Source organism: Streptomyces sp. NPDC002306 (assembly GCF_053593435.1).
In genome coordinates this window covers 170604-227218 of record NZ_JBSFCK010000002.1, presented here as the reverse complement: position 1 = coordinate 227218, position 56615 = coordinate 170604, and the positions used below count along the sequence as shown (strand labels likewise).

General features: G+C 67.8%; 53 protein-coding genes, 1 tRNA gene and 1 pseudogene (2 of these 55 cut by a window edge). 36 read left to right on the top strand and 19 right to left on the bottom strand.

Annotated elements, in window-relative coordinates; genetic code table 11:
• From ACWCQK_RS05415 to ACWCQK_RS05400, 4 genes are all read left to right on the top strand, one after another.
• Positions 1-34, top strand: the final stretch of a protein-coding gene (locus ACWCQK_RS05415; RefSeq protein WP_451152153.1) for an aspartate kinase. Its footprint begins 1241 nt before the window's first position; 34 of the gene's 1275 nt are visible here — the last part of the coding sequence; its start codon lies off the left edge, out of view; the stop codon is at positions 32-34.
• Positions 34-1101 (top strand): aspartate-semialdehyde dehydrogenase, encoded by a 1068-nt coding sequence (locus ACWCQK_RS05410; protein WP_451152151.1) that lies wholly within the window; start codon positions 34-36, stop codon positions 1099-1101. The genes ACWCQK_RS05415 and ACWCQK_RS05410 overlap by 1 nt, the downstream gene beginning before the upstream one ends.
• A gap of 417 nt (positions 1102-1518) precedes the next feature.
• Positions 1519-2172 carry a SigE family RNA polymerase sigma factor gene (locus ACWCQK_RS05405; RefSeq protein WP_451152149.1) on the top strand — a complete coding sequence of 218 codons (654 nt, stop codon included), beginning with the start codon at positions 1519-1521 and terminating at the stop codon, positions 2170-2172.
• A gap of 116 nt (positions 2173-2288) precedes the next feature.
• Positions 2289-3329, top strand: coding sequence for a hypothetical protein (locus ACWCQK_RS05400; RefSeq protein ID WP_451152147.1), 1041 nt, complete (start codon positions 2289-2291; stop codon positions 3327-3329).
• A 177-nt stretch (positions 3330-3506) separates the two neighbouring features.
• Here the strand turns inward: ACWCQK_RS05400 and ACWCQK_RS05395 are convergent, their stop codons facing one another.
• Positions 3507-4289, bottom strand: coding sequence for an SURF1 family protein (locus ACWCQK_RS05395; RefSeq protein ID WP_451152145.1), 783 nt, complete (start codon positions 4287-4289; stop codon positions 3507-3509).
• A gap of 160 nt (positions 4290-4449) precedes the next feature.
• Here ACWCQK_RS05395 and ACWCQK_RS05390 point away from each other — a divergent pair, with 160 nt between their 5' ends.
• Positions 4450-6276 carry a prolyl oligopeptidase family serine peptidase gene (locus tag ACWCQK_RS05390; RefSeq protein ID WP_451152143.1) on the top strand — a complete coding sequence of 609 codons (1827 nt, stop codon included), beginning with the start codon at positions 4450-4452 and terminating at the stop codon, positions 6274-6276.
• A gap of 48 nt (positions 6277-6324) precedes the next feature.
• Here ACWCQK_RS05390 and ACWCQK_RS05385 read toward each other — a convergent pair whose 3' ends face one another.
• Positions 6325-8343: an NAD-binding protein gene (locus tag ACWCQK_RS05385; protein ID WP_451152956.1), complete on the bottom strand. Its 2019-nt coding sequence runs from the start codon at positions 8341-8343 to the stop codon at positions 6325-6327.
• Positions 8344-8505: 162 nt separating this feature from the next.
• Here ACWCQK_RS05385 and ACWCQK_RS05380 point away from each other — a divergent pair, with 162 nt between their 5' ends.
• The 3 genes from ACWCQK_RS05380 to ACWCQK_RS05370 all read left to right on the top strand — a co-directional run bounded on the left by ACWCQK_RS05380 (position 8506) and on the right by ACWCQK_RS05370 (position 11795).
• A complete protein-coding gene (locus ACWCQK_RS05380; protein WP_451152141.1) occupies positions 8506-9561 on the top strand; it encodes a permease in 1056 nt (351 codons plus the stop codon).
• Entirely contained in the window at positions 9558-10280 is a 723-nt protein-coding gene (locus ACWCQK_RS05375) for a TIGR03943 family putative permease subunit (protein ID WP_451152139.1), read from the top strand. Before ACWCQK_RS05380 ends, ACWCQK_RS05375 begins: the two co-directional genes overlap by 4 nt.
• 291 nt (positions 10281-10571) lie before the next feature.
• A complete protein-coding gene (locus tag ACWCQK_RS05370) occupies positions 10572-11795 on the top strand; it encodes an amidohydrolase family protein (RefSeq protein ID WP_451152137.1) in 1224 nt (407 codons plus the stop codon).
• Between the two features lie 273 nt (positions 11796-12068).
• Here ACWCQK_RS05370 and ACWCQK_RS05365 read toward each other — a convergent pair.
• A pseudogene (locus tag ACWCQK_RS05365) lies at positions 12069-12164 on the bottom strand (nSTAND1 domain-containing NTPase); the annotation flags it as partial.
• Between the two features lie 176 nt (positions 12165-12340).
• Here ACWCQK_RS05365 and ACWCQK_RS05360 point away from each other — a divergent pair.
• Positions 12341-13201, top strand: coding sequence for a hypothetical protein (locus tag ACWCQK_RS05360; RefSeq protein WP_451152135.1), 861 nt, complete (start codon positions 12341-12343; stop codon positions 13199-13201).
• 937 nt (positions 13202-14138) lie between these two features.
• On the opposite strand, the gene ACWCQK_RS05355 is transcribed toward ACWCQK_RS05360, so the two are convergent.
• Positions 14139-14432, bottom strand: coding sequence for a hypothetical protein (locus ACWCQK_RS05355; protein WP_451152133.1), 294 nt, complete (start codon positions 14430-14432; stop codon positions 14139-14141).
• Positions 14433-14975: 543 nt separating this feature from the next.
• On the opposite strand from ACWCQK_RS05355, the gene ACWCQK_RS05350 reads away from it, so the two are divergent.
• Positions 14976-15164, top strand: a complete 189-nt coding sequence (locus tag ACWCQK_RS05350; protein ID WP_451152131.1) for a hypothetical protein — start codon at positions 14976-14978, stop codon at positions 15162-15164.
• Between the two features lie 326 nt (positions 15165-15490).
• Here ACWCQK_RS05350 and ACWCQK_RS05345 read toward each other — a convergent pair whose 3' ends face one another.
• A complete protein-coding gene (locus tag ACWCQK_RS05345; RefSeq protein ID WP_451152129.1) occupies positions 15491-16117 on the bottom strand; it encodes a hypothetical protein in 627 nt (208 codons plus the stop codon).
• A gap of 519 nt (positions 16118-16636) precedes the next feature.
• Here ACWCQK_RS05345 and ACWCQK_RS05340 point away from each other — a divergent pair.
• From ACWCQK_RS05340 to ACWCQK_RS05325, 4 genes are all read left to right on the top strand, one after another.
• Positions 16637-17224 (top strand): hypothetical protein, encoded by a 588-nt coding sequence (locus ACWCQK_RS05340; protein ID WP_451152127.1) that lies wholly within the window; start codon positions 16637-16639, stop codon positions 17222-17224.
• Entirely contained in the window at positions 17221-17646 is a 426-nt protein-coding gene (locus ACWCQK_RS05335; protein WP_451152125.1) for an HIT family protein, read from the top strand. The genes ACWCQK_RS05340 and ACWCQK_RS05335 overlap by 4 nt, the downstream gene beginning before the upstream one ends.
• Before the next feature lie 1146 nt (positions 17647-18792).
• Entirely contained in the window at positions 18793-19236 is a 444-nt protein-coding gene (locus tag ACWCQK_RS05330; RefSeq protein ID WP_451152123.1) for an MrcB family domain-containing protein, read from the top strand.
• Positions 19237-19544: 308 nt separating this feature from the next.
• Positions 19545-20978 (top strand): PIN domain-containing protein, encoded by a 1434-nt coding sequence (locus ACWCQK_RS05325; protein ID WP_451152121.1) that lies wholly within the window; start codon positions 19545-19547, stop codon positions 20976-20978.
• A gap of 38 nt (positions 20979-21016) precedes the next feature.
• Here the strand turns inward: ACWCQK_RS05325 and ACWCQK_RS05320 are convergent, their stop codons facing one another.
• The 3 genes from ACWCQK_RS05320 to ACWCQK_RS05310 all read right to left on the bottom strand — a co-directional run bounded on the left by ACWCQK_RS05320 (position 21017) and on the right by ACWCQK_RS05310 (position 24096).
• Positions 21017-21379 carry a hypothetical protein gene (locus tag ACWCQK_RS05320; protein WP_451152119.1) on the bottom strand — a complete coding sequence of 121 codons (363 nt, stop codon included), beginning with the start codon at positions 21377-21379 and terminating at the stop codon, positions 21017-21019.
• Between the two features lie 148 nt (positions 21380-21527).
• Positions 21528-22604, bottom strand: a complete 1077-nt coding sequence (locus tag ACWCQK_RS05315) for an MrcB family domain-containing protein (RefSeq protein WP_451152117.1) — start codon at positions 22602-22604, stop codon at positions 21528-21530.
• A 211-nt stretch (positions 22605-22815) separates the two neighbouring features.
• A complete protein-coding gene (locus ACWCQK_RS05310; RefSeq protein WP_451152115.1) occupies positions 22816-24096 on the bottom strand; it encodes a DNA sulfur modification protein DndB in 1281 nt (426 codons plus the stop codon).
• 295 nt (positions 24097-24391) lie between these two features.
• On the opposite strand from ACWCQK_RS05310, the gene ACWCQK_RS05305 reads away from it, so the two are divergent.
• On the top strand, positions 24392-24517 hold the full coding sequence (locus ACWCQK_RS05305; protein WP_451152113.1) for a hypothetical protein: 126 nt from the start codon (positions 24392-24394) through the stop codon (positions 24515-24517).
• Between the two features lie 686 nt (positions 24518-25203).
• Here ACWCQK_RS05305 and ACWCQK_RS05300 read toward each other — a convergent pair.
• Both ACWCQK_RS05300 and ACWCQK_RS05295 read right to left on the bottom strand, forming a co-directional pair.
• A complete protein-coding gene (locus ACWCQK_RS05300; protein ID WP_451152111.1) occupies positions 25204-25776 on the bottom strand; it encodes a pentapeptide repeat-containing protein in 573 nt (190 codons plus the stop codon).
• 677 nt (positions 25777-26453) lie between these two features.
• Positions 26454-29369, bottom strand: a complete 2916-nt coding sequence (locus ACWCQK_RS05295; protein ID WP_451152109.1) for an NACHT domain-containing protein — start codon at positions 29367-29369, stop codon at positions 26454-26456.
• A 185-nt stretch (positions 29370-29554) separates the two neighbouring features.
• Between ACWCQK_RS05295 and ACWCQK_RS05290 the strand changes: the two genes are divergently transcribed.
• Together ACWCQK_RS05290 and ACWCQK_RS05285 are read left to right on the top strand one after the other, a co-directional pair.
• Positions 29555-30016 (top strand): GntR family transcriptional regulator, encoded by a 462-nt coding sequence (locus ACWCQK_RS05290; RefSeq protein WP_451152107.1) that lies wholly within the window; start codon positions 29555-29557, stop codon positions 30014-30016.
• Position 30017: 1 nt separating this feature from the next.
• On the top strand, positions 30018-30584 hold the full coding sequence (locus tag ACWCQK_RS05285; protein ID WP_451152105.1) for an HD domain-containing protein: 567 nt from the start codon (positions 30018-30020) through the stop codon (positions 30582-30584).
• Here ACWCQK_RS05285 and ACWCQK_RS05280 read toward each other — a convergent pair.
• Together ACWCQK_RS05280 and ACWCQK_RS05275 are read right to left on the bottom strand one after the other, a co-directional pair.
• Positions 30572-31045, bottom strand: a complete 474-nt coding sequence (locus tag ACWCQK_RS05280) for an NUDIX hydrolase (protein ID WP_451152103.1) — start codon at positions 31043-31045, stop codon at positions 30572-30574. The genes ACWCQK_RS05285 and ACWCQK_RS05280 overlap by 13 nt on opposite strands.
• A 2-nt stretch (positions 31046-31047) precedes the next feature.
• Positions 31048-31815 (bottom strand): helix-turn-helix domain-containing protein, encoded by a 768-nt coding sequence (locus ACWCQK_RS05275; RefSeq protein WP_451152101.1) that lies wholly within the window; start codon positions 31813-31815, stop codon positions 31048-31050.
• 625 nt (positions 31816-32440) lie between these two features.
• Here ACWCQK_RS05275 and ACWCQK_RS05270 point away from each other — a divergent pair.
• From ACWCQK_RS05270 to ACWCQK_RS05210, 13 genes are all read left to right on the top strand, one after another.
• Positions 32441-32590: a hypothetical protein gene (locus ACWCQK_RS05270; protein WP_451152099.1), complete on the top strand. Its 150-nt coding sequence runs from the start codon at positions 32441-32443 to the stop codon at positions 32588-32590.
• 87 nt (positions 32591-32677) lie between these two features.
• A complete protein-coding gene (locus ACWCQK_RS05265) occupies positions 32678-32989 on the top strand; it encodes a hypothetical protein (protein WP_451152097.1) in 312 nt (103 codons plus the stop codon).
• Positions 32986-33297 carry a hypothetical protein gene (locus tag ACWCQK_RS05260; RefSeq protein ID WP_451152095.1) on the top strand — a complete coding sequence of 104 codons (312 nt, stop codon included), beginning with the start codon at positions 32986-32988 and terminating at the stop codon, positions 33295-33297. Before ACWCQK_RS05265 ends, ACWCQK_RS05260 begins: the two co-directional genes overlap by 4 nt.
• Entirely contained in the window at positions 33294-34184 is an 891-nt protein-coding gene (locus tag ACWCQK_RS05255; protein WP_451152093.1) for a DUF2637 domain-containing protein, read from the top strand. Before ACWCQK_RS05260 ends, ACWCQK_RS05255 begins: the two co-directional genes overlap by 4 nt.
• A 15-nt stretch (positions 34185-34199) precedes the next feature.
• Positions 34200-35285: a phosphoadenosine phosphosulfate reductase domain-containing protein gene (locus tag ACWCQK_RS05250; RefSeq protein WP_451152091.1), complete on the top strand. Its 1086-nt coding sequence runs from the start codon at positions 34200-34202 to the stop codon at positions 35283-35285.
• Positions 35286-35362: 77 nt separating this feature from the next.
• Positions 35363-36916, top strand: coding sequence for a hypothetical protein (locus ACWCQK_RS05245; RefSeq protein ID WP_451152089.1), 1554 nt, complete (start codon positions 35363-35365; stop codon positions 36914-36916).
• Between the two features lies 1 nt (position 36917).
• Positions 36918-39041, top strand: a complete 2124-nt coding sequence (locus tag ACWCQK_RS05240) for a hypothetical protein (protein WP_451152087.1) — start codon at positions 36918-36920, stop codon at positions 39039-39041.
• Positions 39042-39275: 234 nt separating this feature from the next.
• Positions 39276-39590 (top strand): hypothetical protein, encoded by a 315-nt coding sequence (locus tag ACWCQK_RS05235; RefSeq protein WP_451152085.1) that lies wholly within the window; start codon positions 39276-39278, stop codon positions 39588-39590.
• An 89-nt stretch (positions 39591-39679) separates the two neighbouring features.
• Positions 39680-40027: a hypothetical protein gene (locus ACWCQK_RS05230; RefSeq protein WP_451152083.1), complete on the top strand. Its 348-nt coding sequence runs from the start codon at positions 39680-39682 to the stop codon at positions 40025-40027.
• Positions 40024-40917, top strand: coding sequence for a bifunctional DNA primase/polymerase (locus ACWCQK_RS05225; RefSeq protein ID WP_451152081.1), 894 nt, complete (start codon positions 40024-40026; stop codon positions 40915-40917). Before ACWCQK_RS05230 ends, ACWCQK_RS05225 begins: the two co-directional genes overlap by 4 nt.
• Positions 40914-41345, top strand: coding sequence for a hypothetical protein (locus ACWCQK_RS05220; protein ID WP_451152079.1), 432 nt, complete (start codon positions 40914-40916; stop codon positions 41343-41345). The genes ACWCQK_RS05225 and ACWCQK_RS05220 overlap by 4 nt, the downstream gene beginning before the upstream one ends.
• A complete protein-coding gene (locus ACWCQK_RS05215; protein WP_451152077.1) occupies positions 41342-42589 on the top strand; it encodes a DUF3631 domain-containing protein in 1248 nt (415 codons plus the stop codon). Before ACWCQK_RS05220 ends, ACWCQK_RS05215 begins: the two co-directional genes overlap by 4 nt.
• A gap of 544 nt (positions 42590-43133) precedes the next feature.
• On the top strand, positions 43134-44648 hold the full coding sequence (locus tag ACWCQK_RS05210; RefSeq protein ID WP_451152075.1) for a LacI family DNA-binding transcriptional regulator: 1515 nt from the start codon (positions 43134-43136) through the stop codon (positions 44646-44648).
• Positions 44649-44766: 118 nt separating this feature from the next.
• Here the strand turns inward: ACWCQK_RS05210 and ACWCQK_RS05205 are convergent.
• From ACWCQK_RS05205 to ACWCQK_RS05195, 3 genes are all read right to left on the bottom strand, one after another.
• Positions 44767-44840 (bottom strand) — tRNA-Pro (locus ACWCQK_RS05205).
• Positions 44841-44873: 33 nt separating this feature from the next.
• Complete coding sequence (locus tag ACWCQK_RS05200; protein WP_451152073.1) at positions 44874-45659, bottom strand: Pr6Pr family membrane protein; 786 nt, start codon at positions 45657-45659, stop codon at positions 44874-44876.
• Positions 45660-45825: 166 nt separating this feature from the next.
• Positions 45826-46752, bottom strand: coding sequence for a metallophosphoesterase (locus tag ACWCQK_RS05195; RefSeq protein ID WP_451152071.1), 927 nt, complete (start codon positions 46750-46752; stop codon positions 45826-45828).
• A 109-nt stretch (positions 46753-46861) separates the two neighbouring features.
• Here ACWCQK_RS05195 and ACWCQK_RS05190 point away from each other — a divergent pair, with 109 nt between their 5' ends.
• Positions 46862-47326, top strand: coding sequence for a GatB/YqeY domain-containing protein (locus tag ACWCQK_RS05190; RefSeq protein WP_451152069.1), 465 nt, complete (start codon positions 46862-46864; stop codon positions 47324-47326).
• 274 nt (positions 47327-47600) lie between these two features.
• Here the strand turns inward: ACWCQK_RS05190 and ACWCQK_RS05185 are convergent, their stop codons facing one another.
• Positions 47601-49889: a transglycosylase domain-containing protein gene (locus ACWCQK_RS05185; protein ID WP_451152067.1), complete on the bottom strand. Its 2289-nt coding sequence runs from the start codon at positions 49887-49889 to the stop codon at positions 47601-47603.
• Between the two features lie 408 nt (positions 49890-50297).
• On the opposite strand from ACWCQK_RS05185, the gene wblA reads away from it, so the two are divergent.
• Positions 50298-50636 carry a transcriptional regulator WblA gene (wblA, locus tag ACWCQK_RS05180; RefSeq protein ID WP_385775918.1) on the top strand — a complete coding sequence of 113 codons (339 nt, stop codon included), beginning with the start codon at positions 50298-50300 and terminating at the stop codon, positions 50634-50636.
• A 121-nt stretch (positions 50637-50757) separates the two neighbouring features.
• On the opposite strand, the gene ACWCQK_RS05175 is transcribed toward wblA, so the two are convergent.
• Together ACWCQK_RS05175 and ACWCQK_RS05170 are read right to left on the bottom strand one after the other, a co-directional pair.
• Complete coding sequence (locus ACWCQK_RS05175) at positions 50758-52161, bottom strand: ArsA family ATPase (protein ID WP_451152065.1); 1404 nt, start codon at positions 52159-52161, stop codon at positions 50758-50760.
• Complete coding sequence (locus ACWCQK_RS05170) at positions 52158-53135, bottom strand: ArsA family ATPase (protein WP_451152063.1); 978 nt, start codon at positions 53133-53135, stop codon at positions 52158-52160. Before ACWCQK_RS05170 ends, ACWCQK_RS05175 begins: the two co-directional genes overlap by 4 nt.
• 333 nt (positions 53136-53468) lie before the next feature.
• On the opposite strand from ACWCQK_RS05170, the gene ACWCQK_RS05165 reads away from it, so the two are divergent.
• From ACWCQK_RS05165 to ACWCQK_RS05150, 4 genes are all read left to right on the top strand, one after another.
• Entirely contained in the window at positions 53469-53630 is a 162-nt protein-coding gene (locus ACWCQK_RS05165; RefSeq protein ID WP_010986011.1) for a DUF4177 domain-containing protein, read from the top strand.
• On the top strand, positions 53627-54094 hold the full coding sequence (locus tag ACWCQK_RS05160; protein ID WP_451152061.1) for a RidA family protein: 468 nt from the start codon (positions 53627-53629) through the stop codon (positions 54092-54094). Before ACWCQK_RS05165 ends, ACWCQK_RS05160 begins: the two co-directional genes overlap by 4 nt.
• A gap of 391 nt (positions 54095-54485) precedes the next feature.
• Complete coding sequence (locus ACWCQK_RS05155) at positions 54486-55367, top strand: NUDIX hydrolase (RefSeq protein WP_451152059.1); 882 nt, start codon at positions 54486-54488, stop codon at positions 55365-55367.
• Positions 55364-56194: an MBL fold metallo-hydrolase gene (locus ACWCQK_RS05150; RefSeq protein ID WP_451152057.1), complete on the top strand. Its 831-nt coding sequence runs from the start codon at positions 55364-55366 to the stop codon at positions 56192-56194. Before ACWCQK_RS05155 ends, ACWCQK_RS05150 begins: the two co-directional genes overlap by 4 nt.
• Positions 56195-56224: 30 nt before the next feature.
• On the opposite strand, the gene ACWCQK_RS05145 is transcribed toward ACWCQK_RS05150, so the two are convergent.
• Positions 56225-56615: the 3' end of a nucleotidyltransferase domain-containing protein gene (locus tag ACWCQK_RS05145; protein WP_451152055.1), read on the bottom strand. Its footprint extends 431 nt past the window's final position; the window shows 391 of its 822 coding nt (coding positions 432-822); its start codon lies beyond the right edge, outside the window; the stop codon is at positions 56225-56227.

Sequence of the window (56615 nt, the reverse complement as noted above, 5' to 3'; positions counted from 1 at the left end):
CGAGGCCGTCGTCTACGGAGGCACCGGCCGCTGATGGCCACAACCGGACGCCCCGGACGACCGGCGCTGGCGGTCGTGGGAGCGACCGGTGCCGTCGGCACCGTCATGCTCCAGATCCTGTCCCAGCACGCGGACGTCTGGGGTGAGATCCGCCTGATCGCCTCCCCGCGCTCGGCCGGCCGCAAGCTGGCCGTGCGCGGTGAGGAGGTCGAGGTGGTGGCCCTGACGGCGGAGGCCTTCGACGGTATCGACGTCGCCATGTTCGACGTGCCCGACGAGGTCGCCGCGCACTGGGCGCCGGTCGCCGCCGCCAAGGGCGTGGTGGTCGTGGACAACTCGGCCGCCTTCCGGATGGACCCGGAGGTGCCCCTGGTCGTGCCCGAGGTCAACGCGCACCGGGCGCGGGTGCGTCCGCGCGGGATCATCGCCAACCCGAACTGCACCACCCTGTCCATGATCGTGGCGCTGGGCGCGCTGCACGCCGAGTTCGGGCTGCGCGGACTGGTCGTCTCGTCGTACCAGGCGGTGAGCGGGGCGGGCCGGGCGGGCGTGGCGACCCTGCGGCAGCAGCTGTCCCTGGTCGCCGGCACCGAACTGGGGGCCGGTCCCGGTGACGTACGGCGGGCCGTCGGGGACAACACCGGGCCGTTCCCGGAGCCGGTGGCGCTGAACGTCGTGCCGTGGGTCGGGTCGCTGTGCGACGACGGTTGGTCCTCGGAGGAGATGAAGGTCCGGGACGAGTCCCGCAAGATCCTCGGACTGCCGGAGCTGCCCGTCGCGGTGACGTGTGTACGGGTGCCGGTCGTCACCACGCACTCCCTCACCGTCCACGCCCGCTTCGAGGGCGAGGTGACCGTCGACCGGGCCCGCGAGATCCTCGCCACGGCGCCCGGCGTCGTCCTGTACGACAACCCGGACGCCGGTGAGTTCCCGACCCCCGTCGACGTGGTGGGCACCGACCCGACCTGGGTGGGGCGGGTGCGGCGGTCGCTGGACGACCCCACCGCGCTGGAGCTCTTCGTGTGCGGGGACAATCTGCGCAAGGGGGCCGCGCTCAACACCGCCCAGATCGCGGAGCTGGTGGCGGCCGAGTTCGCCTGAGGCCCGCGCGAGGCTGCCCGACGGGAAAAGCGCTGGCAGCGAGCGCGCAGGTTTGTAGAATCCTTAACGAAATGTGAGTCGGTCGATGGTCCGGACCACTTGAATCATCGGGCCTCGGCATCCGAAGATTTTCTCCCCGCCCTCCGCAACCGCGCCGAGGGCGGGGAGCGTCTTTGCGGTCGCCCTTCCGGAGCGTGGGGACGCGTGTGATCCAGGCGTGGGGACGCCGTGGTGTGGGCGTGGGGACGTCCACCGTATGGGACATAGGGGAAGAGCGGGACGCATGAGGGCATTTGAGGCAACGTCAGTTGTGCTGCCTGACGCGAGAACGTCGCCGGTCGCGTCGGCCGTCACGTCCGACGCAAAAGAGACGCCCGGCACGTACAACCCTCACCGGGGGGAGCGTGTCCAACTGGCGTGGCAGAGGTACTCGATTTCACAGCGGCGACCCGTGGCACCGTGCTGCGGCCGCCCCGACGGCCCCGCATGCCCGGTGGCATGCCGGTGATCGCCCCCATGCCCGCAGCGCGGCCGACCCGCATTCCGGACCAGCGTGACGCTGAGGACGCGGCGGCGGCGGGCACCACCGTCGACCACCTCACCGAGACCTACCGGGCTCACTACCGCTCGCTGCTGGGTCTCGCGGCGCTGCTCCTCGACGACACGGCCTCCTGCGAGGACGTCGTCCAGGAGGCCTTCATCCGCGTCCACTCCGCCCGCAAGCGGGTCCGCGACCCGGAGAAGACCCTCGCCTACCTGCGCCAGACGGTCGTCAACCTCTCCCGTTCCGCGCTGCGCCGCCGCATCCTCGGCCTGAAGCTGCTCTCCAAGCCGATGCCGGACATGGCGAGCGCCGAGGAGGGCGCCTACGACCAGCTGGAGCGCGACTCCCTGATCAAGGCGATGAAGGGCCTCCAGCGCCGCCAGCGCGAGGTCCTGGTGCTGCGCTACTTCGCGGACATGACCGAGGCCCAGGTCGCCGAGTCGCTCGGGATATCGCTGGGCTCGGTGAAGGCGTACGGATCCCGCGGCATCGCGGCCCTGCGCATCGCCATGGAGGCGACGGCGTGAGGGACGAATCCGAGGGTAGGGAATCGCACGAGCGGCACGAGCCGCCCCTGCGGCACGAGCCGACGAAGCCGCCGCACACGCAGGAACCGAAGTCATCGCACGCTGGGAACGGAACCGTGAACCACAGCCCCGACGAAAAGAGCCCCGACGGGCTCGACTCGGACGAGCTGGCACTGCGCAGCCTGCTGCACGAAGTCGTCCAGGAGATCGAGCCGCGCGACGGCACACTGGACCACCTGCGGCGGGCGGTGCCCGCCAGGCGCGCCCGCAAGCGGCAGGCAGCCGTCGGCATGGCGGCCGCGGCCCTCTTCATCGGCACCGCCGTCCCCGCGCTGCTGCACGTCTCGCACGCGGTCGGCTCCGACGCCGACCCGGCGATCGCGGGCAACAGCTCCCAGGCGCAGGGCGGCGCCGGCGCGAACAAGGGTCCGGACGGCGGGTCGAGTGTCTCCGGCGGGGCCGGCGGCAACACCTCGGGCCCGGGCCCGGACGATCCGAAGGGTGCCGGGCAGAGCCACGACACCGGTGCCACCACCGGCGCGTCCGGCACCGCCGACCCCTCGGCCAGCATCGAGGCGACCGCCCCCACGTGTACGGCCGACCAGCTCGGCTCCGCCACCGCGACCGCCGACGTCCCCGACTCCGCCGGCATCGTCTACGGCACCTTCCGGGTCACCAACGTCTCCGCCACCGGCTGCGCCGTCGGCGGCGCCGGCAGCGTCACACCGCTCGCCCAGGGTGCCGCGGACGCCACCAGGATCACGGTCGTGGAGCACGCGGCGGGCGACGCCGCGGCCGGTCTGCCCGACCCCTCCCTCAACGTCCCCCTGCTGACCATCGCACCCGGCTCCGCCTACGAGGTGAAGTTCGCCTGGGTGCCCTCCGCGACCTGCCCCACCACCGGCGGCCCCGGCGGCACCGACCCCGGCAGTCCCAGCCCCGACCCGAGTCCGACCGGGGCCGTGGGCTCCACCTCGGGCACCTCCACCGGCGGCGACACCGGCACCTCCACCCAGATGCTCACCGAGGACGGCACGGCCGACGGCAGTGTGGTCGTCTCGCACACGCCGGATGCGGGCTCGCCGACGGCCTCGGTCACGGTGTCGAACGCGTGCGCGGGGACGGTCTACCGGACGGGCGTCCTGGCCGCGTCCTAGGGAAGCCCGCGTGTGCCGAGCCGGCGTACCGGCCGGGTCGTAGGGATTCCAGCGTCCGCCGGACGGGCGTACCGGCCGCGTCCCGAGGGCGGGGAGCCGGGCGCACCGGCCGGGCGCCGGGCGGGGAACCCGTCGTGTCGGTGTCGGGCGGGCCGGGCGGGGTCCGGCGGGCGGCGGTCAGACCGTCGCGTGCCGCTCCTCCTCGGTCACCAGCCCCAGCCGCGCGTCCCGCGTGAACTCCACCTCGCGGCGCAGCAGCCGGAACCACATGAAGACCACGAAGCCGGCGAACACGAACCACTCACCGGTGTAGCCGAGGTTCTGGAACGCCTTCAGGTCCAGCCCCGTGTCCGGCGCGGCGGCCGCGGGCACCGCCTTCAGCCCCGGGTCGCCGTGGTTCAGCGTGACCCACGCGTCGTACACGTCGTACGGCACGAGGTTCACCAGGGACGCCGAGCTGATCGCCGCGGTCTGTCCGGCGGGCAGACCGCCGCGCGCGCTGACGCCGTTGTCCCCCGGGGTCTCGGACGCCTGGAGCGCGCCGGTGACGGTGACCTCGCCGGTCGGCGGCGCCGGGGCCGCGGCCGGGTCGGGGGCGCCGGGCAGCCAGCCGCGCACGACGGGCAGCGCCCGGCCGCCGTCGGTGCGCAGCAGCGTCAGTACGTAGGAGCCCTCGCGGCCGTCCAGCTCGCGTCCGGGGACGAGCAGCTGCTCGCCGTACCGGCCGGTCGCGGAGACCTGGTCGCCGGACGTCGCCTTGTCCACGGGCAGCAGCTCGGCCAGCGGCCGGGCCGTCTGCGTCCGCTCGGACGCCGACTGTCGGCCCGCGTCCCGGTGGTCGTCCATCCGGGACTCGAACCGGCTCAGCTGCCAGGACCCCATGAAGACGCAGAAGGGGATGGCCAGCAGCACGAAGACGTTGATCCCCCACCAGCGGGGCGTCAGCAGGAACCGGTACACGCCCTCAAAGGTACGGGGCGGGAACGCGGCGCCGGGCGGCGGGGCAGGACACCGGAAAAGTAGGGAAATCGGAAGCGGATCGGAAAGGTACCGCTCGAAGTTATCCACAGGGTGGGGACCTCACCGGCGGATTGCCGCCCGGGACAGGCAGTATGGGGCCATGACTGAGAGCAACGGGTCCGTCTCGCCGGATCAGCAGGTACAGCGCGAGGAGATGCCGGACTGGGAGAAGCGCTTCCGGGCGCCACGGGTGTCGCTGCCCGACTGGGCGGAGGACGCGCCGCACCGGGCCTTGTTCGTGTCCAACGCCACGGGCACGTACGAGCTGTACGCCTGGGACCGTGCGACCGGCGAGCAGCGCCAGATCACGGATCGGCCGAACGGCACCACGGACGGCGTGCTCTCCCCGGACGGCACGTGGATCTGGTGGTTCGACGACAAGGACGGCGACGAGTTCGGCGTCTGGCGCCGCCAGCCCTTCGGCGGCGGTGAGAACGAGCCGGCCACGCCCGGCCTGGAACCTTCCTACCCGGCGGGCCTGGCCCTCGGCAGGGACGGCCGTACGGCGGTCGTCGGCCGCTCCACCGACGACGACGGTACGACGCTGCACCTCGCGCGCCTGGGCGAGGCCCCCACAGAGATCTACCGCCACCGCGAGTCGGCGGGCGTCGGCGACCTCTCGCACGACGGCTCCCTGATCGCGATCGAGCACACCGAGCACGGCGACGCGATGCACTCGGCGCTGCGCGTGCTGCGCCCCGACGGCACGGCGGTCGCCGATCTGGACGACACCCTGGGCGGCACCCGGGAACTGGGCCTGGAGGTGCTCGGCTTCGCCCCGGTCGACGGCGACACCCGCCTCCTCATCGGCCACCAGCGGCGCGGCCGCTGGGAGCCCCTGGTGTGGGACATCGCGACGGGCGAGCAGACGGACCTGGTGCTGGACCTGCCGGGCGACGTGAACGCCGAGTGGTACCCGGACGGCAGCGGCCTGCTGATCGTGCACGGCTTCGAGGCCCGCAGCGAACTGTTCCGCTACGACCTCTCGACGAGCGAGCTGGTGAGGATCCCCACGCCGCCCGGCACGGTGTCGGGGGCCACGGCCCGCCCGGACGGCAGCGTCGAGTACCTGTGGTCGTCGTCCGCCGAGCCCTCCGCCGTCCGTTCGACGACGGGCGAGGTCGTCCTGGACCCGCCGGGCCTGAAGTCCCCGGGCTCGGTCCCGGTGCGGGACGTGTGGGTGGAGGGTCCGGGCGGACGTATCCACGCCCTGATCCAGAAGCCCGCTGGCGCCACCGGACCGCTTCCCACGGTCTTCGACATCCACGGCGGCCCGACCTGGCACGACAGCGACTCCTTCGCGGCCTCCCCGGCGGCCTGGGTGGACCACGGGTACGCGGTGGTCCGGGTCAACTACCGCGGCTCGACGGGGTACGGCCGGGCGTGGACGGACGCCCTGAAGCACCGTGTCGGCCTGATCGAGCTGGAGGACATCGCCGCGGTCCGTGACTGGGCGATCGAGTCCGGACTCGCCGACCCCGCCCGCCTGATCCTCACCGGCGGCTCCTGGGGCGGCTACCTCACGCTGCTGGGCCTCGGCGTCCAGCCGGACGCCTGGACCCTGGGCATCGCCGCGGTCCCCGTCGCCGACTACGTCACGGCCTACCACGACGAGATGGAGGCGCTGAAGGCGATGGACCGCACCCTGCTGGGCGGCACCCCGGAGGAGGTCCCGGACCGCTTCGAGGCGTCCTCCCCGCTCACCTACGTCGACCAGGTCAAGGCCCCGGTCTACATCTCGGCGGGCGTCAACGACCCGCGCTGCCCCATCCGCCAGATCGAGAACTACGTCAAGCGGCTCGAGACCCGCGCCGCCGTCCACGAGGTGTACCGCTACGACGCGGGCCACGGTTCGCTGGTCGTGGACGAACGGATCAAGCAGGTGCGGCTGGAGCTGGAGTTCGCCGAGAGACACCTCGGAGGCTGACGGGAACGGGTGGGGGCGGCGGGGCGCCCCCACCCGCACCCCGCCCGCCTACACCCCGCCCGCCCGGCGCGGCCGCCTTCCCAGCAGCTCCGCCATCCCGCGCCGGGTGGCCGCCAGCACCACCCGGTCCGCACCCTTCAGCACATAGGTGTCGGGCAGGTTCCACACCAGCCCCGACTCGCCGTGCCGCCCCTCGCCCGCCCCGGAACCCGACCCCGACCCGGAGCCCGAGGCTCCCGATCCCGAGCCCGCCCCGGACGCCGCCGCCCGCGAGCCCGTCGCGTCCAGCGCGAGCACCCGCCAGGCCCCCGCCCGGAACGCCTCCGCGACCGTCTTCCCCTCCAGCTGGGGATGCGCGGACACTTCCACCGCCGCGAACAGCAGCACCCGGCGTTCCACCGGAATCGCCCCCAGGATCTGCCGACCCAGCATCGCCCCGGCGAACGCGGGAGCCGACAGATGGGAGACGCTCCGGCTGCGGGTGAGGGCCTGCGGGTGCGCCGCCCGCAGGGTGCGGTACACGGCGGTCGCGAAGTCGTCGTCGTACAGCCGCAGCACCACCCGCAGATCGGGCCGTACCGCCCGCGCGTACAGCACCGCTTCGAGGTTCGTCGTGTCCGAACTCGTCACCGCGAGCAACGCGTGCGCCCGATGGATCTTGGCGGCCTCCAGGACGCCTTCCTGCGTCACGTCACCCAGCACCACCGGAACCCGCAGGCGCCGGGCCGTGGCCAGCCCCCGCGCCTGCGGCCCGGCCTCCACGCACACCACGGGGATGTTCAGTTCCCGCAGCCGCGTCAGCACCCGCGTACCGATCTTGCCGAGCCCGAGGAGCACCACATGCCCGCTCATCCCGCGCGGCGGCTTGCGCAGCGACGAGGCACTGCGGAACGTTCCCAGCGCCTCCAGCACCGCCGCCAGCAGCACCGGAAGCAGCAGCAACCCGACCAGTCCGGAGAGGAGTTGGAGGACCTGTCGCTCGGTGGACGCCCCGATCGCCGGGTCGTTGATGGCGAAGAGGTCCAGCAGCGTGAGATACAGCGCGCCCAGCGGATGGGTCCCGGTCGCCACCCACAGCGTCACCGCCAGCGCGAGCACACCCACCACGATCGCGGCGAACGACCACCGCAACTGCCGCGAGAACAGCGAGGCGAACGGCGGGACGACCCCCACCCCGATCCCGGCCGACGCGGACGTGGCCGGCCCGGTGTACGACACCTGCTCCAGTACGACGGTCCCGCGCCCGGTCGCGGCCCGCACCGCCGCGGCGTCCGGCAGCAGCCGCGGCCCGTACTCCCCGCTGCTCTCGGAACCGTCGGCGCCGGCCGGGTCGTTGCTCGTCGTGGACAGCAGCGCGAGGGTGGCCAGCCCCGGGTCGGCCACCTCGCCGGGCTCCGGCGGCGGCCGGTCCACCGCGTGCAGCAGCAGTCCGTCGGTCTGGACGACCTTGCTGGTGCCGACGACCGCGGAGGCGGCCAGCGCGGGTGCCGCGGTGTCGGCGTCGGAGAGCACGGTGGTGGAGGCGTCACCCGCCGGGGCCGGGGCGTCGTCGGCGGTGGTCGCCAACGCGGCCGCCTGGTCGAGGAGTTCCTCGATGTGCTGCCCCAGCCGACGGTTGTACAGGCGCAGGACGAGCTTCAGACGGGGGTTGAGCCGGCGGGCGGTGAGGGCCGCGCGGATGTTGGTCTCGTCGTCGTCGTACACGAGCGCCAGCGCGGCCGCCCGTTCCACGCCCGCCTCGGCGAGCACGGTCTCGGACGGCTCGGCGGCCTCCAACGTGCGCTCATTTCCGACGGGATCACCCCCGGCTCGGTGGCCGCCGCCGCTTCCCCCGCTTCCGCCACCGCTCCCGGTGCCGTTGCCGCCGCCGTGGCCCGCGGCCCGATTGACGGCCGCGCTCACCACCCGGTCGAGCAGCGCCGCCGACACCGCCCGGGCCCGCCCGACCTCGGGGGGCCGGACCGTGCCCTGCGCGGGCGGGACGACCAGGGTGACCTGCTCGCCGTAGACTCCGCGCAGCTCGGCGGCGAGGCGGTGCGCGAGCCCGTCGTCGCCGCAGACCACCATGTGCGCGCCGACGTCCGTCGGCAGACCCTGATTCGGAACGCTTCCCACGAGGGAGAAGACTGCCTCACCGGGACACGTGGTTCCAGGGGAGCGCTGAACACCGCTCCCCGCGGCCGCGTACTGAAGGGGAGGCAGAACACGGAAAGCGGAGGTGCCCGACCCGTGGCGATCACCAACCCGGCCGCGCCCGGGACCGGTCACCGTGCCGACGCCGACCCTGACCACGACCCCGACCCCGCGCGGCGTGAGACGAAGCGGGACCAGCCGGGCCGCCGGCTCGACTCCCCCCTCGCCCTGACCATGCTCCTGGTCCTGCTGGTGCTGCTCCAGGGACCGTTGCGCCGCGCCCTGTCCGCGCCGGTGATGCAGAGCTGGACGACGGTGTTCGTGGCGGTGGTCGTCCAGGCGCTGCCCTTCCTGGTCCTCGGGGTGCTGCTGTCCGCGGCCATCGCCGTCTTCGTGCCGCCCTCCTTCTTCGCCCGCGCCCTGCCGAGCCGCCCCGCCCTGGCGGTCCCGGTCGCGGGCATCGCGGGCGCCGTGCTCCCGGGCTGTGAATGCGCGTCGGTGCCGGTGGCCGGCGCGCTGGTGCGCCGGGGCGTCACACCGGCCGCCGCCCTGGCCTTCCTGCTGTCCGCCCCGGCCATCAACCCGATCGTGCTGACGGCGACCGCCGTGGCCTTTCCCCGCGACCCGGAGATGGTCCTGGCCCGCTTCGTCGCGAGCCTGCTGGTGGCGTGCGTGATGGGCTGGCTGTGGCAACGCCTGGGCCGTACGGACTGGTTGCGGCTGCCGGCGCACGCGCCGCACGACGGCGAGAGCAAGGGCGCCGCGTTCTGGGGCTCGGTCCGGCACGACGTGATGCACGCGGGCGGCTTCCTGGTGCTGGGCGCGATGGCGGCGGCGACCCTGAAGGCCGTGGCGCCCGCGAGCTGGCTGCGCACGGCGGCCGACAACCCGGTGCTGGCGGTCCTCGCCCTGTCGGTCCTCGCGGTCCTGCTGTCGATCTGCTCGGAGGCGGACGCGTTCGTGGCCGCCTCGCTCTCCCAGTTCTCGCTGACGGCCCGCCTGGCGTTCCTGGTCGTCGGCCCGATGATCGACCTGAAGCTGTTCGCCATGCAGGCGGGCACCTTCGGCCGGGGCTTCGCCTTCCGGTTCGCGCCGGCCACGTTCGCCCTCGCGGTCACCGTGGCGGTCCTGACCGGGACGGTGCTGCTGTGAACCGCCTCGCCCAGGCGGCGGTCCTGTTCCTGCTCGGCGCGGCCCTGCTGCACGCGGGCGTGACCGACCTCTACCTGCGCTATGTCAAGGCGGGTCTCCAGCCGCTGCTGCTGGCGTCGGGCGCGGTGCTGATCGCGGCGGCGGTGGCGACGGTCTGGTACGAGCGGCGGGCGGCGAGGACGGCTCGGCCGGAGGAGACCGGGCACGTCCACCGCGAACCCCGCGTCTCCTGGCTCCTGGTCCTCCCCCTGCTGGCCCTCATCCTGGTCGCCCCGCCCGCCCTCGGCTCCTACAGCGCGACCCGCACCGGCACGGCCCTGCAGGAGCCCCTCGCCTACCCGCCGCTGCCGGCCGCCGACCCGCTGCGGCTGAGCGTGGTCGACTACGCGGGCCGGGCGGTCTACGGCCATGGGCGTACCCTCGCCGGCCGCCGCATCCAGCTCACCGGCTTCCTGGCGCTGGACCGTGACGGAACCCCCTACCTGGTCCGGATGGCCCTCAACTGCTGTGCCGCCGACGCCCAGCCGGTCAAGATCGGCCTGACCGGCCACATCCCGCCGGTCCTCCAGCCGGACACCTGGCTCCAGATCACCGGCACCTACACGCCCCGGCGGGCGAAGGACCCCGTCAACAACGGCCCGATCCCGTTCATCGAGGTCACTGCGGCGAAACCGGTCCCGGTGCCGCACGACCCGTACGACGAGTCGTGGAACACCTGACGGCCTCCCGGCCAGGAGCGGGGGGTGCCGTCAGTCCTCGCCGGCCGGGCGGCGCGAGTCCGGGAGCAGCAGGTCGCGCTCCGGGTGCATCTCGCCGGTGACGCTCCCCCGGATCCCGAGATCCGCACGAGCGGCCTGGTGGAAGGCGATCCTCTGAGCGGCCGGTGTCCCGGGTGAAGGGTGACGCGCTGAGCCCCCGTACCCGGCTGCCCCTTGCGGTCGGGGTGAGCACGACCTAACTTTAACTGACGGTCCGTCAGATTAGTGCGATGGGGCAGTGAGGGGTTGGACATGGTCGGCAAGGACGGTGACACCGAGGAACTGCCCAGGGTCATCAGCGTGGACGATCACGTGATCGAGCCCGCGCACCTCTTCGAGACCTGGCTACCGAGCAGATACCGGGACAAGGGACCCAAGCCCTTCACCGCCGGGATCGGTGAACTCGCCTACGTCGGCGGGAAGTACCGCTTCACGACCGATCCGGACGGCCAGCTCACCGACTGGTGGGAGTACGAGGGCGAGCTCTTCCCGTACAAGCGCATCATCGCGGCCGTGGGTTTCTCCCGCGACGAGATGACGCTCGACGGCATCACCCGGGAGCAGATGCGCCGCGGCTGCTGGGACCCCAAGGACCGGCTGGCCGACATGGACCTCAACCACGTCGAGGCCTCGCTCTGCTTCCCGACCTTCCCGCGCTTCTGCGGCCAGACCTTCGCGGAGGCCCACGACAAGGAGGTCGGACTCGCCTGCGTCCGCGCCTACAACGACTGGATGGTCGAGGAGTGGTGCGGGGACAGCGGCGGGCGGCTGATCCCGCTGTGCCTGATCCCGCTGTGGGACGTCGGCCTGGCCGTCGCGGAGATCCGGCGCAACGCGGCCCGTGGCGTGCGGGCGGTGACCTTCAGCGAGATCCCGACGTACCTGGGGCTCCCGTCGATCCACTCCGGTTACTGGGACCCCTTCTTCGCGGTGTGCGAGGAGACCGGGACCGTCGTCAACATGCACATCGGTTCGTCGTCGCAGATGCCGGCGGCCTCCCCGGACGCGCCTCCGGCCGTCCAGGCCTCGCTGAGCTTCAACAACGCCATGGCGTCGATGATGGACTTCCTCTTCTCCGGCGTGCTGGTGAAGTTCCCCCGGCTGAAACTCGCTTACAGCGAGGGGCAGATGGGATGGATCCCGTACGCCCTGGAGCGCGCCGACGACGTGTGGGAGGAGCACCGGGCATGGGGCGGGGTCAAGGATCTGATCCCGGACCCGCCCTCGACGTACTACTACCGGCAGATGTTCTGCTGCTTCTTCCGCGACAAGCACGGCATCGAGGCGATCGAGACCGTGGGCGTGGACAACGCGACCTTCGAGACGGACTACCCGCACGTCGACTCGACCTGGCCGCACACCAAGCAGGTGGCGGCGGAGCACGTGGCCGGCCTGTCCGACGACGTCACCTACAAACTGCTGCGCGGCAACGCCATCCGCATGCTGGGACTCGCCTTCGACCAGGACCGGCGCTGACCCCGCCCGTCGGCCGGTTCGTCGGGGCCCCGGTCGGGCAGGCACCAGAGCAACTGCCACCGCAAGCGCCACCGGTACGGGATTTCCCCGGCTCGTTCGGCGAGGCGCCACAGGCCGCGCGCCGGCTCAACCCGCACCTGCGGGACCATCCCCGGCGGCGCGTCGTCGAGACGCTCCCCGGTGGGCGCGATTCGCGGTCGACACCCAGAACCTGATCCAGCGCTACCTGTCCCTCTTCGGGGTGCGGGAGCCGCACATGACGAGCTGCGACCGGCCGCCCCCGTCCCCCAGGGCGCCGTCGCGCAGGGTGGGCACCAGACCGGCGTTCAGCAACGAGGACTTCCCCGCCCCCGAGGCGCCCACCAGCACGCGACGCGAGACCAGACGGTCATGTCACCTTCGCCGACGGTCGTCTGTGTCGGTGGACGACCGGCTGTCACATGCTTGTGACACGAGCCCGACGGATTCGGCACGGGTGATCTTTAGTTTCATTCTCGCCGGTCAGAGAGGTCGGCAAGGCAGAAGCAACGTCGCCAGGAGCAGAAATGCGCACTGCACTCCGCACCACCCTCGCCACCCTCGCCCTCGTCGGGACGGCCGCCGCTTCCGTCGTCTCGGCCGGTGCCGCCGCCAGTGCCTCCACCCCGGCCGCGCCGTCGGCGGGCAGCGCCTGCGTCGCGGTCAAGACCATCCCCTCCGTCTTCGGTGGCATGACGGTCCGGCTGGTCAACAGCGCCCACAGCGGCGCGTCCGCCAAGCTTCTGGACGGCCACGGCGGGGTCGTCGCAACCGTGGACCAGCGCAGGCCCACCGACCTGGCCGACGGCTTGAAGGTCACCGGAGTACTCAGCGCCAATCCCGTCTTCGGGCAGCGCAGCCAGGGCGGCCCGACTCCCTGGCGGAGCACCGCCTTCCCGGCCCTGTCCGCCGACTGCACGCTGCGCGGCAAGCTCGTGCGCACCCTGCGTCTCGACTCACGTACGACCGTGCAGACCTTCAAGGTCTCCGCCGGCCACTACCAGGCTCGCCTCTTCCGGGACGGCAGGCTGGTGCGCTTCCTCGACGCCCACAGCCGCTCCGGTGCCGCCCTGTACGGCAACCGCACGCTGGTACTGAACCCGGACGGCACGACAGCCACATGGACCGGGTCCGAGACCGCGCCCGCACCCCGGCTGGGCCGCTACAAGCTGGCCAACGGCGCAATCGTGAAGCTCGTCAAGCACAACGGTGTCTACGGGGCGCAGACGACCACCACCCACGGCACGTTCCCCGTCGCGTGGGCCAAGGGCCGCCCGATCGTCCTGCAGGACGACGTCACCTTGGTCGTCCTGGGCGCCGACGGCACCCTCAGCAGCCACATCTACGGCCGGTCCGTCCAGAAGGCTCCCGTCTACCTGGGCGCCTGACCCGTCGGTGTGCGAAGGACGCCGAGCCGGTACCGGCGATCCCGAAACACTCGGTGAGCACGAGGGGTGAGAGCAAGTCCCACAGGTGGCCCCATGAGGTACGAACGGCCCCTGACCTGCACTCCGGTGCAGGTCAGGGGCCGTTCTTCGGTCACACCCTCAGAAGTTCCTCAACTCGCCTTCGCCGATGGGCGCCTGCGCCAGTTCACGGTGTGTCGCCTCTGAGCAGGGGCGGGGCTGTCGTCGCCTGCCGTCACCCGTCGTTGTCGGTCACCCTCGGACGGCCCACAGGCGGCCCCAGGAGTAACCCCGGGGTAGCTGCTTCCAGGCGCCTGGCCTCTTCGATGTGCATTATGGGCGGGGCGGTCGCTGGGGTCTGCTCGGCCGGTCAGGCAGTCATGCGGGGCTGCTCGCGGTTGGATTCGGTCGCGATGGTCGCTGTACCTCGCTGCGGTACGGCGGGAAGGCGTGAGGTACAACTGCGCCATGGCGACTCCACCGACGCGGGCGATGTGGTGGGCTGAAATGGCGATCTTCCTTGCCGTAGCGGCCGTGACTTTCGCCGGGATCAGCGCTCTTCTGGGGGCATCGGCGCACCCAGGGCCGCCACGTCACAGTGGAGGGCGGGGCCTCCATCGTGGTGATTGTGCTGTCCGCCGGCGTCGGCATCTTCGTGAGTGGCCGGTTCAGGGCATGGGGGCTGCGTCGGCAAGCCGTGTGCCGCACACGGTCTTGAGATCTGATTTTGCGGTCTGGCCTCATCCTTGTCAGGTAGATCACGGCGCCTTCCGAAGCCTGCGTTTCGCCGATAGAGCGACTCGACACCGGCCGCTGAAGTGCGTCGGCATCCGGCTGTGTTCGCGGCTGTTGGTGTCAGCCGCTGGTGTCAGACATCGGTGACCCACTTGACGGTTGTCCTGGGGAGTACGGGCGCCGCTCAATTTGTGTCGCCAGCATGACGAGTCTTGGCGAACACTCCAGCCCGGAACTGAAGCACCGCACCGAGCACGATGATCCCCAGGGCAATGGCGGAAACAACCATCCCCGCTCCGGAAGAGAAGTCGAGAAGTCTAGCTCCGCCGTCCAGGACGAAGCCGACACCTATCGCTATCCGACCCCAACCAGCCCTAGGCGACCGCGCGTACTCCGCGATTCCCCGGCTGCCGGTCAGGGTCAACACGCCCAGGAATACGACAAAGCAGCCGGAACCCAACGTGATCCACGCAGACATGGCACCCCTCCGCGGGAAGGCTATTGCACGGGCAGTGCCTGCAGCCTTGCGGTGGGGTAAAACACCGGTACAGGGCGTGCCAAGCCGCACCCGCTTCCCTCCTCGACCCACACACCGTGGAGCGGGCGTGATTCAGGGCGCCAAGGTGGAACGCGCCACTGTACGAACGACCTGGACGCCATGGGCCGCGTCTGCTCGGCTCTGCCTGGGTCGACGGTGGTCGGGATGGGAGCTCCCCACGCACGCCCCTATGGACCCCGCAGTCGCGTACGGCGCCCCCTCCATCCCGGTGCCGGCCGATCCCCCGCCGGAGGCATCGTCTTGACCGTGGGCGCTGTACGCGGTGATCGACTCATGGCTTCCGGCCCTGTCCACATGTGGGCGCGCGTCGGCGTCGGCAGCGCCGAGCGGGCCGAAGACAGAAGCGCGGGCGCGGCCAGAGCCGGGGCTTGATGAAGTAGGGAAAGCCCTACCGCGCCATGATCATGAACCGCTCGATCGTGGCCTGTCGACTCCGCGCCAGTCTCGGCCACCGTTCCATCCATGTCATCTGCACTGGACACGCCCCGAGGTGCGGCGGATCTCGCCGAGTCTCTGCTTCCTCCGCTCGGGAACCGCTGGCTGCACACTCAGGCCGTGGCCGCTCGGGCGCAGGACAAGCAGATTCGCCCCGTGATCCGGACCGGCGCCGTGGTCATGGACGGCATCTTCGAGCGCGCTTCGGAGCGGTAGTCACGCAGTGAGACACACAGCAAGTCAGAGGGTCCCTTACCTACCCGGTAAGGGACCCTCTGACTTGCTACTTAGCTGTCGGGGTGGCGGGATTTGAACCCACGACCTCTTCGTCCCGAATAAGGTCAGGGCGAGGTCCACACCCGGCTTCGCTGGAATTTGCACAGGTCAGGCCGTTGGTATGCGTTGGCATCCTTGGGCGTCTGGCAGGCGCCGGGAGAAGATCTTCTCCCGAAATTCTCCCAAGCAGCCGGGGCCGAGGCGGAGCCGTGGCGACTGCGCTCGGGTGCCCTGGCCAACTCCGCGTCGACCGGATGCAATCACACCTACGCGTCCTCGTGGCCCTGGCACGCCTCGTCTCGCAGCGTCATCCCGTACCAGACTGCGAGGGCGAAGACAGTACCCGCGACTGTGATCCAGGCCGTCGTGCCGCCGGTGAATAGCCAGCCCCACAGGGCTGCCAGCCAGGGTACCTCCAGCAACAGCACCAGCCTGCCGTGTGTCTTGCTCCCGCCGGTGGCTTCGGCGCGGCGGACCATCCAGATCCCGAGGAAGAGCGGGCCCAGCGCCAGCACAACCACGACGATCAGGAGCCAGAGAATGAACTCCTCGCCGTTTTCGCCGCCTTCGACAGCCATGTTTCCTTGCACATAGCTGTCAGCGACCTCGTAGGCCGCCACCCCACCGACCGCTCCCGCAGCAGCAGCCCCCGCGGTGGCATGAGGCCACGGCTGGGTGTGAGCGCGGGGCACCCCTGGGGTGTCGCCTCCCGCGTAGTCATATCCGTACCGGTTGGCGGGGCCAAGCTGATGGTTCCGGGTGAGGGCGTTCCCGTGAGCGTCGTAGTGCGTTGTCTCGTAGATGGCACCGTTCGTGTCGCTGTACCGCTCCCGTCGGTACTTCCCAGCGTTCAATACCTGGTTCGGTTCGGTGACGTAACGTTCCTGGTCCACAGAGCCCCCCACGGCTTCGGTTGGATGCCACCCCTGTCGGGTTATGCACTGCCGATCACACGAGCGTCCCGGCCCGGTCGAACGGGCCGGGACGTACTAGGAGACCAGATCAGCCTGTCGGAAGTCGGACAGAGGGCATCGGTTTTCAAGAACGTCTCTGTGATGTCCACAATGCATCTGACCTGCCCGAACGCTGCGATTGCCGCCTTGGTCGGATTTGCTGGCGTACAGATGGCGCATGCGGTCCGCCGATCTGCCATGACGGCAGTTCATCTGAAGGGGTGCCAGCGCGCAGTCATCGGCACTCCGCCACACAAGTAGATCAGCAGTGTGCCCGGCTGGCTTGCCCCAAGGTTTCAGGCAGCCGGTCACGCGGGACCGACAGAAGACGCCTGCGCTAGAGACAGCCGCTCACCCTCAAAGGCGCAAAGCGGATGATTACGTACCGTTGTCGAGTGGGTACAACCTGATCAGGGAGGAGTCCACTTCACTGTCATACCCGGGCGCTAGCCTGAGGAGGTGATCACCCTTCTCGCGGTTCCACCGACATCCATCCCCGCCTCAGGCACTGAGGGCATTTCTGCACCGACCGCAACGCTGATCAGCGCGGTCATCGCCTTCCTGACCGCCAGCATCGTGGGATTGCTTACTAATTTCCTGAACAGTAAACGCGAAGATAAGAAGTACCGGCGAGAGCTTAATCTACAGCGTTTGAACGAGTTGTATGCACCGCTGAAGCTTCTGCTGGCGCAAGACTGGGTGCTGGTTAAACAGTTGCGAGAAGGGAAGCCGGACGGATGGCACCTTCTTGATCATATCGATGAGGTGCTCGGTGACGAGCAAGACAAAGAAATCGCGAATCAGATTTTGGGGATCAATAAAAAAATTGCGGGAATCCTCGAATCCAAGGCGGGACTTGCCGTAGTTCCGATACCTGAGAGCTTTTCAATCTTCCTAGGGCATTACGCGATGCTGTCTCGTGCGCTCCAAGGGCAGAGGTTCGTGAGAACTGCAAAATATGAATATTTCCCCAGGGAATTTGAAAATGCAGTGGATGAAGCGTATGACATTCTGTCACTGCAACTAAAGAAGGAGACTGGCAAGTGAGCGCTGCACCGTCTACCCGCCAAGAAGATTCGGCTAGAAGTCGCCGCACCTGCCCATTCTGCCGCCTCATGGACAGGGGTGCCGAAGAGGTTCGAGAGTATGGCACGATGGTGGCATTCAAGGATGCGTATCCTGTTACATCAGGCCACTATCTCATTATCCCGAAGCGCCACGTGGCTGACTACTTTGCCCTGAGTCGGCAAGAAATTCTTGACAGTAACGAGGCTCTTCACGATTTGCGCAATCGGGCAATTCGTGCGGACTTCACTGTGCAAGGCTTCAATATCGGCGCAAACTGTGGAATCACTGCAGGGCAGACGGTTCCACATGCTCACATTCACCTGATCCCTCGCCGTGAAGGGGATATGCAAGACCCTCGAGGTGGGGTAAGGGGGGTAATTCCAGAGAAAATGAAATATTGAGCGTAGTGCATTCTGTGGCGGCGCGCTAACGTTCCCTGAATGCTAACGGGGAGGTTAGGTGGGGTGATCTCGAAATGGGTTTTAGTCGAAATGTAGTGTCGCCAATGGATTGCCATATACTACTCCGCCGTGGTGTGAACAAGCTCCCTGCCGGCCGATTGATCCCGAGGCCCAGCCATCGGCGCAACGACCTGCTGATGGCATCTCAACCCAAGTTACGCCCGCAGGCGAGTTCTTAATGTGCGTAGCGGCTTCTATGAACCCGGGCATACAGTTTCGATGCTCTAGAACAACCTTCGCAGCCTGCCCTGCAAGCTCGCGCTTTCGTCTGTACGCCTCCGATATTTCAGTTTCCGTAGCTCCGACCGCGTCCAGTTCCCCCAAGCTCGCAGGAAAGGAACGGCCGAGCTGAAGGTTACGGATACCTGAATCAAAAGATGAAATCAAAGGGATTTTCACCTTCGCTGCCTGCTGGTCTAGTGTCAGAGCCTTTGTGCGGTAGGGCTCGCACGCAGACTCTCGTTGGTGATCCTGCCATGCCGAAACTCCGCATGAGGCTAGGCCGGCCAACATCGCGAGAGTGACGGTTGACAGGCTGATGACTGCCGCCCACCCCTGCCGTCGAGCCGTTCGCTCGAACTTCGCGGCTCTCTCTTGCGCAGCTTTGGCGACAGCTTCGTGCTCGGACGCGGTTGCGTGATGACGGCAGCCACCGACTACCTCCTGCGGTAGTCGGCAAGGCGTCCCCCTCTTCGTGTGGCGGCCGCAGCGTGGCGCGCTGATGCGGGCTCCTGAGCGACCTCTTCGGTTGGGCATGTCGAGATTTTGAACCATGAACCATCCATGGGGCAGCCCCTATCGCAGAAACGCTTGCAGGTGACCCGCATCTAGGACTGAAGTCATCGTGATTGCGACGTCACCATGGGGGCAAGCGTCGCAACCGCAGGAAGTGAATGGCCGCGAGACGACCAACTCGAGAGGAGCCGTATGGAGCACGGCAAAGCTTGATCGGTACATCCTGTCTGTGGGCGACCATGGCCAAGTCCCCCACGGTGAAGGGCGCATGCGCTGTTGTCAGTAGTCGCACGTAGCATCCGCATCACGGAGCTTGGCGACTTCCTCTACCAGGTCGGTACCACCTTTGGGATGGGCTCCGACGCCAGCACAAGCAGCGATGCTGCGCGCCTACTGCGCGCAGCACCGGACAGGATCGGGCACCTGGTGCCGGCCGGTTATCTCGTCGAGGGCAGCCCCGGACGGGGCAACGCGGCACTCTGCCCGTGGGTGTCGTTCTTCGACCCCGATGAGACCACCACCGCCACGCGCGGCATGTACCTCGTCTACCTTCTTGCCGAGGACCGAAAGACCTTCGCGCTCAGCCTCAATCAGGGCGTTACCGAGATCACCAAGGCCCTCGGGGCACCGGAAGCACGTCAACGGCTCGCCGCACAGGCGGAAGCCATCCGAGAGGCCCTCCCCGCCGAAGCGAAAGCGGGCTTGGACACCACAATCAATCTCGGCGGCAAGTCTGGATTGCCCCGCTCCTACGAGGCCGGCAACCTCCTGGGAGCCCCTCTGCCGGGGGCGTAGAGCGCTGGCAGTATCCGAGCGCGCTCCGTGGACGAGGCGTGGACGACTTGAGGGTGGTTCGATGTAGCCACCTGTAACTGCGCAGATCAGTGCCGCTCTCGGAGCGTCTCCTTGCAGGGCCTGTAAAGCTACTGGTCGGCTGCAGCCCGCGTGATAGTTCGTGGCAGGCGGGGGCCAGCCCAGCGGAAACGCCCATGACCGCACCCGTCGTCCGAGACCAGATCGCGCATACGGCACCGAAAACTCCCGGGCTTCCGCCTCGCAGCTCTGCGACCATGAGCACGTATTTTCTGGGGGAGGGAAGGGTCATGGTCACGGCACAGGGCATGTTCGACGGATTCGAGGCCTACCGCACACCCGCCGATCTCGACTACCGCTCGGTACTGCAGCACGGCCTCGTTGTCCTAGACACCAACGTTTTGCTCGACCTCTACCGCATGAATGGGCGCGTCCGCGAGGACATGCTGACCGTCCTCAAGACGATCTCCGAACGCCTGTGGACCCCCCACCAAGTGCTGGTTGAGTTCTGGCGTAACCGGCAGAGTGAAGAGCTCATCACCTACCACGACAAAAAGGCTGCCACCGCGGCAGAGGTCTTGAAGAGTTCCATTCATCGGTCGCGCAGCGCTCTAGATGAGTGGGCTAGGAATGTCCACATAGGCGACAACACCGACATTGTTTCGCCGATGTACGAGAAGCTCGATCGCGCCGAGAAGCTCTACCAGGAAATCGAAGCGAGGTTGGAGCGCCAGGCCAGCAAAGATAGGGTCCCCGGGATCCGCAACACACACACCGACCCCGTGATCACTGTCCTGGAACAACTACTCCACCAGCGTGTCGGAGCTCCCTACTCCCCGCAGCGGCACGCCCAGGAGGTACAGCGGGCCAAGGAGAGAGCTGACCAGCAAATTCCACCTGGCTACAAGGACTTTGAGGGCGGAAAGAAGGAGGACGAGGAGGCGGCCGGAGACTATCTGGTCTGGCGTCAGCTCATAGACGCGGCCCAGAGTGACAAGAAGGACGTTCTCTTCGTCACTCGGGACATGAAGGAGGACTGGTGGCGGAAAGCTTCTGCCAAGGCCGTTAGGCTTCCGCGTATCGAGCTGGTGAATGAGCTACGTGATCTCACTGGTCTGCGACTCTTCATGGTCGAGCCCAGCACTTTGATGCAGCAGGTCAGCAGGGTCTTCAAGCTCGAACAGCAAGTCGACCGGAACTCGGTCGACGCCTTGCGACACCTGGAGGCAGTCGAAGCCGACGCCGACGAGCTACGCCATGCCGCAACCCGCTCGCGCTACCGCCTGGCCAAGGTCCCCGGCGGCCGAAGCAATGACTACGTCGAGACGCTGTGGCTCATGGCCCAGCTGGTTGAGGAGAACCCTCAGCTGAAGACGTGCCTTGAGAAGTTCATGGGGTTCTTTACGAGTGTCACTCTCGAACCCGAGGCACGCAAAAGACTCATGAACCTGGTCTCCCTCGGACTGTCCGTCGTCCAGGGAGGGCAGATCCTTCTCACCGCTTATGGTCGAAAGTTCGTCGACAACCGCGACGCGCAGCTGCTGCGCCGGCTGTTCATGGAGCGCATCCTGGGAGCCCAGGAGGTCCGCCAGATGCTTGACGAAGGAGCCTCAGTGGCTGAGATAAAGAACCTGCTGGACGAGCAGTCCGACCTGGACCTGAGCGCTACCCAGAGCGAGCTTCTTCTACGGTGGATGGGAAAGCTTGACCTCCTTTCCACCTAACGTGGCACGACAGGCGCCTGGAGCCGTACGTTCCCTCATCAGGTGTCGGGAGAAAATACGCACATCTGATGGCACATTGCCCACGAGCATGCAGCAGGAGGGCTTTCGCGGAAGCATGTCCGCTGCTCTGACTCCTGAGGCTGGAGGGAGACAGAGGGCACGGCACCTGCGGGTGGCTCGGCAATGAACCAGGCTACGAAGAGGAAGAATGCCAGTGGGAACGCGGAGAACGCCGCGATGACCCAGCGTCCGGAATCGTCGCTGTGTATCACCACTCCAACCAGGGGGCTGCCGATGGCGGCGAGCACCCACAGCACATTGCGCGTGACTTCCCGACTCGTCAGTTTGTCGAGGAGTAGGAACCAACCCGCTGCCCACGGGAACCACAGCAGCTCCAGCACTCGACCTCCCCCTATCCGAGTGTGCTCACAATCTAGGCCAAGGCCAGCTTGATCACCGCAGAAGGGCAGTAAGAGATCCAGGTTCCGATCAATGGGATCCCAAGGTCCCTGCTTCCGGTCAGTGTGGGCAGCTTTACTGGCGGTCTTGTCAGGCAAGGCCTGCGGTGAGGGCGGATGGTGATCCGGCCCAGCCTTCGGCTGTGCGCCACACCGCCGCGATGCCGTGATGTTCTAGAAGTCGAGTGAAGCCGTCGCCGATTGGCTCGGAGAACAAAGCCATCTTGCGAGGCTGTGCGTCCTCTGGGTAGAGGAAGAAGGCGTAGGTGGCGAGCTGCCCGATGGCCTCGCGTACAGCTCCCGTGGCGTTGCCTCGACGGATGAACTTGGCTTCAGCAAGCCAGTGAATTCCGTCCTTGATGATGACCAGGTCTCGGGGGTGCCTGTTCGTACCAGCCTCGATTCCCTGGGCAAGAAGGAACCTGCCGTACTGATCGACGAGGGTTTCGTGACTTCGGCTCTTACGTAGCCGCCGTGCGGTAACTACCTGCTCGTACTCCGCGTCGCTCTTGGGTGCGAAGTGCAGCAGTACCTCCTTCGACTGTGCGGGAGGCTGCTCGACGACTGTGACGATGGTGTCTCGGGTTGTCTGCCGTACTTCCTCACGAACCGCCAGTGCGTCTTGGTAGAGCGCGATCATGCGACTGAGATCGGTGCGCAGCGTCTGCTCGTCGGGCAATGAGGCGATTTCGTATGTGATGGCCAGAATGTTGCCGGCCTCATAGGAGCGGGGCAGCCCAGACTGACCGCCGAGATCGATAGTGGCATCCAAGCCCGCCCTGACGTCGAGGGGAAGGGCTTCCCTGATGGCCCCAGCCTGTGCGGTCAGCCGTTGGCGTGCTTCTCGGGTCCCTAGAGCTTTGGTGATCTCGGTGACGCCTTGGTTGAGGCTGAGCGCGAAAGTCTTGCGGCCCTCGGCAAGGAGGTACACGAGGTACATCCCGCGCGTAGCGGTGGTGGTCTCATCGGGGTCGAAGAACGACACCCATGGGCAGACTGCCGCGTTGCCGCGTCCGGGGCTGCCCTCGACGGTATAGCCGGCCGGGACCAAGTGCCCGATCCTGTCCGGTGCGGCGCGAAGTAGGCGCGCGGCGTCGCTGCTTGTACTGGCGTCAGAGCCCACCCCGAAGGTGGTACCGACCTGGTAGAGGAAGTCGCCAAGCTCCATACCTCGGATGCTACGGGCAACCACTGACAACAGCCCATTCTCCGTACACGACAGCCGAGTTGGCGACCACGCTCTCGCCCTAACCGGCCTATCAGACCGACACACCGGGCCTTTTTGATCTACCAAACGTCCAGGGCTGACGGCATCGATCACGTATGATCCGTCAGCCCTGGGACTATCTCTCCGCCCTGACATAGGGGAGTTGGGTCGTTCAGTCGAACAGCGGATCTGGAAGCGTGAACGTCGCCTCGTCGGCGCCGCGCGCCTTCGCAACCCGCTCGCTCAGCTGCTCGATGTGGTGGGCGGGCAGCTTGTCACCGATGACCAGGTAGGTGATCAGGTCGGCGGCGAGGTTGTAGTTCTCCTTCTTCGTCAGCATGTTGTGGGCGGAGTTGATCAGCACGTCACGCCACAGGGGATCCGTGATCTTCCAGCTGACCTGGTAGGTACGCTCCACAGCGCCCTGAAGGTTCAGGCTGGAGTCGCCCTTAAGGATCTGAGAGAGCGCCTGGAAGAGCACGATGTGGGCTGCCGGCTTGAACAGCAGCCCGTAATCGGCATCCTTGGCACGCAGCTCAGGGAGGACCTTGGTGTTGTCCCGGCCGTACTTCAGCTTCGGCATGCCATCCAGAACAGTGGTCCACCAACCCTCAACATGCTCGTAGCCCTGATCCAGAGTGTCTTCCGGGGGGCGGACGTGAGTCTTCTTCTCGTTGAGTTCGTCGGCCATGCTGTAGTGCTCGGCAATGAGTCGGACGGTCTCGTAGATGGCGCTCACGGTGGTGAGCTGGGTGCTGCGTTCCGCGATGGTGGTGTTCTTGTGGTTGACCAGTGACTCGCCCTTGTGGTTCTTCCCGGCCAGAGGGCCACCGTCATCCGCCAGGCGCCGAGTCAGGATGGCGAAGCCGTCGTCTTCGCTGGTGAGGATGTTGTCTCCGCGACTGGTGTTCTTGGCGTAGCGGTTGACCTTGTTGAAGATCTTCCTGGTGTGCTGCGTGCTGATGCGCGGGACGATGATGACGGTCACCTCGTCGTCCCCGACGTCCTTGGCGTATTCGCCCTCAACGGTGCGGGCGATGACCACCTCGCGTAGAGCGGCGAAACGGTGCTGGCCGTCAAGGAGGATGCGCTCACCGCTGTCGATGGTCAGGAAGCCGAAGGAGTCCTTGCCCATAGCGGCCCGGTACGCCTTCGGTAGGTTCTTAGCCACCTCGCTGAACGACTCGAACTCGGGCTCCTCCTCGGCGTCCAAAAGCAGGATGAGGGCGCCGAAGAACCGGTCGGGAGAGTTAGCCAGGTACGGGGCAATCTCGGTGCGCACCCGAGCGTCGTTGAGCTCCCGCTGCAGCCGCTCGGTCAAGCCAGTGGTGGCCCATTCCTCCTGCTCGCTCGCGGGCCGGGCGACCTGAACAAGGTCGCTCACCTTCATGGTCGTCACGTAGTACGGAGTCGATCCCATCCTGGCCCGGATCGCCGTGTGCAAAGTCGCCATACCAAACCCCCTGCTAGTTTGCCGCTTCGTCTAGATGTTTGCACAAACAGTCTGCAATCTACGTCGAGTTGTTTGCAAAAACACCTTCGGCAGTGTACTGATGTTACGTCAGCGCGGGTGTGTGTCAAGTGATTTGGGACGTGATCCGGGTGGCGTGCGTACGTTTCCCAGGTGACGTACGGCATGGAGTAATGTGCGTGATCGCAGCCTTCGACCCGCACTCGAACTCACTGTGCGCAAAAGGGCGTTCAGTGTGCCGCCCTGGCAGTCAGGGCTGAAGGATGGGAGGCGCGAAGTGGCAAGTTTCGACGGTGACAAGCCCCGTCGGCGATGGACCGGGCCCGAAAAGGCCCAGGTCACCATCGGCGTGATTGGGCTGATCCTGGCGCTTGCCGCCATCGTGGTGCAGTACGCCTCTTAGGCAACTAGGAAGCGTCCACACGCGAGTTCGCCCGGCGCGACGGGCCGCTAATGCAGCGAGCCCGGTCTACAGGAAGGCGACCGGGCTCGTGTTACTGCGAGGAGGGTCCGGCTCTGGCAGGAGCTGGGCCCTCCGTCATGTACAACAACGAAACTGTACACCACATCAATAGCCGCAACTGAGGTACAATCCGCGCCACTTCTCCCGTCAAGGCAGGTGCCGCTACCCAGTCATCGCCAGCTACCACAAGTTTGGTGCACGCATGGCCGATGCGGGAATCCCGCACCGCAGCTTGCCACGCCACCGTGGAGAAACTCTGGAGATGATCTTGCGATAGCGGCTCCCGGACGCTGTCAGAGACCAACCCACCCCGACCTCCCGACCTGCATCCTTGGCGCAAGCCCCAGGTCGTCAATCTTCCAGGCCCAATTCGGGAATAAGGTCAGGGCAAGGTTCGCACGTGACATCGCAGGCGTTTGTGGAGCTCAGGGCTTTGCTGTGCCTCGGTCTCACTGGGTCCTTGGGAGGAGCTAGGGGGAGATCTTCTCCCAGCTTTCTCCCAGCGCCTTCGTAGCCGGGAGGCCACATGTTGCTCACGCGGCGCTGGCTAGGTGTGCCGTCTCGTGAGGCCAGAGCCAAGGCGTGCGGATGCGTTGCGGCTGTTGTGGACCAGAGCGGAGTCACCCTCAGTGCACGGGAACAGGCGGTACTTCCAATGCGGCCCCGCTGTTGCCGGACCCCTCCACACGCCACTTGCCACCTCCGATTGGAACGGAGCGCGCCCGCATCTGCAAGGCCAGCGCACCAGACCAACGTGTTCGTTCTGACCAAGTCACACGCATGAGGTTGGCGCCGCTCAGCTCGGCGCCGCTTAGATTGGTGTCGCTCAGGTCGGCGCCGCTCAGTTCGGCGTCAATTATGTGCGCGCCGTGCAGGTTCGCGCTGACCAGGTGCGCGTCGCGCAGGTCCGCGATAGTCAGGTCCGCGCCGGCCAGGTCCGCGCTACGCAGGTTCGCGCCGGCCAGGTTCGCGTCGTACAGGTTCGCGCCTGCGAGGTTCGCGCCGTGCAGGTTCGCGCCTGCGAGGTTCGCGCCGTGCAGGTTCGCGCCGCGAAGGTCCGCGCCATGCTGGTTCTGCGACCACGCTGCTTGCTGGGCACCGGCTGCAATCAGGACGCGGCGCCACCACTGGGAAGCGCGGATGCGCAGCCACGGCCGGAGGGGGCGGGCGGCCAGTACAAGGCGGTAGGTAGGGGGCACGATGCGTCTTCACGGATCTCTCCCGAGCTGGGTGCGGGGAGGGACTTGCGTGGCGCGGGCTTGGGGACTGATACAGGGGCAGTACGAGGTGCGACTTCGACACCAGAGAGTAGGCCGCGGATGGTGGCAGGGGCGCCGATGCCGAAGAGAAGGGCTGGCCAGGGGCCGCTGATCTGATCGTGTGCGGGAGCCGCCACCATGGCTCCCAGGAGGGCCCCTGCAGTCATGACGAACAGGCGCGGCCCCAGCTCCCCGGCCCCGCGTCTGTTTCTCTTGCTCCAGGGCCAGGAGTACCCAGACGACACTACGGCCGTCATGAAAGACAGCATCGAAGCCGCCCCTCCGCCGCCCTGGCCCCAGCGAGCCGCTTGCCACCAGTGCATAGAAGGACGGTAGCGACTCAACTCGGCCATACGGGAGGAAAGTCGAAGAATGGAGCACAGGCTGCCCAGCGATCTCGACTGTGGCATCAACCTCATGCGAGCACAACTTGGGCGTCAGGACCTCTGTGTGACCACCTCCCGCCGTCCTCATGAAGGCCGCTACTACGTTCGCCGCCGTACTCACCCTCACGGCAGCCATGACCAGTGCACTCGCTCAGGTCTTCATCTGAGTTTTACAGGTCCAACGGATCCCCACGCAGAGGCGAGCACCGGTCAAGCTTGAGAGCGGCGTCATTAGAAAATCTCACTCTCGCCCGAGTAAGAGGCACGATGATTCAGAAAGTGAATAAAGTCACCGAAGCTTGACGACGAAGCGAGCCTCGAGAAATCGACGGGCGCCCTTTCCTGGAATGCTTGCAAAATCTGCCTGATTTGATACCTGACCATCCAGAGTTCAACAGGGACGGCATTCGCCACGGAGATCAAACGCTCAACCACACCAGGAGTCGTTAGGTAGCCATTTCGCCTCTTCCCTCGGATGTTATAGTTAATCGCAATTTCCCAACCTTCGGGAGTTTTTAGAAATCCAAGCGAATCCAAGGAGAATAGCCCTCGACAGCGCTCGGCGATATCGTCCTTGCCCAACGAGTCGACATAAGGTTGCACTACCTCCCAGAAGGACTTTGAGTTGGTTTTTATCGAACCATTATTCATTCCGGTGACCAGAGTGGAGGGCCAAAGGATCCTTGATCCTAGCTGCAAGGCTAGATCCTCTCTTCTTCGCCTTGCCTGCTCCACGAGTTTGCGAACTTGATATGCGAGAGAGCCCGTGGCATCCTCCCATTGAGGGCCCAGCGTAGAGAGCGTATTAACTGCCACGTGGCCACCTGCAGCTACGTTTTTGGCAACAAGGCGTTCAATGGTTTGGCGTGACGGTCCGTCTACCTGGCTTACATTCCATAGAGCGTTGCAGAGGTCATACGTCTCGAACTCATCCAATGGATCTTCAAGAATCTCTAGAGCTTGCTTGGTCATATTCCTAAGGAAGCGTGGAGCCTTGATTGCGACGTCATCCGAAATGAGAGCCACCGCTAGCGATGATCCCGGCTTGAGGAAGAAACTCAGTTCATCTGCTACTTGAATATCATCAAGTAGATTAACCAGCCTGTCTCGAACCGCAGGGCGCTCATTGAAAATGTATCCTGCTGCCAGAAGCCACGTATTGCGCCAGTGTGCGGAGCCGGCAATCGCAGATAGAAATGCACAGGTCTCCGTTAGATCTTCCGTGACAATTGCTCGTGCGGCCATGAACTCTTGCAGACTTCGGACATCAAACCCAACACTTTCCTGCTTGCGCGGCACAAGCAGAATTAGCCGGCGCATAGCGGTGTCCACAATTCGCTCAGCTAGCGCGGCGGCTTCGGCATAGCTAAACCCTTCATCGTGCAAATAGACTTCGACGATTCGAGAAATATCGACACGGTGAAGCGCCGCATCCGAGTCGCCATCGTGCTCAGATTTGGCTTGCAAGAAAAGGCCGACGCGCTCGTGAAGGTAATTAATCGCTGCGCGGTGTTCGTCAATCAGACGGGCAAAGTCACCTGGCTTACTGGCCTCACGATTGTAGATCGTTTGATAGTAGTCGAGGAAAAGTCGGTAGCGCTGCTGCGGTACGCGCTCACGGCGTTCAAGCAAGATGGCCATGATTGTGACCTGCAGAGGAGTGCTCATGAGACGGGAAGTCAGAGGCTCCTCTGCCGCGTCTGCTAGCCGCTGTAGAACACGTTCGGCAGTGTCTGGGTCACCTCGGTGGCGCATGCGGGTGAGCTGAGTTGCATAGGTAATGGCCTCCCGCTTTGCGAGAGGCTCGATCCTCATGTGCACGTACTTGCGAGGTGAAAACTCTTCACGATAACCTTGCGGCCGCGATGTTGCGATAACCAGCAAGTCGGCGTCGACAGAGGCAGCTTCCAAGAGAAAGTCATTCACTCTCTCCATCACTACTTCCCGAGCGTGAGTCGACGCCACTTCATCCAAGCCGTCCAGAACCACAAGCCAGGGCCAAGCTCGCAACCAAGCGCGCAGTTGGTTGGGAGAAACATCTGGAGTGCGGCGACTCACCTCGGATGAAACGTATCGCAGTATGCTGGGAATCTCACCGTTGGAAACACTGTCTGCATACTCGCTAAGGTTAATGCGGATCGGCCATCGCCTTGAAGCGGGCAACCCCAAACCCATCCGCGCCATCTCGTCGTTAAAAGCGGTTACGATATCTGCAGTCTCTACATCGATTCGACCAATAGCATCTTTAAGTAGGGCAACTCGATACGCCTGACAAACAATTTGACCTGCCGTTGATTTTCCTTGCCCTGGCCCTCCGATCACAGCGATGTGCGCCGGGGATCCAGTCTTGCGACTTGGCCGCAGTACGGTGTCGCCATGGCTCAGTATGTGGCGAATCATGGCAACGGTCTCTTGGGTTCCTTCCTGCGATGTATAAGTGGCGACAGGATCAATGGCGAGTTCAGCAAGCGGAAGGCGCAGGTTGTCTGCTTCTCCCGCTTGCCCCAACCTCACCCATTGGTCGGTAGCCAACTCTTTGCTGCTGTGGCTGGCGAGGAGCTCTCCAAGTTCAGAGGCCGTACCTTCGATGATTTCCCGCAGCCGAAAAAGTACGTCACCCGTCGTGGTCAGCCCGCTGTAAGTCTGTCGAATCCCAGGATATAGATCCAGGTAGCGGCAAACCTGATCGTAGTGCCAAACTCGAACTTCCCTAATTGGTAGATCCAGTTCGACCACTAGTTCTTTCGCGGTTCGTTCGAATAGGTCGATTCCGCCGGATTCCGGATCTGCCGACAGTACAACATTCGTCGAGAAAAGTAGGTAGCTAGGCAGCCCTGTTCTAGATCGCTTCGATTTAGGATTCGCCCATTGCCGCAACTCTGCCCGTAGCTGCCCGAGAAGCCAAGCTGTATCTCTTGAAGTATCCCGCGGCCGTTGCAAGAACTTGGCTTGGAGAACACCGTACCCATCCCACGGATCGTGCGGACTAGGGTGAGGAAAGTTGAGTTTTCCTCGAAAATCCGCCTCGCGACCGCCATCGGGTCCATCACCGAAAGCCTGCACGCCCGGTCCCAAAACCTGTATCGCCAAGGCTTGGCTCAGATGCTCGAACTCTCGGCTGCCGAGACGTGTCAAGTCATAGTCCACTGTGCCATCTTGCCTGTGGGGAGCGTTGGGTGTGACCGGTTTGCTCGGAAGAGCAGGGGTTCACCGCTCGCGGTGAACCCCTGTCCTACGTCAGAGGCTCTGTACCTGCCTCCTTCTGTCTCCGCAGCATGTGCCCAGCATGCGACTCTTGAGACTGACACCGTGCGAGCAGAAGGGCGGATCGAGTGTCACAGCAGTCCAGCCCCCGGGGAACCTTTCTGAAGATCGCGCATGCAGTGAAGGCCCGGATCGAGGCGGACCCAGGCATGTCCGAGCTCCCGTCTGCGGCTGACCTCATGCGTGACTACATGGTCTCGCGCGGTGTCGCGCTCCGTGCCTTTGGCGTGCTGCAACAGGAAGGCGTCGCCGAACCAGTGCCAGGCGGACGGTGGCGTGTCGTGCGGGCAGGCGGGCGAGTCGACCGCCGCCCGCTGGAGCAGCAGATCGCGGACATCATCACGACTGATGGGTTGGAAGCTGGGGAAGCGTTCCTCAGTGCTTCTGTATTGGCTGAGCGGTTCGGGGTCTCGCGGCCAACGGTGAGCAAGGCTTTGGACAAGTTGGAGGTCGCTGGCGTGCTGGCCAGCAGAGGGCAGGGCAAGGTGCGGACCGTACGCGCCGTGCCGATTCGAGAGGAGCGGTCATAGCTTGGCGGACCTGACGGAGTGGGCGTATCCCCTGGCCGAGTCGTTGCTCGCCAAGCCGCTGCCACGGCGCTGGAAGCACTGCCTTGGGGTCGCCGAGCGGGCGCGCACCATCGCGCTCATCCTTGGCCAAGACGCAGATCTGCTGGAGGCCGCTGCGGTCCTGCACGACATCGGGTACGCACCAGACCTGGCCAAGACGGGCTTTCACCCGCTGGACGGTGGGCGCTACCTCCGAGACGTGGCAAGCGCTGACGCGCAGATCATCAACCTGGTCGCCCACCACTCCTGCGCCTGGATGGAGGCGGAAGCGCGCGGTATGCGTCAGGAGTTGGAGATCGAGTTCCCGCGCGCGAGTGAGCACCTGAACGACGCGCTCTGCTACTGCGACATGAACACGACGCCGGACGGTGCTCCCACGAATCCAATCGACAGGATCAATGAGATCGCCGGACGGTACGGGCCTGACAGCCTGATCGGAACGTTCATTCGCCGCGCCGAACCCGAGATCCACGCGTCCACGGCCCGCGTCCTCGAACGCGTCGCCGCCTCGAAGCGTCAGCCGATGTAGGGAGCCGTGCGCGTCCGGTCCATGGCGTGGTCGATACGGAGTCGCATCGTGGGGTGCACGTCCAGCGTCATCAGGTCCGCCGGGTCGACCCAGCGGACCTGGGTCGTCTCGGCGCTCGTGTGGAGTTCGCCGCCGACCGGGCGTGCGCGAAAGCAGATGCTGAACTGTTGGCGGACTTCACCGTCGTCGTACTGCATCACGTGTCCGGGGTCCGTGTAGAGCCCGGACACGTCGACGACTTCCGCCTTGATCCCGGTCTCTTCCCAGACTTCACGCACGACAGTGTCACTGATCGACTCTCCCAGGTCGTGGCCCCCACCGGGCAGAGCCCAACGCCCGTTATCGGATCGCTGGATCATCAGCACCCGCCCCCCGCCGTTCTGCACGAACGCGACGACCGACGGAACCACCGAGTTAGCCGGCGGAGCGTCGGGGTCGTGGAGGTAGTCGATCCGTCCCATGGTTAGGCTCCCGTGATGCTCTCGACATCCCGCGCTGTGATCTTGCGGGCGTGTTCCCACGTGCGGTCGATGCTATTCGCGTACGACTCGAACAGGCCGCCGCCGGGCATGCGCCGCAGATGCAGGACGGGTGCCAGGTAGGCGCCGCTGCCGTAGATATGGGTGTTGACCAGCATCTCGTCATCAGACCGGTAGATGGAGTTGTACAGAGGCGCGTCGTGCAGCCGAAAATCGATGTCCGGGTGGGTTACGAAGAGCGGGCCGTAGTGGACTAGGGCGTTACGGATCTTGCCATCCATGATTCGGTGCCCCTCGTCGATCCCACGGCGCCGAACCGCCTCGCAGTCGGGATCACCGAGCAGGATCCGCACCTGGGTATCCGCTTGCGCCTTCTCCCTCAGCAACCCATGAAATAGAGGATCTTCCGACAGGAAGAGGCCAGCATAGACAAGCACGTCCAGTTGCTTCTCCGCCCTGCCGTAGATCTCTCGCCAGAGCCCGGAAGGCACGGTGTGCCGATGGGGGTAAACCTCGATGATCTCGGCTTTGGTCAGGGTCTTTTCGCTGTCTATCGTGCGGTCGTCATCCCACAGCGTCGTCACGTCGACCTTGAGTGCCACGGCCGTCGCGTACTGATGACGCTGGTACGGCACCTTGCCCTGCGTGATCCAGCGCTCAACCGTCTTCGGGTTGACGCCGATCACGTTGGCCAGGTCTTGGACAGTCATTCCACGGGCCAACAGAGCTGAGCGTAAAAGTTCGTTGGGCATCTGTACCCCCCGGCAGGGACATCTAGGGACTTCTCACGGTAGCCAGAGCTCCCGAACTTTTCCAGGTGTGGGGTGACCAACTCCCCTGACCTGCAGCGATTCTGAATGTGCGCCAAGAAATCCCGGCGGAAAACCAAGAGGTTCGGACGACATACTTGACTGACCCTGTTGCAGTACCTGTAAAACAGGTACTGCAACACGGAGCGCGACAGCCGGCTGAAGGCGGCCCTGTGTCGCTGCGCAGCAGGATCCCGCCGGACCCGCTTACACGCGGTTCGAGCGGTAGGGGAGACGTAGAAGTCCGTCGTCTTCACGGATCGATCGGTGCCATCGGCTAAGCCGCTGGTCTGATCCTCGGGCGTAGACCCAGGTATCGGATCAGCAGGGATCCCGGTGGTTGGGCCGCACCCAGTCCATGGCATCCAGGGCGCATCCACTCAGCGAGTGACGACTGAGTGGCGCGGTGACCGCGCGCCGGCCAAGCGGAAGGGAGCGAGGCGCAGACGGAGCCGCGAGACGACAGTGACGGGCTTTCCCGTCACTCGTCATGCGGGCAGGGCGCTGGTTGTTGATCGGTGCCCTGCCCGCTTGATGAGACACCCACGACCACGTCAGGAGTCCGTACATGTTCGGCAAGAAGTTGCAGCAGTCGACCGACCTGACCAGCCCCAAGGCTGTGAAGAAGTCCCAACGTGTCTACGACCGCATCGCGTCCGGCAAGTGCAGGGATGTCGCTGCGGAGCTGGACGCCACCCACGGTCGCAAGTCGAAGTAGCTCTGCCCCATACATCTGATACGGCGCGCCCCCGGAGCGGCAACTCCGGGGGCGCTTTGGGCCGTACCGATCTAGGAGACACGACCCATGAGGTGCATCGTTGCTGGTCATGAGGCCGTTACGGCGGCCGAGTTTGCTGAGCTGGCGTTCGGTATCGATCGGGAGCTGTTCGCCGGCCCGCTGGTGAACGAGTCCGAGGAGGAGCGGGCGGCGCGGTTGGACGTGGCGCGCGAGGTTCTCGCGGAGTTGCGGGTCACGGATCCACGGGCCGCTGCTTACGCGGCGACGCTGCTGCGGACCAGCCCGCTCACGTTGCAGCCGGCCGTGCGCCGCGCTCGCCGGAGTTCCGGTCGTCGCCGCGTCGCGGGCTGCACGGCCGCCTCGGGGGTGGCCGCGTGAGTGCCGAGTCTTTGGCCGCGCAGGCGGCCGCCATCACGTGCCTGGCTGGTCTCGCCGTCAGGCGCCCGCACCTTCCGGCCGCGTACATCGTGCTCAGCGACCACGCGCCGCGGGAGCTGATTGTTCAGCTGGACAGTCCGGTCGCGGTGGAGCTCTGGCGGGAGGCGCTGTGCGTCGACCCGGGCCGGATGCGCGTCAATCTGATCGGTGACCAGTTGTCGCTGGGGTTCGACGCGAGTGCCTACGGGCTCGACTTCCGTGTCTACGCCGTCTTCGAGTCGGCCGTAGTGGAAGCGGGCGCGTCATGAGCGCCCCGGCTCGCGTCGACGTCGAGGTGACGCCCGTCGAAGGCGTGTCGACGCCCGTCACGGTGGACAACGCCATCACTGGGATCGCAGCGGTGCTCACGGTGGTGCTGACCGCGGTGGCGTTCTGGTTGTCCTACGAGCACTTGCAGGAAGTCGCCGCGCAGCACGGTATGGCGAGCGCGGTGGCCCGGTCGTGGGCATGGCCCGCCACGGTGGACCTGTTCATCGTGATCGGGGAACTGTTGATCCTGCGTGCCTCCCTTGCCCACAAGGTCGACTGGTGGGCAATCCTCCTGGTCACCGCTGGCGACGGTGCGTCCATCGCGTTGAACGTGGCCGGGGTCGGCAACAACGCCAACGCCCTCGACTACGTCGTTGCCGCGGTGCCTCCGGTGGCTGCGCTGTTGGCGTTCGGGGCGCTCATGCGGCAGGTTCACGCCTACCTTGCCCGCCGCGCATCGACGGGCGTCATCACCCCGCCACCAGGTATCGACGCCCCGTCGACGCCCGTCACCCTGACCGTCGATCGCCCGCCCGCCACACCGGCCGCAGCCCCGGCCATCGAGCCGCCTGTGGTGCCGGAGCGGGTGGCGCTGCCGGTCGGCGTCGAGCGTACTTCGACGCCCGTCACCGCTGAGCCGGTCGTCGTGGAGGCGCGGTCGACGGCCGTCGATCTGTGCATGCCAGTCGTCTATCCGAACCGCGTGGATCAGTTGGTGCGGGCCCTGTACGGGACGGATTTCACGCAGCCGAGTACCGCTCGGATGACGCAGGCGATGGCCGCTGTGGGGTTGGGGGCGTCGGAGTCGACGGCCCGCACCGCACGCGGCCGGGTCAAGGCCCGTGAGCCGCACCTGGCCGACTTCCCCGCCGCGATCGCCGGCTGACCGGGAGGTGACGCTATGACCTCACGCAGCAAGCGTCGGCAGCCGGCCGGGGACATGTTCCCCGGCATGGCCGACCGCATCACGGGCCGGCCACCGAAAGCCGAGTCCGAACCCGAAGCGCTGACCTTGGATGAGGCGATTGTGCGTTCGTTCGCGATCCTTGACCGCGTCCTTGCCGCGTTTCCGGTGGTTGCCACGGTCGGGTTGTTCTCCGGCGGCAACGACTCCGTCATCGTCAACCACCTCCTCCGCCACCGGGTCGACGCGATCGCCCACGTCAACACCGGCACCGGCATCGCGGAGACCACCCAGCACGTCCGCGACGTCACCGCCGCATGGCACCTGCCCCTGCACGAACTGCACCCCAAGCACTCCTACCGGGATCTCGTCCTCGGCAACGTGCTCTCCACCCGGGGCAAGAACATCGGCCGGCAAGTCTGGAAGGGCTTCCCCGGCCCCGCCGGGCACTCCGTGATGTACCGGCGGCTGAAGGACGAGCCGTTACAGCGCCTGCGGGGGCAGATCATCGGCCGGCACGGCCGCTCCCGGAACGTTGTCTACCTGAGCGGCATGCGCTGGGCCGAGACCGACCGCCGGTTCCGCAACGCCGAAGAAGTCGACCGTCAGGGCTCCCTGATCTGGGTGTCACCGATCGTGCACTGGACCGACGCCCACATGCGCGAATACCGGGCCCGATATCGCTGCACCCTCCCGCACCAGCACACCGAACACCTGCTGTGCACGCCGGGCGCGCTGCCACTCAACGAGGTGACCGTTCACCTGCACATGTCCGGCGAGTGCCTGTGTGGGGCGTTCGCCAAGCCCGGAGAGCTCGATGAGATCGAGTTCTTCTACCCCGACGCCGCCAAGCCCCTGCGTGAACTGCAAGCCGAAGCGCAGGCCGCGGGTCTGACCGCCTGTGTGTGGGGCGTGCGCCCGCCCGGCAAACGCCAAGGCCGCCGGTCGGCTGGTCGGTTGTGTGCGAAGTGCGACGGCATCGAGGGACAGACCGACTTGCTTGCGGAATGGCAGGAGTCCGGGCTCATCACCCCGGAACAGTTCGCCATCTTCACTCGCCCCGATGAACAGCGCGCTGCATAAGCCCTGTTGGCAGGCCCGGCCACCCACCTTCCACAGCAACTGGCCGGGCCCTACTCCGTTGAAGGAGTGCTCTCAGCATGACGGAACTCAGCACCGAGCCGGTAGTAGCCCCGGCTCCGCCCACGGCACCGCCCCCGCCCTCCGACACCAAGCCCGCCACGGGCAAGGACGTGACGGAAATCGAGCACACTCCGGGCGGGTGGCCGATCGTGCCGCTGGCCCTGTCCGGGGCGAACAGCACGGTCGGCGCGGTCGCCGCCGCGTCCCTCGCCGGCGGCCCGATCGCCGCGGCCGTCGCCGCCACCGGCATGGTCGTCCTCGGGACGGTCGCCGCCACCCGCTCCCGCAAGACAAACCCGCGCCGCGAGGCCCGCCGGTCCGCAGCCCGCGCCGCCGGCCGCCAGTCGGCAGCACGGGCCGCAGCACTGCGAAGTGCCGGAACCGGCATTTGCGGGAGTTCCGGGAGCCGTTCGGCCGGCTCGCGGTCTGGTGGTTCGGGTGGCCGGTCGGGCAAGGTGCCTGGCCAGCACCGCCGCACCACCGGCAGCCATGGCAGCGCCGGTACTGGCACGAAGACCCCCGGCAAGACCGGCCACGGTCTGTCCAAGCACGCGGCGGGTCGGGTCGGGCAGGTCAAGGCTCTGCGGGCTGCACAGAAGGATGCGGCTGGCTCGCGCGCCGGGCAGCGGACACAGACCACCAACGCCCGGCGCGCGGTCGCCGACGCACGCCGCAACGCCAAAGCCACCGCCAAGAACCGATTGGGCAAGGACCTGGGCCTGGCCGGGCGCCTGATGGGCGGTGCGGTCCGCAAGGCACGCGCCGCACGCGATGCCGCGATCGCCAAGCAGCGCACCAAGCGGGACGCCAGGACCGGAGCGACGGTCGACGCGCACCGCGGGAACGTCCGCAAGGCGCCCGCACGCAAAGCGGCCCGGCAGGCTTTGCGCAGGTCCGCGGCCCGGTTCCAGGGCCGCCGGCTGCTGGCGGCGCTGCTGGCGCTGCCGGTCGGGCTGCTGGGTGTGGTGTCCACGTGGCTGGGCCGCAAGTTCGGCATCCCTGCCCTGATCCATCCCGGCCGGCGTCTGTACCGGCGGATCGTCGCTGCGGCGCGCGAGCAGCGCGCGGAGCGCGACGACGACACCCGCCAGACCCTGCGCGAGCAGGAAGCAGCCGCGGACGCGGAGGCCGCCAAGGACGGCACCGAGGGCATCGCCGACGACGTGCAGCGGCCCGCAACCACGGTTCCCACCAGCACGAACATCCCTGTCAGTGAAGGAGAGAACGTGTCCGGTTTCCAGTTCGAGGAGGCCGCTTCCGAGATGGAGCAGGCCGCCCAGTCCTACGACCCCGAGGACGCCATGGAGATCCTCGCCATGGTCGAGGGACTCCCCGCCGCGCTCACGTCGGTGGCGAACGTGATGAAGATCCTCGCGGAGCGCTCCGACGGCGAGTTTCCGCTGGAGAAGGAAGTCGCGGACGGATTCAGCGACATCTTCGGCGCCCTCATGAGCGCGGTCGCGGTCGCGGAGGACATGGGCCCGCTGTTCCGGCAGGTCCACGCACAGGACATCGCCCGCCACGAGGACCCCCGCAACGGACCCGAGGCCGAGAAGGGTTGGAACGTCTGACATGAGCGCCACCGCCACCGCCAGAAGCAAGCAGAAGCAGCAGGGCAGTGGTCCGGTGCTGGACTGGAGTGCCGGTCACGGACCCGTGACCGGCGCCCTGTCCGCCACCACCGGAGCCTTCGCCCTCGCCACCACCGGCGCCGCCACTCACATGCCGCCCGGCTGGGCACTCGCCGTGGGCGCTGCCGGCGCCCTCGGTCACACGGTCGTGGGTCTGCGGGTTCGCAACGCCGGCCGCACCCTCGCCACCCGTGCCGCGTCCTGGCTCGTCGGAGCCGGCTGGACCACGTGGGCCATGACGACCGGCCCGCTCACCTGGTCCGCCCTCGGGTCGCTGGCCACCATCGGTGTCGGCATCGGCGCCGCCGCACGCTCCGCGGCCCTGTATGAGGAGGCGCGGGAAGAGGAGGCACTCGCGGTTGAACAGCGGCAGATCGCCGCGGAGTTGTCCGCGGAGCGCCGGGCGATCGCCGCGGAATGGGTCGACCGCATCCAGCGCGTGTGCTCGATCACGGTGCGCGTGGTCGGTGTCGAGATGTGGCACACCGGTACCGGGTTCTCCATCGACGCCGAACTCCCGCCCGGCGGCGCCACCTGGAGCAGGATCGCCGGCGAGTCGCCGCGGCTGTCCGCGGACGCACGCCTGCCGCACGGCTGCACCGCCACCGCGTCCCCCGGCATCCACCAGGGCCGCGTCATCATCGACGTGACCACGGTCAACGTCCTGGAGCAGGAGCGCACCTACCCCGCCGACTACGGGCCGCTGTCCGTGCACACGGGCATCCCGTGGGGGTATCGCACCAACGCACAGGAGATCCTCGCCTACCTGCGCGAGCAGTGCGCCCTGATCGTCGGTCCGACCGGATCGGGCAAGACGAACATGGTGCACGCGATCCTCGCCGGGTTCGCCCGCGCCGAGGACGTCCTGACGTGGGTGATCGACCTGAACGCCGGATCAGCCGGCCTCCCCTGGGTGCTGCCCGCGCTGAACGGCCAGATCATCCGCGAGAACGGCAAGCCCGTGCGGCCCGGTATCGACTGGCTCGCCGGGACGTTCGAGGAAGCCATGACCATGCTCGATGCGGCCGTGCGCGTGGCCAAGCACCGCAAGATGGGCTACCAGGACGTCCTGTCCAAAGCCAACACCGATCTGCTGCCGGTCAGCGCGAAGATTCCGCAGATCATGCTGGTCATCGATGAGGGCGCGGAGATCCTGGCCAGCCCCGACCGGCAGATCCGCAAGCTCGGGGAAAAGATCCTCGAAGTCATCCGGATCGCCCGCGCCATGGGCGTGCGCACCGTCCTCACCGCCCTCGGGGCGACCGGCAGCGTGCTCAGCAACCTCATGATCCGCCGCGAGGCAAAGGTCCGCGTCGCCCTGACGGGTGGTGAGACCGAGGGCATGGACCTGTCGAAGATGTTCCCCGGCACCCGCGGTCTGCGCGTGGACCAGGCCCCGCACAAGGGCGCCGGGTTCATGGGCACTCCGGAGTCGCCTGCCGCGTTGTTCAAAGCGTGGCGGATCCTCCCGGACCAAATCCGGGACATCATCGCCGCCACCTCCGACCGGCACCCGACGCTCGATGCGGTGTCCGCGAAGGCTGCCGGGCCCGCCTACGCCCGGCGCTGGGACGCCGACCGCACCGCATGGATGCGCGACCGGGCCGAGACCGGCGATACGGACGACGCGTCGCCGTACGCTCCGGGACCCTTGCGCCTGTCCACGCTGAACGACCCGCGAGCGCAACAGGCCCCGGCCGAGGACGAAATGCTGCGCCGCTTCCGTGAGGAGATCGACGCACAGTTCGCCACCGCACCCGAGCCCCGCAGCCCCGAGCAGGGCGACGGACCGGACTGGCCGGCCGGGCTGAACCTGTCCGCGCTCCGCGGCGAGCAGGAGCAGGACAGTCCTGCGCAGCGGGCCGCGCTCGCCGCACTGCTCGCCGCCGGCCCCGAGGGCACCGGAGCCTCCGCGATCGCCCGCGCGCTCACCGACGCGTACGGAACGACTCGGCAGACGGTCGTCGGGTGGCTGAAAACGTGGATGCAGGACGGCACCGCGGTCCGGGTCGGGGAGGGCACCAAAGCCCGCTACATCCACCGCTCCCACGCATCCGACACCTGACCCCTTGTCGCTTGTCGCGTCCGCCCCACCACAGCCCGGATTCCGAGCTCTGGAGGCCCGGAAACGGGTTGTGACCTGGGAGGCGACAAGCGACAAGACAAGCGACAAGACAAGCAAGGCGACAAGCCGCACGACAAGAGAGACGACAAGCCACGCGACAAGCAAAACCACCCCGCCGCACGGGCCCGCGCCACCTTCGGCGCGGGCCCGCGGCCTACCCCGAGAGGGCCCGTAATGAGCCAGCCCACCCCACCCGGCCAGATAGCCCCGCACATCCCCGCCGACGCCTGGAACCGCGCACACGCGACCGGACAGCCGGTCGTGATCGTCACCCCGGCAGCCGTGAACGAGAACGCGATCACGCTGCGCCGGATCGTCGTCCCGTTCGCGATCGCCGGCGCGATCGTCGCCGGAACCTGGGGACTGGTCGCCGCGATGTGCTTCCTGCTCGACGCAGCCGCCCACACCTTCACCGTCATCGCCGGCGCCGCCGGACCCGTCGGCGTCGGCGGAATCACCCTCAAGCTCTTCGGCACCAAGGACCGCTAGCTACGCCAAGGGCGGCCCCTCCGTCTCGCCAAAGTCGCGGGGCCGCCCTTGCTCACCAGCATCCGTTCAAGGAACTGGAGACATTCAGCATGACCGATCGCACCGACATGCCGCGAGTACCGGAAGGCGCCGACCGTGTGACCCTGGTCCGCACCGAGCCGGCGCCGGATGGCAGCACCGTCCTGGTCCTGCTCACCGTGGGCCCACCGCTCACCCTGATCGAACACCGCATGGCCCTGGACCCGTACCTGACCTGGTCCCTGCTGCACACCCTCACCCGCGACCTGGACGGCATCGAGCCCCCCGGACCCAACCCCGAAACCGTCGCGTACCTGGCCGCGCTGCGCACCGGCGACCCGGACGCCCTCAACGCCGCCCTCAACGGCTACAACCACCGCCTCCTCAGCCTCTGGGCAGACGGAGGCGCCGCCGCATGAACGCGCCCCTGCTGAACACCGCTCTGACGACGGCACAGCGCGGTTGGCACGTCTTCCCCCTGCGCCCCGGCACCAAGCGACCCGCGCTGCACGGGGAAGCCGCCTGCACCCGCACCGGAGCCTGCGAGGCAGGCCACCGTAAGTGGGAGCAGCGGGCCACGACCAACCCGGACCGCATCCGCGCCACCTGGTCCCGCGGCCCGTTCAACGTCGGGATCGCCACCGGCCCCTCCGGGCTGCTGGTCGTCGATCTCGACATGCCAAAGGACAACAGCAATGCGGACGCGCCTAGCGGCGCGGCGACCTTTGGGGCGCTCTGCGAGCGCACCGGGCAGCCCGTCCCCGCCACCTACCGGACGCGGACCGCGAGCGGCGGGGAACATCTGTTCTTTGCCGCGCCGGAGAGTGCCCGGCTGGGCAACACGGCGGGCAGTCTCGCACCGCTGGTCGACACCCGCGGATGGGGTGGCTACGTCGTCGCCGCCGGCAGCACCACACCCGCCGGCCCCTACACCGTCAACGACGACACCACGCCCGCAGAGCTGCCCGCGTGGCTGCTCCGACTGCTGGAGTCGCCGCCGGCGCCCCAACCGGCCGCGCCGTTCGCGTGGCCGACGATCAGCGGCAGCCGCGCCGCCATCGCGGCTCTGGAGCGGGAGTGCCGGGCGGTGCTGGGATCGCCGGAGGGGGCGGGCAACATCACGCTCAACAGGTCCGCCTTCAAGGTGGGGCGCTTTGTCGCGTGGGGCGACCTCCCGCGGCAGGTGGTGGAGGAAGCCTTCCAAGCGGTGGGGGAGTCGCGCGGACTCACCGTTGCCGAGTGCCGCGCCACGATCCGCAGTGCCCTGGACAGCTCCCTGCGCAAAGCCCGGCCCCGGGATGCGGCATGAGCACCCCACCCCATCCCCCCTTGGAAGGCCAGCAGACAGCCCACACCGGCCTGGATGGCGCCGAACCGGCCCAGGTTCGGCTGGCCGTGGGCGCTCGAAAGGGCGTCGCCGAAGGCGTCCCCACTGCTCTTTCACGCCCGAAGCGGTTCCCTGACACCCGCAAAAACCACGGCAGCGAAGACCCCACTCCGGAGCGGCCCGGTATCCGCATCTACGCCCCACCGCTCTACCGCTCCCACGACGACCGGGCTCGCTGGTGGAAACAGCACGGCGACACCCCCACAGCCGCATACGCCTGCACCTGCGGGCAGACCGGCACCGCCTGCGGCGTCCCGAACGTGGCCGCTCTCGTAGCGGAGTACGCCAACCACAAGACCGCCTGCGCGGGAGCTCCCGCGTCCCTGTCCGAAAGGAGGGCCGCCGCATGACCGAAATCATCGACGGGGCCGCGCTGCTGGACGAGGTGGAAGCCTTCCACCGCCGGTTCAACGTCTTCCCCACCGAACACGCCTATGTCGCCGTCGCTCTGTGGGATGCACACGCCCACCTGATGGACGCACTCGACGGCACCGCCCGTATCGCCTTCCTCAGCCCCGAACCGGGCTCGGGGAAGTCACGGGCACTGGAGATCATCGAGACCCTCACCCCGCGCTCCGCGACCACCGTCAACGCCTCCGCGAACGCCCTGTTCCGGCTCGTCTCCGCAGACGAAGGCACCCCCACGCTGCTGTTTGATGAGATCGACACCGTGTTCGGGCCCAAAGCGGGCGGGAACGAGGAAGTCCGCGGGTTCCTCAACTCCGGTTACCGGCGCGGTGCGAAATCCCTGCGCTGCATCGGGGACGGGTCCGATCAGAAAGCCGCGTTCCTGCCGTCGTTCTGCGCGGTCGCCATGGCTGGGCTCGGCTCGCTGCCGGACACGATCCTGACCCGCTCGGTCATCATCCGCATGCGGAAGAAGGCGCGTAACGAGACGTGCGAGCCCTACCGGCGCCGCGTCCATGAGAAGCAGGGCCACGCCCTGCGGGACCGGCTCGCGGACTGGGCCGCCCCTCTGCACGACCGGATCGCCGAAGCGTGGCCGGAGATGCCGGAGGGCGTCACGGACCGGCCGGCGGACGTGTGGGAGCCGCTGCTGGCGGTGGCGGACGCGGCCGGCGGGCACTGGCCCGAGCGGGCCCGCGCCGCCTGCGTCGCGCTCATCAAGGCCGCGGGAGAGGGTGAGGAAGCCTCGCTCGGGGTGCGGTTGCTGACCGACCTGCGCGACCGCGTGTTCTGCGGAGTCGACAAACTGCCCACCGCCGCGATCCTCGAAGTCCTCCACGGGATCGATGACGCGCCGTGGGCCGACATGAGCGAGGACGGGCAGTACATCAAGCCCCTCACCGCCCGTGCCATGGCCAAGCTCCTGAGCCAGTACGTCCGTTCCGACAACAAGCCGATCAAGCCCAAGGGAATCCGCGTTGGCAGCACGACCCCGAAGGGCTACTACGCGGAGGATCTCAGCGACGCGTGGGCCCGCTACTGCCCCCCTCCCCCTGGAAAGTCCGCAACAGCCGCAACAGCCGCAACACCGCAGGTCAACGGGGGTGAATTTGTGGCGGATACCCCTTCTGAGAGCCGCCACATGTTCGCGGAATCCGACACACGCACCCTTCGCAGCGTCGGCTGACACTGCCCGCCCAATAGGTGCCGCCGCGCCCCGCGCGGCGGCACCTATCCGCAACACAAACGGCATCCGCCACAGATTCAAGCCGCTGACCTGCAGTGTTGCGGCGTGGCGGATGTTGCGGATCCCCAGAAGGCAAGAGACGACGTGTGGTGAGGGGACGTGATGGTGCAGAAGGATTTCGGACTCCCGAAGAGCTACTCGGCTGCCGATGTGGCGGCATCCCTCGGGTGCTCTGAGTGGTGGGTCAAAGAGCAGGCTCGACGCCGGCGCATCCCTTTCATGCGGAGCGGAAGCGGCTACCGCTTTACGAACGATCACATAAAGGAGATCTTCCACATCCTTGAGGAGCGCCCCAGCGAGGACAGTCCTGCTGAGGGCAGCACACCTACGCCTCGACGTCGCGCGAAGACGCAAGCAGGTGGGCCTGTGGTGCAGCTCCGAGCGCGCAGGCCGCGACGCACACGAAGCGCCGCCTGACAGACCGAAGATCGCGGTGGGTGGGAGCCGGCAAGCTTCCACCCACCGCTCTGTCGTGAGAGGGAGCATGGGGTTCGCAGAGGACCGCGGCACGTACTGGCGTGGCCGCTACAAGATCTCAGCTGGCAAGTACGGCACAGTTGCTGACGAGAGTGGTGACACTGTCCGCTTCCGTACGAAGCGTGAAGCCAAGCAAGCCGCTGATGCCGAGGAAGCGAAGGTGCGTTCGGGCGGCTGGAAGGACCCAACGGCCGGACAGATCAAATTCGGTGAGTACGCCTCGCGCTGGTACGCGGCGCAAGATCTAGCCGCGTCCACCATGCAGAACTACCGCCGCCACCTGGAAGAGCACCTTCTCCCGGAGTTCGAGGATCGCCCACTCGCCTCAATCCAGCGCGTGGACGTCGATGCGTGGGAGAAGAAGGAGAAGGCGCTCTACGCCATTTCGAGCGTCAAGACATGGCGCGGCACTCTTCATCTGGTCCTCGAAGACGCGATGGACGACGGACTCATCAGCGCCAACCCCGCCACCAAGCGCCGAGGCAGGGGAAAGCGCGCCGGGCGCTCGCGAGACCGAGGACCCGAGAAAGTGGTCACTGACCCCCTCGGCATCCTGCTGTGTGCGGAGCGCGCCTCTCTGCTCTCCGGGCGCGATGACGAGTTTGTTGCTGTCGTGACCAAGGGCTACACGGGCATGCGATGGGGCGAAATCGTGGGCTTGGAGACGAAGTTCGCTCGCCGCGGGGTCGTGCGCGTGGAGTGGCAGCTCTACGAACTCGACTCAGGAGAGTTCGAGCGCTGTCCTCCCAAAGACGACAGCTACCGCACCCTCGACGCGCCGGCATGGCTCAGCCGCCTGTGGGCCAGTCACGTAGCCCGTACGCAGCCGAAGCCCTGCGCCTGCCACGGCAACACGTACGTCTTCCGCGGGCAGGGCGTGTCCCGTACAGGGGAGACCGGAGCGAAGGTGGTTGACGTGGCTAGACGGGCCGGCGTCTCCACCGGCACCGTCTCCAATGTTCTCAACCGGCGCGATGCCGTGGCCGAGACCACCAGGGAGCGAGTTCGGGAAGCCATCGACGCTCTCGGATTTACTCGCGGTGGTGGCGCCATCGACCAGGCCGAGCACTGGCGGCGGAACGGGTTCGCCACATGGCTGTTCACGCCGGCCGTCTCCGGCTGGTACCCGAAGAAGGCACCGCAGGAGGCACGACCCGTACCGGTAGTGGCCGATCCCTGGCCCGGTGTGCCAGCGCGGGGGAGAGGAGCGTCAGCGCGAGCGGACACCTGCTGGGTATCGATCGCGAAGGGGCTTACTCCACATGGGCTGCGACATACCCACAAGACACGCATGGAGGGATTCCGCACCCCGCCGAAGCTGATGGATGAGCGTATGGGCCACATCGACGGCTCTGTGCAGGCGCGCTACTCGCACATCACCCGCGAGATGCGTGCGGAGCTGCTGGCGAACCTCACCTCCGAGTGGGAGGCGTCCCTCGATGCTCGGATCGCGATGTGCCCGACGTCGCCGGTTGCTGTGCTCAACGACCTCTTGCGGGAGCGTCTGAGAGCGCGTCGGTAGTGCCGTCTGGGGAGAGGAATTCCAAGATCTTCTCCCAGATTTCTCCCAACGGGCCCAGGGAACCACTCAGGGGCCTGATCCGCTATGCGGATCAGGCCCCTGACCTGGTGTCTAGCTGTCGGGGTGGCGGGATTTGAACCCACGACCTCTTCGTCCCGAACGAAGCGCGCTGCCAAGCTGCGCTACACCCCGATGTCGCTGCTTGTCGCGGCGACGTCGTTTACTTTAGCCCACCGGTGGCCGGAGACGAAATCCGGTTTTGCCGGGGTGGCGCCGAGGGTTGGGGCGGACGTGGTCGATGATCACGAAGAGGACGGCCAGGGCGTAGAAGGACAGGCCCAGCAGGAGCGCGTTGGCAAGCGTGCTCCTGTAGCCGTGGTGGTCCACGTCGAGGAACGGGTAGAGGTAGCGGCCGGGCGTGCCGGGGTTGATCAGTTCGCCACGGCCCAGGGAGAAGACCAGGTAGGCCACGGGGTAGAGGAGCCAGGCGCTGGCCTGGCGCAGGTGCAGCCGGCCGGGGGTGGTCAGGAGCAGCCAGTCCAGGAGTGCGGCGGCCGGGGTGACCGTGTGCAGGATGTGGCTCGCCAGTGCCTGCCATCGGGTGTGCACGTCGGGCGCGCTCGTCAGGGAGAACGGGGTCGCCGTGTCGGTCAGGAGCAGGTGGTGGACCAGCGCGGCGATGGTGACGTAGAGGAGGGTGGCGCCCGTCAGCGTGGCGGGGAGGGGGCGGCGGGCCAGCCAGGCCCTGCGGGCCGCCAGGATCATGACCACGGCCAGCAGGATGTTGCTCTGGATCGCGAAGTGGCTCAGGACCCGGACCGGGGTGCCGATGAACAGGTCGATCGTCACGCCCAGGGCGGCCGTGGCGGTGATCAGCAGGCGGTAGACGGCGGCCAGTGGACGGTGGGTGGGGCTCGTGACCGCCGTGGCGGGCACGTGCGAGGGGAGCAGCGTGGACATGCCCGGGATCGCGGGGAGGTCGGGGATGTCCCTGGGTATCGGGGCGGTCATGCCCTCACGGTAGGTAAAAGCCGCATATCAGGCGATGTGGGTGCGCCATGTGGGTGACGACTCGGACTTCACCCATGGGTGAGCCATGGGAGAGCGGCACCCATCAAGAGGGTGCCGCCCGAGAGTGTCGCCCAAGCCGTCCCCGCCCGGCCCGGCCCACCAGGGTCTAGTCCCGGCTCACCAAGGTCAGCAGGGTCGACTCCGGCGGGCACGCGAACCGTACCGGCGTGTAGCGGCTGGTGCCGCAGCCGGCCGAGACGTGCAGGTAGGACGTGCGGTCCTCGGCCGTGTGCGCCGACAGGCCCTTGACCCGGTCGGTGTCCAGGTCGCAGTTGGTGACGAGGGCACCGTAGAAGGGGATGCACAGCTGGCCGCCGTGGGTGTGGCCGGCCAGGACCAGCGGGTAGCCGTCGGCCGTGTAGGAGTCGAGCACCCTCAGGTACGGGGCGTGCACCACGCCCATCGAGAAGTCGGCGGAGGCCGACGGGCCGCCGGCCACCTGCGCGTAGCGGTCCCGCTTGATGTGCGGGTCGTCCACGCCGGTCAGCTCGATCGAGACGCCCTCGACCTTCAGGGTGCCGCGGGTGTTCGTCAGGTTGAGCCAGCCCGCCCCGTCGAAGCCGTCGCGCAGGTCCTCCCACGGGTTGTGGACCACTCCCACGGCGGCCGCGTTGCCGTTCAGGCCGTGGCGGCCGCTGGTCCGCTCCAGCAGGTAGCGGGCGGGGTTGCGCAGCGTGGGGCCGTAGTAGTCGTTCGAGCCGAAGACGTACGCGCCCGGGAAGTCCATGAGCGGGCCCAGCGCGTCCAGGACCTCCGGGACGGCCTCCGGGTCGGAGAGGTTGTCGCCCGTGTTGATCACGAAGTCGGGGCGCAGGCCCGCCAGCGAGCGCAGCCAGCGCTGCTTCTTGCGCTGTCCGCCCACCATGTGGATGTCGGAGACCTGGAGCACGCGCAGGGGACGCATCCCGGGTGGAAGGACGGGGACCGTCACTCGTCGGAGGCGGAAGGAACGGGCCTCGAACCCCGCCGAGTAGACGAGTCCGGCGGCCGCGACCGCCGTGATGCCCAGGGGTACTCCGTATCGCGCGCGCATACGACCATCGTGTCAGACCCCGTCCGTGTGCCGTACCCGGCCGCCCCCTTGTGGACCTCCCTTTAAATCAACGGGCGTTCCTCCTCGTACACCTGCGACAATCGGACGCATGACCACGCTCAAGTCGAAGTTGCAGGAAGACCTCAACGCCGCGATCAGGGAGCGCGATGAGCTCCGCTCCTCGACTCTCCGGCTGACGCTCACCGCGATCACCAAGGAGGAGGTCGCGGGCAAGGAGAAGCGCGAGCTCTCCGACGACGAGGTGCTCAAGGTGATCACCAAGGAGGCGAAGAAGCGCCGTGAGGCCGCGGACGCCTTCGAGCAGGGTGGTCGCGCCGAGTCGGCCGCGCGGGAGAAGGCGGAGGGCGAGCTGCTCGCCACGTACCTGCCCAAGCAGCTGTCCGACGAGGAGCTGAACCAGATCATCGCCCAGGCGGTCCAGGAGGCCAGGGCGGCCGGCGCCGAGGGGCCGCGGGCCATGGGCGCCGTCATGAAGATCGTGAACCCGAAGGTGGCCGGACTGGCCGAGGGCGGCCGGGTGGCCGCCGTCGTCAAGCAGCTCCTGGCCGGCTGAGCGCACCGACTGCTGCGGCTGTCCGACGGCCCCGCCCGGCTGCCCGGCTCCGTCCGCGCCACGGACGAGCGGCCCGATGGACGAAAGGCCTCACGTACGCGTGGCTCCCTTCCCCGTGGGGACAGCAGACGAACGGCCCCCTCCTCCCGGAAGGGAGAAGGGGGCCGACGTTGTTTCGGGCCGGAAGCGGGGCCAGTAGCGGGGCCGAAGTCAGGCGCCGGGGTCAGGGCCCGGGGGCAAAGCCCGGGCCCTGGTCAGTGCCCGGGCTACCGGCTCAGTCGCGGCCCCCGGTCCCGTTGCGGCCGCCGTTGTTCTGGCCCTGGACGAATCCGTCGGGGAGCGAGAACGTCGGGTTCGGGACGGTGCCGCCGTTCGCGCCGTTGTTCGCGCCGCCGTTCGTCAGGCCGGCGATGAGACCGCCGATGGGGTTGCCGTTGTTCCCGCCGGGGTTGCCGTTGTTGTCCCCGTCGCCCTTGTCCTTGTCCTTCTTCTCGGGGTCCGGGATGTCGACGAGGTTGAAGGACTCGACGTTCTGACCCGTCAGGGCGCCGGTCATGGCGTCCTTCCAGATCGGGCCCGGGACCTCACCGCCGTAGACGAGCGGGCGGTAGACGCCGCCGATCGTGATGTTCTTCATCTGGACCTTCTGGGAGGCGCTGCCCACCCAGACCGCGCCCGACAGGTTCGGCGTGTAGCCGACGAACCAGGCGTTCTTGCGCTCGTCCGTCGTACCCGTCTTACCGGCGCTCTCGCGGTCGGTGAGGCCGGCCTGCTGGCCCGTACCGGAGTCGACCACGCCACGCAGCAGCGTGTTCACCGTGTCGGCCGTCTTCTCGCTCATCGCGCGCGAGCACGTCGACTTCGGGATCTCCAGCGACTTCTGCTGCATGCCGACCTTCTGGGAGATCGACTCGATGGCGATCGGCGAGCAGTACATGCCCCGGGAGGCGAAGGCGGCGTACGCGCTCGCCATCGTCAGCGGGGACAGGCCCACCGCGCCGAGGGCGATGGAGGGGCTCTCGGGGAGCTTGGTGCCGTTGCCCTGCGTCACGTGCAGCGCGTCGGTCATCTTGACCACGGGGCACAGACCGATGTCGGAGATCATCTGGACGAAGTACGTGTTGACCGACTTCGCCATGGCCTCCTTCAGCTGGTACGGCCCCTTCTCCGACTCGCTCTCGTTCTCGACCTTCTCGCCGGTGCGGTTGGTCCACGGGTTGCTGCCGCAGGTCTGCACCGGGCTCGGGTAGTCCATGTCGTACGGCGACGAGTACTCCTGCGTCGCGGGCCTGCCGCCCTCCAGCGCGGCCGCCGCCACGAACGGCTTGAAGGTCGAACCGGTCGGGAAACCGTAGTTCGAACCGCCCATCACGGAGTTGACCGAGAAGTTGTACTCGGTCTCGTTCTTGCCGTAGCCGTACGGCTTCGACTGGCCCATCGCGACGATCTTGCCGCTGCCGGGCTCGACCAGGGTGGACGCCGCGGCGACCTTGTCCGCCTTGTCGACGTGCTCCTTGAGCGAGGCCTGGACCGACTCCTGGGCCTGCGGCCGGAGCGTGGTGCGGATCGTCAGACCGCCCTGGTTCCAGAGCTTGGCCCGCTTCTCCTTCGTCTTGCCGAAGACCGGGTCGTTGAGGAAGACCTTCTCGACGTACTTGCAGAAGAAACTGGCGCCCCGGGCCGCGGTGATGCAGCCGTTCTTGGGCTGGCTGACCGCCAGCTTCAGCGGTGCTTCCTTGGCCTTGTCCGCCTCGGCCTGGGAGATGTCGCCGACCTCGGCCATGCGCTGGAGCACGACGTTACGGCGCTTGGTGGCCTCCGCCTCGTCGTTCACCGGGTCGTAGCGGCTCGGGGACTGCACGATGCCGGCCAGCATGGCCGACTCCGGGAGGGTGAGGTCCTTGGCGTGCTTGGAGAAGTAGCGCTGAGCGGCCGCCTCGACGCCGTAGGCCTGCTCGCCGAAGAACGTGATGTTCAGGTAGTTCTCGAGGATCTTCTTCTTGCCGAGCTCCTCCTCCACCTGGATCGCGTACTTCAGCTCCTTGATCTTGCGACCGAGGGTCTGCTGGGTGGCCTGCGCGACCTTGGTCGGGTCGTCGCCCGCCTCCTCGACGAAGACGTTCTTCACGTACTGCTGCGTGAGCGTGGAGGCGCCCTGGGCGACACCGCTGCTCTGCACGTTCTTGTTGAGGGCGCGCAGGACGCCCTTCAGGTCGACCGCGCCGTGCTGGTAGAAGCGCGAGTCCTCGATCGCGACGATCGCCTTCTGCACGTACGGCGACATGTTCTTGAGCTCGACCACCGTGCGGTCACGGGAGTACACCGTGGCGATCTGGCCGCCCTCGGCGTCGAGGATCGTGGTGCGCTGGCTCAGCGGCGGCGTCTTCAGGTTGGCCGGGAGCTCGTCGAAGCTCTCCACCGACCCCTTGGCGGCCAGACCCAGCGCGCCGAAGGCGGGCAGGGCGATACCGGCCAGGACGGCTCCCGCGAGCACGCTGACACCTAGGAACTTGGCGGCCTGCTGTGTTGCCGACAGGCCACCGCCCGAGCGCTTCTTTGGCATGAGGGCAGCCTACGTTCTCATTCGCCGGACACGCGTATATGCCTTGGCCTAAGCTGCTCTCAACTGTCACAGCAGTAGGGCTACGTATCAATACGTCCGGCGACCCCGAATCGTTCCGGAGGTTCCCCAACTTTTTTGGTGGGGGCGTGTCCGAATCCGCCTCCTGTGTCACCTGGCGCCCGTTGTGACTCGACAGAACTGTCCCGTTTCGCCGGGATAGTCGCGCATGTCGCCAGCTCACTCCCCCGGGTGATCTGCCGCTTACCCATAGTCCGTTCGGGCCATTCAAGATTGGGCCCGAAGGGGGTGTTGCGCTGTCCCCGCCTTCCGTAACGTCCTCAACTGGCGGCGGTGAATATGCCGCTGCCGCCGTGGGGGAGCCTCGATTCGGGAGAGGACGGCGCCGGTATGGGCTGGGTAACCGACTGGAGTGCGCAGGCCGCCTGCCGCACTACCGATCCGGATGAACTGTTCGTGCAGGGAGCAGCGCAGAACAGGGCCAAGGCGGTGTGCACCGGATGTCCGGTACGCACGGAATGTCTGGCCGATGCGCTCGACAACCGCGTCGAGTTCGGCGTGTGGGGAGGCATGACGGAGCGGGAGCGCCGCGCACTGCTGCGCAGGCGGCCCACCGTGACCTCCTGGCGCAGGCTGCTGGAGACGGCGCGTACGGAGTACGAGCGCGGTGCCGGCATCGTGTCGCTCGACGACGACGAGGTGTACGAGAACTACGCGGCGGTGGGCTGAGCTCCCCAGCGCCGACCCGATGGCTCCCTCGACTCAGCGGTCGGCGGGGGCCGGGTCCGACTCGACTGCCGACGGGCTCACGCTCGACTCAGTCGTCCGTTCCACTCAGTCGTCCGCGGGCTCAGCCGTCGGTCGGCTCGGGCAGCTCCGGCCGGTGGGCCGCGAGCCGGTTCCCGATGTTCCGCAGTCCTACGAGGTCGTGCACGTCGCCGGGCAGCGCGCCCACTTCGACGACCGCCACCTCGGGGTGGAGCGCGGTGAATCGATCACGTGTGCGCTGCTCGCGGGAGAGCAGTTGCATACGTTCGGCGTGCAGACGCAGCAGGCCTGCGGTGAGCTGCTCGACGCTGTGGTCGGCGGTCTGGTCAGCGCTGTGCTCGCCCCTGTGGTCGGCGCCGGTGGGCGGGTCGGTGGCCGGGAGGCCGGGCCGGGATGCGGAGGACTCTGAACTGCCGTACGTGTCGGGAGAGTTACGAAGTCCAGCTTTCCCGCCGTCCTGATCCACAATGCGGGGCTCGTCAAGATTTTCCGCCGCGGGGTCGGCGGGCTCGGCGGCGAGGTCGAGATTCTCGGCGGCGGCGAGTGCCCGCTCGGCCGAGAGCCGGGCGGCTCCGCTGCCGTGGACCCGGTTGAGCACCAGGCCCGCCAGCGGCATCTTCTCGGCGGCCAGCCGCTCCACGAAGTACGCGGCCTCGCGCAGTGCGTCCCGCTCCGGGGCCGCCACCACGAGGAAGGCCGTCCCGGGCGCCTGGAGCAGCTTGTACGTCGCGTCCGCGCGCGTACGGAAGCCGCCGAAGGTCGTGTCCATCGCGGCCACGAACGTCTGTACGTCCTTCAGCAGCTGACCGCCCAGCAGCTTGCCGAGGGTGCCGGTCATCATCGACATCCCGACGTTCAGGAACTTCATGCCCGCGCGGCCGCCCAGCTTCGCCGGCGCGGTCAGCAGCCGGATCAGCCGCCCGTCCAGGAAGGATCCCAGCCGCTTCGGCGCGTCGAGGAAGTCGAGCGCCGAGCGGGACGGCGGCGTGTCGACGACGATCAGGTCCCACTCGTCCCGGGCCCGCAGCTGCCCGAGCTTCTCCATCGCCATGTACTCCTGCGTGCCCGCGAAGCCCGCAGAGAGCGACTGGTAGAAGGGGTTGTTGAGGATCGTGGCCGCTCGTTCCCGGTCCGCGTGCGCCTCGACGATCTCGTCGAAGGTGCGCTTCATGTCGAGCATCATGGCGTGCAGCTCGCCGCCGCCCTCCACGCCCTTGACCCGCCGTGGGGTGTTGTCGAGCGAGTCGATGCCCATGGACTGGGCCAGCCGGCGGGCCGGGTCGATGGTCAGGACGACGACCTTGCGGCCCCGCTCGGCCGCGCGCAGGCCCAGCGCCGCCGCGGTGGTGGTCTTGCCGACCCCGCCGGAGCCGCAGCAGACGACGATGCGGGTCCCGGGGTCGTCGAGCAGCGGATCGACGTCGAGCAGGCGCGCCGGGGAGAGGCGACGCGCGGTGTCCTGCGCGGGCGTCGGGTCCGGGCTCATGACATCCCCTGCTTCCGCAGCTCGGTGGCCAGTTCGTACAGTCCCGCCAGGTCCATGCCCTCGGCGTGCAGCGGCAATTCGTGCAGCGGCAGGCCCAGCTCGCCCAGGACGGCGCGCTGCTCGTGTTCCAGGGCGTACCGCTCGGCGTACTCCTCGGCCTGCGCGAGCAGCGGGTCCACCAGGCGTTCTGCGTTCCCGCCGCGCCGGGCGCCGCCGAGCCCGGCGCCGGACAGCGTGCGCGCCAGGGCGGTGCGCGGCACCGTCCGTACGAGTTCCAGGTCGGCCGCGTCCAACACCTCGGGCCGCACCATGTTCACGATGATCCGTCCCACCGGCAGCCGGGCGGCCCGCAGCTCCGCGATGCCGTCGGCGGTCTCCTGGACCGGCATCTCCTCCAGCAGCGTCACCAGGTGCACGGCCGTCTCCGCCGACTTCAGCACCCGCATCACGGCCTGTGCCTGATTGTGTATCGGCCCGATTTTCGCCAGGCCCGCCACCTCGTCGTTGACGTTGAGGAAGCGGGTGATGCGGCCCGTGGGGGGCGCGTCCATGACGACGTAGTCGTAGATGAACTGTCCGGCGCGGTCCTTCCTGCGCACCGCCTCGCACGCCTTGCCGGTCAGGAGTACGTCTCTGAGGCCGGGCGCGATGGTGGTGGCGAAGTCGATCGCGCCGAGTTTCTTCAGCGCCCGCCCCGCGCCCCCGAGTTTGTAGAACATCTGGAGGTAGTCCAGAAGGGCCAGCTCGGGGTCGATGGCGAGAGCGAACACCTCCCCGCCCCCGGGTGCGACGGCGATCTTCCGCTCGTCGTAGGGCAGCGCCTCCGTCTCGAAGAGCTGCGCGATGCCCTGCCGGCCCTCGACCTCGACGAGAAGCGTCCGCTTCCCCTCGGTCGCGAGGGCGAGCGCGAGTGCGGCGGCGACCGTCGTCTTTCCGGTCCCGCCCTTGCCGCTGACGACCTGGAGCCTGCTCACGTCTTCGAGCGTAACCAGTCCGCGCCCGAGCCAACCGGCAGGCTGTGGACAAGAGGGGCGAGACTCGGCCACATGGCCCGGGCTCCGCGGGGCGCCGGTCGGCCACTCGGCGGGTGGGGGAGACGGTGACGGGCGGCCCGCCCGGCCGGGGCACGGCGTGACGGGCGGCGGCCCGGCCGGGTGGGGGAGGCGCGCCGGGCCGCGTTCCGGCCGGGTGCGGTCGGGCCCTTCCCACCGGTGGGGACCGGGTGACGGCCGGTCCTTCGGCCGGGGTGCGGCGCGGGCCGTGGTCGGCCGTCCGCCGTGCCGACCACAGCCGATACAGTCGCCCACATGACCAAGTGGGAATACGCAACCGTGCCGCTGCTCGTCCATGCCACGAAGCAGATTCTGGACACCTGGGGCGAGGACGGCTGGGAGCTCGTCCAGGTCGTGCCCGGGCCGAACAACCCCGAGCAGCTCGTGGCCTACCTGAAGCGGGAGCGGCAGGCGTGAGCGCGGCCGAGGCGAGGCTGGCCGAACTGGGCCTGACCCTGCCGGAGGTCGTGCCGCCGCTGGCCGCGTACCAGCCGGCCGTGCAGTCCGGCGTGTACGTGTACACCGCCGGCCAGCTCCCGATGGTGGAGGGCAAGCTTCCGGTCACCGGCAAGGTGGGCGCGGAAGTCACCGCGGAGGAGGCCAAGGCACTGGCCCGCACCTGCGCGCTGAACGCGCTGGCCGCCGTGAAGTCCGTCACCGGCGACCTGGACCGCATCGCGCGCGTGGTGAAGGTCGTCGGCTTCGTGGCCTCGGCGTCCGACTTCACCGGTCAGCCCGGTGTCGTCAACGGCGCCAGTGAGCTGCTGGCCGAGGTGCTCGGCGAGAAGGGCGTGCACGCGCGCAGCGCGGTCGGCGTGGCGGTGCTGCCGCTGGACGCGCCGGTGGAGGTCGAGATCCAGGTGGAGCTGACGCACGCGTAACCGCTCCCGGGAGCTCCGCCGGACGACTGCGGGCCTCCGTGGGAGGGGCAGCTGTGGGGCCGCCGCGGTTGGCCGGCGGGAGCTCCGTGCGAGCTCGGTCGTGGAGGGTCCGGACCATCCGCGGGGGTTTGCGGGAGGCCGGCGGGAGTCGCTGGCCGTCCGTGGGTGGTCGGTGGGAATCCTGACCGTCCGTGGGAGGCCGGCGGAGCGTCCGGGTATCCGCGAGCGGTCCGCGACAGGTCCGCGACGGAGCAGCCGGGGGAAGTCCGTGGCAGGTCCGTGGGGTTCGCCCGGGCCTTCCCGGGGTCGCCGAGGCTTGCCTCGGGCGCTCCCCCGGGGGCCCGTGATCGTGCCCCTCGAACATCCGCGCGCTACGGGATAGCCTCCGCCCATGGCGAATGGGCAGGCGAATGGGCAGTGGTTTCCCGCGGACTGGCCGGAGCGCATCCGTGCGCTCACGGAGGGCACGCTCACGCCGGTGACCCCCCGGCGCGCGGCCACCGTCATGCTCCTGAAGGACACCGCCGACGGCCCCGTCGTGCACATGCTGCGCAGACGCGCCTCCATGGCCTTCGCCGGAGGCGCGTACGCGTACCCGGGCGGTGGCGTCGACGCCCGTGACGACGACCACCTCGTCCGCTGGGCGGGCCCCACGCGCGCGTGGTGGGCCGACCGGCTCGGCGTCGACGAGAAGGCGGCCCAGGCGATCGTCTGCGCGGCTGTACGGGAGACGTACGAGGAGGCGGGCGTCCTGCTCGCCGGACCGAGCCCGGAGACGGTGGTCGGCGACACGACGGGCGACGACTGGGAGACCGACCGCGCGGCCCTCGTCGCCCGCGATCTCTCCTTCGCCGAGTTCCTCGACCGCCGTGGCCTGGTCCTGCGTTCCGACCTCCTCGGCGCCTGGACCCGCTGGATCACCCCGGAGTTCGAGTCCCGCCGTTACGACACCTGGTTCTTCGTCGCCGCCCTCCCCGAAGGCCAGCGCACCCGCAACGCCTCCACGGAGGCCGACCGCGTGGTGTGGATCCGGCCGAGGGAGGCGGCGGACGCGTACGACAAGGGTGAGCTGGTGATGATGCCGCCCACCGTGGCGACCCTGCGCCAGCTGGTCCCCTACCCGACCGCCGCCGAGACGCTCGCCGCAGCGCCCGGCCGCGACCTGACGGCGGTGCTGGCCCGCGCGACTCTGGAGAACGGCGACATCGTGCTCTCCTGGCCCGGCCACGGCGAGTTCACCAAGCACATCCCGACCGGTGGAGCCCCCGAATGACGGACGCAGCAGCCCTTCCCGGCCAGCCGCGCGGCGGGGTCCTCTCCGGCCCGGCCACCGCGCGGGCCGTCAACGTCCTGGCGCCCAACGCCTCCGCGATGACCCTGGACGGCACGAACACCTGGATCCTCGCCGAGCCCGACTCCGAACTGGCCGTCGTGGTCGACCCGGGGCCGCTCGACGACGGTCATCTGCGCGCGGTCGTGGACACGGCCGAGAAGGCCGGCAGACGGGTCGCGCTGACCCTGCTGACGCACGGCCACCCCGACCACGCCGAGGGCGCCGCCCGCTTCGCCGAGCTGACGGGCACGAAGGTCCGGGCCCTGGACCCCGCGCTGCGACTGGGCGACGAGGGGCTGGGCTCCGGGGCCGTGATCGAAATCGGTGGCCTGGAACTGAGGGTCGTACAGACGCCCGGCCACACCGCGGACTCCCTCTGCTTCCATCTCCCGGCCGACCGGGCCGTCCTGACCGGTGACACGATCCTTGGTCGCGGTACGACGGTGGTGGCGCACCCCGACGGCCGTCTGGGCGACTACCTGGACTCCCTGCGGCGGCTCAGGTCGCTCACGGTCGACGACGGCGTCCACACGGTGCTGCCGGGCCACGGGCCCGTCCTGGAGGACGCCCAGGGGGCCGTCGAGTTCTATCTCGCCCACCGCGCCCACCGGCTCGCCCAGGTCGAGACGGCCGTGGAGAACGGCCACCGCCGGCCGACCGAGGTCGTCGCCCAGGTGTACGCGGACGTCGACCGGTCGCTGTGGCCGGCGGCGGAGTTGTCGGTGCGGGCGCAGCTGGAGTACCTGGAGGAGCACGGGCTCATCTAGCCGGTCGCGCCATGGGCCCGGGTCCGGGCCTCAGTCGGGCCTGGGCGCCTTGACGCCGTGCACGCGCGTGTACTCCTCGGCGAGCCACGGGCCGAGGTCGTCGACGTACGACCGCAGGACGTCCGGGGCGCCGGTCGGCTCGTACCCGCGCGCCGCCGCGTCCCGCAGCTGCCGGGCCCGCCCGGGGTAGTAGCCGCCGAACGCCTCGGCCATCTCGCGCAGGTCGCTGGTCCAGCCGTTCCAGCGGGGCATGACGAGGGTGAAACCGGTGCGGACGAGGTGCCGGGACATGAAGCGGACGAGGGGCCTCCGGGCTGCCTCGGTGTCCTCGGCGGTGGCGATCCGCTCCCGCCAGCGAGGCAGGAGGAGGGCCAGGTCGCCGTTCGTCTCGCGGGCGAGCAGCGGGTCGGGACGGTAGCGC

Coding starts and splice junctions, on each gene's coding strand:
- ACWCQK_RS05410 (WP_451152151.1), top strand. CDS start 34: ATGGCCACAACCGGACGCCCCGGACGACCGGCGCTGGCGGTCGTGGGA.
- ACWCQK_RS05390 (WP_451152143.1), top strand. CDS start 4,450: ATGACTGAGAGCAACGGGTCCGTCTCGCCGGATCAGCAGGTACAGCGC.
- ACWCQK_RS05385 (WP_451152956.1), bottom strand. CDS start 8,343: ATGGTGGTCTGCGGCGACGACGGGCTCGCGCACCGCCTCGCCGCCGAG.
- ACWCQK_RS05370 (WP_451152137.1), top strand. CDS start 10,572: ATGGTCGGCAAGGACGGTGACACCGAGGAACTGCCCAGGGTCATCAGC.
- ACWCQK_RS05360 (WP_451152135.1), top strand. CDS start 12,341: ATGCGCACTGCACTCCGCACCACCCTCGCCACCCTCGCCCTCGTCGGG.
- ACWCQK_RS05355 (WP_451152133.1), bottom strand. CDS start 14,432: ATGTCTGCGTGGATCACGTTGGGTTCCGGCTGCTTTGTCGTATTCCTG.
- ACWCQK_RS05350 (WP_451152131.1), top strand. CDS start 14,976: ATGTCATCTGCACTGGACACGCCCCGAGGTGCGGCGGATCTCGCCGAG.
- ACWCQK_RS05330 (WP_451152123.1), top strand. CDS start 18,793: ATGGGCTCCGACGCCAGCACAAGCAGCGATGCTGCGCGCCTACTGCGC.
- ACWCQK_RS05325 (WP_451152121.1), top strand. CDS start 19,545: ATGGTCACGGCACAGGGCATGTTCGACGGATTCGAGGCCTACCGCACA.
- ACWCQK_RS05315 (WP_451152117.1), bottom strand. CDS start 22,604: ATGGAGCTTGGCGACTTCCTCTACCAGGTCGGTACCACCTTCGGGGTG.
- ACWCQK_RS05310 (WP_451152115.1), bottom strand. CDS start 24,096: ATGGCGACTTTGCACACGGCGATCCGGGCCAGGATGGGATCGACTCCG.
- ACWCQK_RS05280 (WP_451152103.1), bottom strand. CDS start 31,045: ATGGGACGGATCGACTACCTCCACGACCCCGACGCTCCGCCGGCTAAC.
- ACWCQK_RS05275 (WP_451152101.1), bottom strand. CDS start 31,815: ATGCCCAACGAACTTTTACGCTCAGCTCTGTTGGCCCGTGGAATGACT.
- ACWCQK_RS05270 (WP_451152099.1), top strand. CDS start 32,441: ATGTTCGGCAAGAAGTTGCAGCAGTCGACCGACCTGACCAGCCCCAAG.
- ACWCQK_RS05265 (WP_451152097.1), top strand. CDS start 32,678: ATGAGGTGCATCGTTGCTGGTCATGAGGCCGTTACGGCGGCCGAGTTT.
- ACWCQK_RS05255 (WP_451152093.1), top strand. CDS start 33,294: ATGAGCGCCCCGGCTCGCGTCGACGTCGAGGTGACGCCCGTCGAAGGC.
- ACWCQK_RS05250 (WP_451152091.1), top strand. CDS start 34,200: ATGACCTCACGCAGCAAGCGTCGGCAGCCGGCCGGGGACATGTTCCCC.
- ACWCQK_RS05245 (WP_451152089.1), top strand. CDS start 35,363: ATGACGGAACTCAGCACCGAGCCGGTAGTAGCCCCGGCTCCGCCCACG.
- ACWCQK_RS05240 (WP_451152087.1), top strand. CDS start 36,918: ATGAGCGCCACCGCCACCGCCAGAAGCAAGCAGAAGCAGCAGGGCAGT.
- ACWCQK_RS05235 (WP_451152085.1), top strand. CDS start 39,276: ATGAGCCAGCCCACCCCACCCGGCCAGATAGCCCCGCACATCCCCGCC.
- ACWCQK_RS05230 (WP_451152083.1), top strand. CDS start 39,680: ATGACCGATCGCACCGACATGCCGCGAGTACCGGAAGGCGCCGACCGT.
- ACWCQK_RS05225 (WP_451152081.1), top strand. CDS start 40,024: ATGAACGCGCCCCTGCTGAACACCGCTCTGACGACGGCACAGCGCGGT.
- ACWCQK_RS05220 (WP_451152079.1), top strand. CDS start 40,914: ATGAGCACCCCACCCCATCCCCCCTTGGAAGGCCAGCAGACAGCCCAC.
- ACWCQK_RS05215 (WP_451152077.1), top strand. CDS start 41,342: ATGACCGAAATCATCGACGGGGCCGCGCTGCTGGACGAGGTGGAAGCC.
- ACWCQK_RS05210 (WP_451152075.1), top strand. CDS start 43,134: ATGGGGTTCGCAGAGGACCGCGGCACGTACTGGCGTGGCCGCTACAAG.
- ACWCQK_RS05200 (WP_451152073.1), bottom strand. CDS start 45,659: ATGACCGCCCCGATACCCAGGGACATCCCCGACCTCCCCGCGATCCCG.
- ACWCQK_RS05195 (WP_451152071.1), bottom strand. CDS start 46,752: ATGCGCGCGCGATACGGAGTACCCCTGGGCATCACGGCGGTCGCGGCC.
- ACWCQK_RS05190 (WP_451152069.1), top strand. CDS start 46,862: ATGACCACGCTCAAGTCGAAGTTGCAGGAAGACCTCAACGCCGCGATC.
- ACWCQK_RS05185 (WP_451152067.1), bottom strand. CDS start 49,889: ATGCCAAAGAAGCGCTCGGGCGGTGGCCTGTCGGCAACACAGCAGGCC.
- wblA (WP_385775918.1), top strand. CDS start 50,298: ATGGGCTGGGTAACCGACTGGAGTGCGCAGGCCGCCTGCCGCACTACC.
- ACWCQK_RS05175 (WP_451152065.1), bottom strand. CDS start 52,161: ATGAGCCCGGACCCGACGCCCGCGCAGGACACCGCGCGTCGCCTCTCC.
- ACWCQK_RS05165 (WP_010986011.1), top strand. CDS start 53,469: ATGACCAAGTGGGAATACGCAACCGTGCCGCTGCTCGTCCATGCCACG.
- ACWCQK_RS05155 (WP_451152059.1), top strand. CDS start 54,486: ATGGCGAATGGGCAGGCGAATGGGCAGTGGTTTCCCGCGGACTGGCCG.
- ACWCQK_RS05150 (WP_451152057.1), top strand. CDS start 55,364: ATGACGGACGCAGCAGCCCTTCCCGGCCAGCCGCGCGGCGGGGTCCTC.